At 59.8% G+C, this 56,342-nt stretch carries 53 protein-coding genes, 1 tRNA gene and 1 pseudogene (1 of these 55 running past the window's edge); 26 read left to right on the top strand and 29 right to left on the bottom strand.

Features of this window, described 5'->3' with window-relative positions; genetic code table 11:
- On the top strand, nt 1-483 hold the 3' portion of the coding sequence (locus EBS11_RS08130; protein ID WP_290601921.1) for a methyl-accepting chemotaxis protein. The gene continues 1,080 nt to the left of window position 1, outside the view; 483 of the gene's 1,563 nt are visible here — the last part of the coding sequence; its start codon lies beyond the left edge, outside the window; its stop codon occupies nt 481-483.
- A 53-nt stretch (nt 484-536) separates the two neighbouring features.
- Here EBS11_RS08130 and EBS11_RS08125 read toward each other — a convergent pair whose 3' ends face one another.
- The gene (locus tag EBS11_RS08125; RefSeq protein ID WP_071325928.1) at nt 537-1,517 is read right to left on the bottom strand and encodes a LysR family transcriptional regulator; all 981 of its coding nucleotides are present in this window, start codon (nt 1,515-1,517) and stop codon (nt 537-539) included.
- Nucleotides 1,518-1,713: 196 nt separating this feature from the next.
- On the opposite strand from EBS11_RS08125, the gene EBS11_RS08120 reads away from it, so the two are divergent.
- Nucleotides 1,714-2,019: a hypothetical protein gene (locus tag EBS11_RS08120; RefSeq protein ID WP_290601919.1), complete on the top strand. Its 306-nt coding sequence runs from the start codon at nt 1,714-1,716 to the stop codon at nt 2,017-2,019.
- A gap of 63 nt (nt 2,020-2,082) precedes the next feature.
- Here the strand turns inward: EBS11_RS08120 and EBS11_RS08115 are convergent, their stop codons facing one another.
- The 5 genes from EBS11_RS08115 to EBS11_RS08095 form a co-directional block, all read right to left on the bottom strand.
- Nucleotides 2,083-2,679 (bottom strand): chalcone isomerase family protein, encoded by a 597-nt coding sequence (locus EBS11_RS08115; RefSeq protein WP_290601917.1) that lies wholly within the window; start codon nt 2,677-2,679, stop codon nt 2,083-2,085.
- Between the two features lie 107 nt (nt 2,680-2,786).
- Nucleotides 2,787-3,053: a YfhL family 4Fe-4S dicluster ferredoxin gene (locus EBS11_RS08110; protein WP_131374858.1), complete on the bottom strand. Its 267-nt coding sequence runs from the start codon at nt 3,051-3,053 to the stop codon at nt 2,787-2,789.
- 14 nt (nt 3,054-3,067) lie between these two features.
- The gene (gene coaD, locus EBS11_RS08105; protein WP_034752633.1) at nt 3,068-3,565 is read right to left on the bottom strand and encodes a pantetheine-phosphate adenylyltransferase; all 498 of its coding nucleotides are present in this window, start codon (nt 3,563-3,565) and stop codon (nt 3,068-3,070) included.
- A 111-nt stretch (nt 3,566-3,676) separates the two neighbouring features.
- Nucleotides 3,677-4,336, bottom strand: a complete 660-nt coding sequence (rsmD, locus tag EBS11_RS08100) for a 16S rRNA (guanine(966)-N(2))-methyltransferase RsmD (protein ID WP_290601907.1) — start codon at nt 4,334-4,336, stop codon at nt 3,677-3,679.
- A 219-nt stretch (nt 4,337-4,555) separates the two neighbouring features.
- Nucleotides 4,556-5,461, bottom strand: a complete 906-nt coding sequence (locus EBS11_RS08095; RefSeq protein ID WP_290601905.1) for a DUF6279 family lipoprotein — start codon at nt 5,459-5,461, stop codon at nt 4,556-4,558.
- 28 nt (nt 5,462-5,489) lie between these two features.
- Here EBS11_RS08095 and glmU point away from each other — a divergent pair, with 28 nt between their 5' ends.
- Complete coding sequence (gene glmU, locus EBS11_RS08090; protein WP_290601904.1) at nt 5,490-6,866, top strand: bifunctional UDP-N-acetylglucosamine diphosphorylase/glucosamine-1-phosphate N-acetyltransferase GlmU; 1,377 nt, start codon at nt 5,490-5,492, stop codon at nt 6,864-6,866.
- A 663-nt stretch (nt 6,867-7,529) separates the two neighbouring features.
- Here the strand turns inward: glmU and EBS11_RS08085 are convergent.
- Nucleotides 7,530-8,003 carry an Lrp/AsnC family transcriptional regulator gene (locus tag EBS11_RS08085; protein WP_290601903.1) on the bottom strand — a complete coding sequence of 158 codons (474 nt, stop codon included), beginning with the start codon at nt 8,001-8,003 and terminating at the stop codon, nt 7,530-7,532.
- Between the two features lie 161 nt (nt 8,004-8,164).
- Between EBS11_RS08085 and glmS the strand changes: the two genes are divergently transcribed.
- Nucleotides 8,165-9,994, top strand: coding sequence for a glutamine--fructose-6-phosphate transaminase (isomerizing) (gene glmS / locus EBS11_RS08080; RefSeq protein ID WP_290601902.1), 1,830 nt, complete (start codon nt 8,165-8,167; stop codon nt 9,992-9,994).
- Between the two features lie 711 nt (nt 9,995-10,705).
- Here glmS and EBS11_RS08075 read toward each other — a convergent pair.
- Together EBS11_RS08075 and EBS11_RS08070 are read right to left on the bottom strand one after the other, a co-directional pair.
- Nucleotides 10,706-10,993, bottom strand: coding sequence for a hypothetical protein (locus EBS11_RS08075; protein ID WP_290601901.1), 288 nt, complete (start codon nt 10,991-10,993; stop codon nt 10,706-10,708).
- 79 nt (nt 10,994-11,072) lie between these two features.
- On the bottom strand, nt 11,073-12,122 hold the full coding sequence (locus EBS11_RS08070; RefSeq protein WP_290601899.1) for a DUF4113 domain-containing protein: 1,050 nt from the start codon (nt 12,120-12,122) through the stop codon (nt 11,073-11,075).
- A gap of 128 nt (nt 12,123-12,250) precedes the next feature.
- On the opposite strand from EBS11_RS08070, the gene EBS11_RS08065 reads away from it, so the two are divergent.
- Nucleotides 12,251-13,405, top strand: a complete 1,155-nt coding sequence (locus tag EBS11_RS08065; RefSeq protein ID WP_290601897.1) for an ATP-binding protein — start codon at nt 12,251-12,253, stop codon at nt 13,403-13,405.
- The gene (locus EBS11_RS08060; RefSeq protein WP_290601896.1) at nt 13,402-15,618 is read left to right on the top strand and encodes a S8 family peptidase; all 2,217 of its coding nucleotides are present in this window, start codon (nt 13,402-13,404) and stop codon (nt 15,616-15,618) included. The genes EBS11_RS08065 and EBS11_RS08060 overlap by 4 nt, the downstream gene beginning before the upstream one ends.
- Nucleotides 15,619-15,700: 82 nt before the next feature.
- Here the strand turns inward: EBS11_RS08060 and EBS11_RS08055 are convergent, their stop codons facing one another.
- The 4 genes from EBS11_RS08055 to EBS11_RS28365 all read right to left on the bottom strand — a co-directional run bounded on the left by EBS11_RS08055 (nt 15,701) and on the right by EBS11_RS28365 (nt 20,039).
- Nucleotides 15,701-17,101 carry a hypothetical protein gene (locus tag EBS11_RS08055; RefSeq protein WP_290601895.1) on the bottom strand — a complete coding sequence of 467 codons (1,401 nt, stop codon included), beginning with the start codon at nt 17,099-17,101 and terminating at the stop codon, nt 15,701-15,703.
- Nucleotides 17,098-18,279, bottom strand: a complete 1,182-nt coding sequence (locus tag EBS11_RS08050) for a caspase family protein (RefSeq protein ID WP_290601893.1) — start codon at nt 18,277-18,279, stop codon at nt 17,098-17,100. The genes EBS11_RS08055 and EBS11_RS08050 overlap by 4 nt, the downstream gene beginning before the upstream one ends.
- Nucleotides 18,280-18,283: 4 nt before the next feature.
- The gene (locus EBS11_RS08045; RefSeq protein ID WP_290601891.1) at nt 18,284-19,471 is read right to left on the bottom strand and encodes a hypothetical protein; all 1,188 of its coding nucleotides are present in this window, start codon (nt 19,469-19,471) and stop codon (nt 18,284-18,286) included.
- A gap of 292 nt (nt 19,472-19,763) precedes the next feature.
- The gene (locus EBS11_RS28365) at nt 19,764-20,039 is read right to left on the bottom strand and encodes a type VI secretion system baseplate subunit TssF (RefSeq protein WP_365955067.1); all 276 of its coding nucleotides are present in this window, start codon (nt 20,037-20,039) and stop codon (nt 19,764-19,766) included.
- Nucleotides 20,040-20,061: 22 nt separating this feature from the next.
- Here EBS11_RS28365 and EBS11_RS08040 point away from each other — a divergent pair, with 22 nt between their 5' ends.
- The 7 genes from EBS11_RS08040 to EBS11_RS08010 all read left to right on the top strand — a co-directional run bounded on the left by EBS11_RS08040 (nt 20,062) and on the right by EBS11_RS08010 (nt 26,328).
- Nucleotides 20,062-20,502 carry a TnsA endonuclease N-terminal domain-containing protein gene (locus EBS11_RS08040; RefSeq protein ID WP_290601889.1) on the top strand — a complete coding sequence of 147 codons (441 nt, stop codon included), beginning with the start codon at nt 20,062-20,064 and terminating at the stop codon, nt 20,500-20,502.
- Nucleotides 20,451-20,921, top strand: coding sequence for a TnsA endonuclease C-terminal domain-containing protein (locus EBS11_RS08035; protein ID WP_290601887.1), 471 nt, complete (start codon nt 20,451-20,453; stop codon nt 20,919-20,921). Before EBS11_RS08040 ends, EBS11_RS08035 begins: the two co-directional genes overlap by 52 nt.
- Before the next feature lies 1 nt (nt 20,922).
- On the top strand, nt 20,923-22,917 hold the full coding sequence (locus tag EBS11_RS08030; protein WP_290601885.1) for a transposase: 1,995 nt from the start codon (nt 20,923-20,925) through the stop codon (nt 22,915-22,917).
- 197 nt (nt 22,918-23,114) lie between these two features.
- Entirely contained in the window at nt 23,115-23,747 is a 633-nt protein-coding gene (locus EBS11_RS08025) for an ATP-binding protein (RefSeq protein ID WP_290601883.1), read from the top strand.
- Between the two features lie 8 nt (nt 23,748-23,755).
- On the top strand, nt 23,756-23,950 hold the full coding sequence (locus EBS11_RS08020) for a hypothetical protein (RefSeq protein ID WP_290601882.1): 195 nt from the start codon (nt 23,756-23,758) through the stop codon (nt 23,948-23,950).
- Nucleotides 23,937-24,575: a hypothetical protein gene (locus tag EBS11_RS08015; protein ID WP_290601881.1), complete on the top strand. Its 639-nt coding sequence runs from the start codon at nt 23,937-23,939 to the stop codon at nt 24,573-24,575. Before EBS11_RS08020 ends, EBS11_RS08015 begins: the two co-directional genes overlap by 14 nt.
- A gap of 22 nt (nt 24,576-24,597) precedes the next feature.
- Nucleotides 24,598-26,328, top strand: a complete 1,731-nt coding sequence (locus EBS11_RS08010; protein WP_290601880.1) for a TnsD family Tn7-like transposition protein — start codon at nt 24,598-24,600, stop codon at nt 26,326-26,328.
- A 182-nt stretch (nt 26,329-26,510) separates the two neighbouring features.
- On the opposite strand, the gene EBS11_RS08005 is transcribed toward EBS11_RS08010, so the two are convergent.
- Nucleotides 26,511-28,220 carry a TnsD family Tn7-like transposition protein gene (locus EBS11_RS08005; protein ID WP_290601878.1) on the bottom strand — a complete coding sequence of 570 codons (1,710 nt, stop codon included), beginning with the start codon at nt 28,218-28,220 and terminating at the stop codon, nt 26,511-26,513.
- Between the two features lie 263 nt (nt 28,221-28,483).
- Between EBS11_RS08005 and EBS11_RS08000 the strand changes: the two genes are divergently transcribed.
- Nucleotides 28,484-28,611 (top strand) — tRNA-Phe (locus tag EBS11_RS08000).
- A gap of 567 nt (nt 28,612-29,178) precedes the next feature.
- On the opposite strand, the gene EBS11_RS07995 is transcribed toward EBS11_RS08000, so the two are convergent.
- The 6 genes from EBS11_RS07995 to EBS11_RS07975 all read right to left on the bottom strand — a co-directional run bounded on the left by EBS11_RS07995 (nt 29,179) and on the right by EBS11_RS07975 (nt 33,981).
- A complete protein-coding gene (locus EBS11_RS07995; RefSeq protein WP_290601876.1) occupies nt 29,179-29,421 on the bottom strand; it encodes a hypothetical protein in 243 nt (80 codons plus the stop codon).
- Between the two features lie 90 nt (nt 29,422-29,511).
- Nucleotides 29,512-30,309, bottom strand: a complete 798-nt coding sequence (locus tag EBS11_RS07990) for a hypothetical protein (protein WP_290601874.1) — start codon at nt 30,307-30,309, stop codon at nt 29,512-29,514.
- Nucleotides 30,310-30,324: 15 nt separating this feature from the next.
- Nucleotides 30,325-30,735 carry a tyrosine-type recombinase/integrase gene (locus EBS11_RS28360; protein WP_365955032.1) on the bottom strand — a complete coding sequence of 137 codons (411 nt, stop codon included), beginning with the start codon at nt 30,733-30,735 and terminating at the stop codon, nt 30,325-30,327.
- Nucleotides 30,736-30,856: 121 nt separating this feature from the next.
- Entirely contained in the window at nt 30,857-31,699 is an 843-nt protein-coding gene (locus tag EBS11_RS07985; protein ID WP_290601873.1) for a hypothetical protein, read from the bottom strand.
- A gap of 499 nt (nt 31,700-32,198) precedes the next feature.
- Complete coding sequence (locus EBS11_RS07980) at nt 32,199-33,071, bottom strand: methylenetetrahydrofolate reductase (protein WP_290601872.1); 873 nt, start codon at nt 33,069-33,071, stop codon at nt 32,199-32,201.
- A 4-nt stretch (nt 33,072-33,075) separates the two neighbouring features.
- Nucleotides 33,076-33,981, bottom strand: coding sequence for a LysR family transcriptional regulator (locus EBS11_RS07975; RefSeq protein ID WP_290601870.1), 906 nt, complete (start codon nt 33,979-33,981; stop codon nt 33,076-33,078).
- 127 nt (nt 33,982-34,108) lie between these two features.
- Here EBS11_RS07975 and msuE point away from each other — a divergent pair, with 127 nt between their 5' ends.
- From msuE to EBS11_RS07955, 4 genes are all read left to right on the top strand, one after another.
- A complete protein-coding gene (gene msuE, locus EBS11_RS07970) occupies nt 34,109-34,690 on the top strand; it encodes an FMN reductase (protein WP_290601868.1) in 582 nt (193 codons plus the stop codon).
- Between the two features lie 70 nt (nt 34,691-34,760).
- Entirely contained in the window at nt 34,761-35,741 is a 981-nt protein-coding gene (locus EBS11_RS07965; RefSeq protein WP_290601866.1) for a DUF1852 domain-containing protein, read from the top strand.
- Between the two features lie 24 nt (nt 35,742-35,765).
- The gene (locus EBS11_RS07960) at nt 35,766-36,791 is read left to right on the top strand and encodes a methionine synthase (protein WP_290602013.1); all 1,026 of its coding nucleotides are present in this window, start codon (nt 35,766-35,768) and stop codon (nt 36,789-36,791) included.
- 363 nt (nt 36,792-37,154) lie between these two features.
- On the top strand, nt 37,155-39,626 hold the full coding sequence (locus tag EBS11_RS07955; RefSeq protein WP_290601865.1) for a DUF3772 domain-containing protein: 2,472 nt from the start codon (nt 37,155-37,157) through the stop codon (nt 39,624-39,626).
- Here the strand turns inward: EBS11_RS07955 and EBS11_RS07950 are convergent, their stop codons facing one another.
- The gene (locus tag EBS11_RS07950; RefSeq protein ID WP_290601864.1) at nt 39,627-40,115 is read right to left on the bottom strand and encodes a DUF2938 domain-containing protein; all 489 of its coding nucleotides are present in this window, start codon (nt 40,113-40,115) and stop codon (nt 39,627-39,629) included.
- A 59-nt stretch (nt 40,116-40,174) separates the two neighbouring features.
- On the opposite strand from EBS11_RS07950, the gene EBS11_RS07945 reads away from it, so the two are divergent.
- From EBS11_RS07945 to EBS11_RS07930, 4 genes are all read left to right on the top strand, one after another.
- Complete coding sequence (locus EBS11_RS07945) at nt 40,175-40,819, top strand: metalloregulator ArsR/SmtB family transcription factor (RefSeq protein WP_290601862.1); 645 nt, start codon at nt 40,175-40,177, stop codon at nt 40,817-40,819.
- On the top strand, nt 40,819-41,331 hold the full coding sequence (locus EBS11_RS07940) for a ClbS/DfsB family four-helix bundle protein (RefSeq protein WP_290601860.1): 513 nt from the start codon (nt 40,819-40,821) through the stop codon (nt 41,329-41,331). The genes EBS11_RS07945 and EBS11_RS07940 overlap by 1 nt, the downstream gene beginning before the upstream one ends.
- Before the next feature lie 93 nt (nt 41,332-41,424).
- Nucleotides 41,425-43,140, top strand: coding sequence for an NAD+ synthase (locus EBS11_RS07935; protein WP_290601859.1), 1,716 nt, complete (start codon nt 41,425-41,427; stop codon nt 43,138-43,140).
- Entirely contained in the window at nt 43,137-44,192 is a 1,056-nt protein-coding gene (locus EBS11_RS07930) for a bifunctional nicotinamide-nucleotide adenylyltransferase/Nudix hydroxylase (protein ID WP_290601858.1), read from the top strand. The genes EBS11_RS07935 and EBS11_RS07930 overlap by 4 nt, the downstream gene beginning before the upstream one ends.
- 31 nt (nt 44,193-44,223) lie before the next feature.
- On the opposite strand, the gene EBS11_RS07925 is transcribed toward EBS11_RS07930, so the two are convergent.
- Both EBS11_RS07925 and EBS11_RS07920 read right to left on the bottom strand, forming a co-directional pair.
- The gene (locus EBS11_RS07925; RefSeq protein ID WP_290601857.1) at nt 44,224-45,051 is read right to left on the bottom strand and encodes a hypothetical protein; all 828 of its coding nucleotides are present in this window, start codon (nt 45,049-45,051) and stop codon (nt 44,224-44,226) included.
- A gap of 138 nt (nt 45,052-45,189) precedes the next feature.
- Nucleotides 45,190-46,092: a LysR family transcriptional regulator gene (locus EBS11_RS07920; protein ID WP_290601856.1), complete on the bottom strand. Its 903-nt coding sequence runs from the start codon at nt 46,090-46,092 to the stop codon at nt 45,190-45,192.
- 127 nt (nt 46,093-46,219) lie between these two features.
- Between EBS11_RS07920 and EBS11_RS07915 the strand changes: the two genes are divergently transcribed.
- The 3 genes from EBS11_RS07915 (at nt 46,220) to EBS11_RS07905 (ending at nt 48,472) form a co-directional block, all read left to right on the top strand.
- Nucleotides 46,220-47,641, top strand: a complete 1,422-nt coding sequence (locus EBS11_RS07915; protein WP_290601855.1) for an MFS transporter — start codon at nt 46,220-46,222, stop codon at nt 47,639-47,641.
- Nucleotides 47,638-48,048 carry a DUF4440 domain-containing protein gene (locus EBS11_RS07910; protein ID WP_290601854.1) on the top strand — a complete coding sequence of 137 codons (411 nt, stop codon included), beginning with the start codon at nt 47,638-47,640 and terminating at the stop codon, nt 48,046-48,048. Before EBS11_RS07915 ends, EBS11_RS07910 begins: the two co-directional genes overlap by 4 nt.
- 112 nt (nt 48,049-48,160) lie before the next feature.
- The gene (locus EBS11_RS07905; RefSeq protein ID WP_290601853.1) at nt 48,161-48,472 is read left to right on the top strand and encodes a hypothetical protein; all 312 of its coding nucleotides are present in this window, start codon (nt 48,161-48,163) and stop codon (nt 48,470-48,472) included.
- A 25-nt stretch (nt 48,473-48,497) separates the two neighbouring features.
- Here EBS11_RS07905 and EBS11_RS07900 read toward each other — a convergent pair whose 3' ends face one another.
- From EBS11_RS07900 to EBS11_RS07880, 5 genes are read right to left on the bottom strand one after another with little or no spacing between them, the layout of a single operon-like run.
- Nucleotides 48,498-49,073, bottom strand: a complete 576-nt coding sequence (locus EBS11_RS07900; protein WP_290601852.1) for a DUF1349 domain-containing protein — start codon at nt 49,071-49,073, stop codon at nt 48,498-48,500.
- Between the two features lie 25 nt (nt 49,074-49,098).
- Nucleotides 49,099-50,502 carry a TolC family protein gene (locus EBS11_RS07895; protein ID WP_290601851.1) on the bottom strand — a complete coding sequence of 468 codons (1,404 nt, stop codon included), beginning with the start codon at nt 50,500-50,502 and terminating at the stop codon, nt 49,099-49,101.
- A 9-nt stretch (nt 50,503-50,511) separates the two neighbouring features.
- A complete protein-coding gene (locus tag EBS11_RS07890) occupies nt 50,512-53,619 on the bottom strand; it encodes a MexW/MexI family multidrug efflux RND transporter permease subunit (protein WP_290601850.1) in 3,108 nt (1,035 codons plus the stop codon).
- Nucleotides 53,616-54,734: an efflux RND transporter periplasmic adaptor subunit gene (locus EBS11_RS07885; protein ID WP_290601849.1), complete on the bottom strand. Its 1,119-nt coding sequence runs from the start codon at nt 54,732-54,734 to the stop codon at nt 53,616-53,618. The genes EBS11_RS07890 and EBS11_RS07885 overlap by 4 nt, the downstream gene beginning before the upstream one ends.
- A gap of 46 nt (nt 54,735-54,780) precedes the next feature.
- The gene (locus EBS11_RS07880) at nt 54,781-55,263 is read right to left on the bottom strand and encodes a DUF2165 family protein (protein WP_290601847.1); all 483 of its coding nucleotides are present in this window, start codon (nt 55,261-55,263) and stop codon (nt 54,781-54,783) included.
- 125 nt (nt 55,264-55,388) lie between these two features.
- On the opposite strand from EBS11_RS07880, the gene EBS11_RS07875 reads away from it, so the two are divergent.
- The gene (locus tag EBS11_RS07875; RefSeq protein ID WP_290601845.1) at nt 55,389-56,048 is read left to right on the top strand and encodes a MarR family transcriptional regulator; all 660 of its coding nucleotides are present in this window, start codon (nt 55,389-55,391) and stop codon (nt 56,046-56,048) included.
- A gap of 6 nt (nt 56,049-56,054) precedes the next feature.
- On the opposite strand, the pseudogene EBS11_RS07870 reads toward EBS11_RS07875, so the two are convergent.
- Nucleotides 56,055-56,342, bottom strand: a pseudogene (locus tag EBS11_RS07870) (MFS transporter); the annotation flags it as partial.

The raw sequence follows: 56,342 nt of genomic DNA, 5'->3' as shown, positions 1-56,342 counted from the left end.
GCCGCGCGCGAGGTGGGCAAATTGTTCGAGCATGCCATCGCCTCGGGCCGCATCACGCGCGAAGCCCTGTTCGACCGCCACTACCGGCCCATCCCGAACACCAATCCGCCCAAGCACAACACGCAGTTCGACGCATTCACGGACAAGGTTCTGCCGGACCTGCAGGAAGGCGTGCTGGCCGCCCTGCCCCATCTGGCGTACGCGGGCGCCGTCGACAACAATGGATACTTTCCAACGCACAACAAGAAGTTTTCCCAGCCGCTGACGGGCGATTACGCCACCGATATCATCAATAACCGCACCAAGCGCATCTTCAGCGACCGCACGGGCAAGCGCTGCGGCAGCAATACCAAGCCGTTCCTGTTGCAGACGTATAAACGCGACACGGGCGAGGTCATGCACGACTTGTCCGTGCCCATCCACGTCGAGGGCAAGCACTGGGGCGGGTTCCGGGTCGGCTACCGCTCCAGCAGCCACGCATAGCAAAACGCCTGATGATTACTCATCAGGCGTTTTTTCTGGTGCTGGCAGATCATTTACTCGATATGCGGTTTCGGCGCCACGCCGCCGCCGGCCGCCGTGGCCGAGCGCAGGGTGGGCGTATTCATTTCTTCCAGGTGGTTGCGCAGCCATTTGTGGGCGGGGCTGCGGGCGTCGCGCTCGTGCCACAGCATGTCCAGGTGGACGGCCGGCAAGGTGAACGGCAAATCCTTGTACAGCAGGGATTCCGTCATGCCCGTCGAGGCGATCAGGTGGCGCGGCAGGACGGTGATCAGGTCGGAATTGGCGACGACGCGCCCGGCCGTGAAGAACTGGTTCACCGTCAGTAAAATGCGGCGTTCGCGGTGGATCTGCGCCAGCGCTTCGTCGACGAGGCCGTGGGCGCGGCCGGAAAAGCTCACCAGCAGGTGATTCGCCGCGCAATAGTTATCCAGGTTGAGTTCCACCTTGGCCAGCGGATGGCCGCGCCGCATCACGCACACATACTTGCCCGAATACAGGCGCTCATGGCGGATGGGCGAGCTGGTATCGCTCGACAATTGCGCCGCCACGCCGGGAAAGAAGCCCACGGCCAGGTCGATGTCGCCGCGCAGCAGCATGGGGCGCGGTTCGCGCGTGGTCAGCGGCATCATGCGCACGTTCACGCCCGGCGCTTCCCGTTCGATCGAGCGCATCAGCGAGGGCAGCCAGAACGCGGCCGTGGCGTCGGCCATGGCCATGCGGAAGGTGGCGTGGGTTTTCGACACGTCGAAGGTTTCCGGCGTGACGGCCGCTTCCAGGCTGGCCAGGGCCGAGCGCACGGAAGGCCACAGGGCTTCGGCGCGCGGCGTGGGTTTCACGCCATAGGCCGTGCGGATCAGCAATTCGTCACCGAGGCTTTCGCGCAGGCGCTTGATGGCGTTCGATACCGCCGGCTGCGTCATCGCCAGGTGGCCGGCTGCGCGCGTCAGGTTTTGTTCCGTCATGACGGCGTCGAAAACACGCAGCAAGTTCAGATCCAGCGTCAGAAAACTCATGGAAAGCCCAGATAAAAGTTGAATTCGAAGAATTAGTCAGGAGTGTAAACCGCGCCGGGCACGAATATTTTCACTCGTAAAAAAATATTACAGTTTTCCATTCACGATTCATATAATTGGTATCAGGAAATGGAATTAGATTTATATGTTGCACTGCACTATAGTACTGGCAAATTCTATAATGCACTGGAACAGTATGTCTACCTTCGCCTCCGCCCTGTACGCAGTATCCGCACCCGTGCTGGAGATTTCCCTGCTCAACGCCCTGCAAATCGTGCTGGTGATCGTCGCCGCGGGCGCCTTCGCCCTGCTGTTCAAGCCCTTGCTGGTGGGCATCGCCCGCGCCATGGTGCTGGTGGTGCGTCCCAAACTGAGCCGCGAAGAGCGCCTGGCGCGCCAGCAGATGCGCGAAGCGCAGGCGCTCAAGCGCACCCTGGGCAAGATGGATGGCGTGTCGCCGAGCAATGCCGCCGAACTGCGCGCCCTGTCGACACGCGCATAAGCTCGCTGTGACGGAAAGACCAGCCGGTGTGCGCACCGGCTTTTTTTACGCCCGCGTTTTTGCCTACGCCACGTCGCCCAGCAAGTGGGCGCGCAGCTGGGTATCGGCGGGATGGGCGCCGATCCAGATTTTCAGCAGCGCATTGTAGAAAGCCAGCTCGGGCACCTTGTCGCCCACTTGCTTGCCGTTCAGCTTGCATAAAGTGCCTTCCTCCGGCAGCCAGTCGACGGTCAGGATGTCGCCCTTCTTCAGGCCCGGGACCATCTCGAACATGGCGCCGAACTGCATCGTCTGGCTCAGCAGGCGCGTGCGGTCGGCCTGGTCGGAACTGCGGTTCAAGCCCTGCATGAAGGCTTGCCCCAGTTCGTCGGAGGTGATGTCGCGCAGCATGACGATCTCGAGACGGCGCGGCCCGGGCAGCGCGAGGATGTCGGCCAGCTGGGTTTTCTTTTCCGGCAGGTACAGGGCGATCGTGTAGACCTTGAAGATGACTTTATAGCGCACGCCGGCGCCGTTGAGCTTGAGTTCGCGGTTGGCCAGCTGTACCGTCTCGTCCAGCCTGACGCCGCCCACGTCGACGGCCAGGGCCGGCTGCGCCAAGAGGCCGCACAGGCAGGCGGCGGCGAGGCAAGGGCGCAAACGGGATGTACTGATGTGCATCTTCTACCTCCGTGGAAACCATGTGCTGTGGATAAGTTTGCACAAGCACACAGTGTAGAACAGTTGGCAGAAGCTGGCGCCACGCAGGCGCGGTGGCGAGGAAACGCCTAGGCCTTGGCGGCAGGCAGCTCGGCCTGCAGGCGCTCGTACTTGGCCATCAGCTGTTCCGGCGTCTCGCGCCAGGCGGGATTGAAGGGGATGCAGCTGACGGGGCACACTTGCTGGCATTGCGGCTCGTCAAAGTGGCCCACGCACTCGGTACACTTGTTGGGATCGATTTCGTAGATTTCCGCGCCCATGTAGATCGCGTCATTCGGGCACTCGGGCTCGCAAATGTCGCAATTGATGCATTCGTCGGTGATCAGTAATGCCATGATTTCACTCTTACTTATTGCGATGAGGCAGCGTTGGCGGCAATCTTGTTTTGCAGCCAGCGGTTCACCGAGGGGAAGACAAACTTGGAGACGTCGCCGCCCAGCGCCGCGATTTCGCGCACGATGGTGCCCGAAATGAACTGGTACTGGTCGGACGGTGTCAGGAACATGGTTTCGACATCGGGCAGCAGGTAGCGGTTCATGCCCGCCATCTGGAATTCGTATTCGAAGTCGGAGACGGCGCGCAGGCCGCGCACGATGACGCGCGCTTCGTGCTTGCGCACGAAATCCTTGAGCAGGCCGGAAAAGCTTTCCACCTGCACGTTCGGATAGTGGCCCAGCACTTCGTTGGCAATTTCCAGGCGTTCGTCGAGCGAGAAGAACGGTTGCTTGTTCTTGCTGTCGGCCACACCGACGATCAGCTTGTCAAACAGACCCGATGCGCGGCGCACCAAATCTTCATGACCGCGCGTGAGCGGATCGAATGTTCCTGGATAAACGGCTACAACCATTGCGGCTCCCTAACGATGCACCAATATAGACGCGCATTATGCCTGAAAATGGTGCCTCGCCCTGGGCCGGGGCGCCGTTTTAGCCCTCTTTTGCCTGTTTTATAGGCAGATTCAGGCTGTTGCCGGCACTTTGTTGTAAGTTAGCAAATGATAGTAAACGGTGCCCGCCTTGTCGGCGCGGATGACTTCCCACGGCGCCATCCACTCGGGCTTTTCCAGTGCGCTGTGTTCGTCGAAGACCAGCGGCAAGCCCGATTCCGCGTACACCATGCCGCCTTCCTTGAGCAGGTTGGCGCACAGCGGCAGCACTTTGGCGAGGAAATCCTGCTGGTACGGCGGGTCGAGGAAGATCAGGTCGAAACGCTGGCCCCGTGCCGCCAGGCCTTGCGCCGTCAGCAGGGCGTCGCCGCGCAGCAGCTGGACATTGTCGGCGCGCAATTTGGCCTTGTTCTCTTCCAGCTGGCGGATCACGGGCGTGTGCGTGTCGACCATGGTGACGCAGGCCGCGCCGCGGCTGGCCGCCTCGAAGCCCAGGGCGCCGCTGCCGGCGAACAGGTCCAGCACCTGGGCGTTGGCCCAGTCGCCGTCGCGCAGGTGGTTGATCCAGTTGAACACGGTTTCGCGCACGCGGTCCGGCGTGGGGCGCAAGCCCAGTGCCTGCAAGACAGGCAGCACGGAGCGCTTCCACTGGCCGCCGATGATGCGCACCTGGTTCGGTGGCGGCGCGTGGTGGACGGGAACTTTGGCGGGTTTTTTAATTTTCTTTTGCATGGGCATTTAAAACGCCTGACAAAACCATAGCGAGCGGCAGTGCGTTGTGGCCAGGAAGCGCGGCTGTGCGCAGGCACAGTGAGCATCGCAGGCCGCAAATCGCGACGCGCAGCAGGTTTTGTCAGGCGTTCCATTTCTTCAATTCGATGGCGGCCACTATAGCATATGGCCCCCTCGCCCAGCGCCGGCCCCCCGGCTGGCGCTGCTCTCCGCCTGGCCTTATTTGGGCTGGCTGGCGAGGGAATTGAAGTCGTCGATCCAGCCCTGCATGCGCTTGACGGCATGGGCTTTCTGCGCCGGCGTGGCAATCTTGATCACCGTCAAGACCATCTGCGCCGTGCTGTCCTGGTAAGCGTCAAAGAAGGCCTTGCGCTCGGAGTGCTCCAGGCGCTCGAAACTGTCCTTGATCAGGGTATTGATTAAGGCCACGGTGGCGTCCTTGCCGAGCTTTTCCTGCTGCACTTTCTTGACCAGGTTCAACACATTCTGCTGGCGCCGCATGCGCTCGTCGAGCCAGATCTCGTTGTTCAGCGGGCGCGCGTCGGACGCCTTGCGGATGATGGCTTCCTGCTCGCTGCTGAAACCGCCGAACCACAGCTCGAACTGCTCCATGGCTTTCTTGTAGCGCAGCTTCTGGCGCTTGTCCTGGTCGCCGCTCAGGTATTTCTTGCGGTAGTCGTCATTGTTCGACTTGAACTTCTTTTCCATCTGCGCGATCTGCTCGGGCTTGAGCGAGCGCGCCAGGTCGGCCAGCTCCGGCGCCGCCCTCAGCAGCAGCGTCTGGGTGCGGTGCTTGATCTCGCTGTAATCGGCCAGCAAGTCCGCCTGCGTGATGTTGCCCTGCAACTGTTTCTGCCCCGTGCGCAGGATGTCCACGTAATCCTTCAGCTGCGTCTTGCGGTGCCAGTCGAACAGCTTGTCGATGTCTTCCCGCACCCAGCCCTTCTGGTCGCGGTCCAGGTCGACGTATGCATTGAGCCACCAGTACAGCACGGTGTCGCCGTTGTTGTAGGCCAGGCGCAAGCCGCTGCAGCCGGCCATGATGACGAGCAGGATGGCCAGCACGGCATAAGTAAAGCGCCGGAACGGCGTGGAATACGGGGCCTGCGTGTTAAACTTTTCCATATTCTTAACTTTTAAAAAATTACGGTCTATGAACGTTGTCATTCTCGCCGCCGGTATGGGGAAACGCATGCAGTCGGCCCTGCCCAAGGTACTGCACCCGCTGGCTGGCAAGCCGCTGCTGTCGCATGTGATCGATACGGCGCGCACGTTGGCGCCGTCCCGATTATGCGTGATTTACGGACATGGGGGCGCTGCGGTGCTGAAGTTGCTCGACGGCTACAAGACCAGCCATGGCCTGACCCTCGACGCTGCCGAGCAAACGCAGCAGCTGGGCACGGGCCATGCGGTGCAGCAAGCCGTGTCCCTGCTCGACGAGTCGGTACCGACCCTGATCCTGTACGGCGACGTGCCGCTGACGAGTGCCGTTTCCCTGCAGAAATTGGTGCAGGCGGCCGGCAGCGACAAGCTGGCCATCCTGACGGTGGAACAGGACGATCCCTTCGGCCTGGGCCGCATCGTGCGCGACAACGGCGCCATCGTGCGCATCGTCGAGGAAAAGGATGCCACGCCGGCAGAGCGCGCCATCCGCGAAATCAACAGCGGCATCATGGTCGCGCCCACCGTGCCGCTGAAGAAATGGCTGTCGGCTTTGTCGAATAACAATGCCCAAGGGGAATATTATCTGACCGATATCGTCGCCCAGGCCGTCGCCGATGGCGTGGCCGTCACTTCGGCCCACCCGGCCGCCGTGTGGGAAGTGGCTGGCGTCAACAGCAAGGTGCAGCTGGCCCAGCTCGAGCGCATCCACCAGAACAACATCGCCCAGGCCTTGCTGGAGCGGGGCGTGACCCTGCTCGACCCGGCCCGCATCGACGTGCGCGGCGAACTTGTTTGCGGCCGCGATGTCACCATCGATGTCGGCTGCGTGTTTGAAGGCAAGGTGGTGCTGGGTGACGGCGTGCGCGTGGGCGCCAACAACGTCATCATCAACGCCACGGTGGCCGATGGCGCGCACATCAAGCCGTTCTGCCACATCGAGGATGCCGTCGTCGGCGCCGCGTCCATCATCGGCCCCTACGCGCGCCTGCGCCCCGGCACCGTGCTGGCGGAAGACGTGCATATCGGTAACTTTGTCGAAGTGAAGAACAGCCAGGTCGCCGCGCACAGCAAGGCCAACCACCTGGCCTACATCGGCGACGCCACCATCGGTTCGCGCGTCAACGTGGGCGCCGGCACCATTACCTGCAACTACGATGGCGTCAACAAGTTCCGCACGGTCATCGAGGATGATGCCTTCATCGGCAGCGACAGCCAGCTGATCGCCCCCGTCACCGTGGGCAAGGGCGCCACCCTGGGCGCCGGCACGACCCTGTCGAAAGATGCGCCGGCTGGCAAGCTGACCATTTCACGCGCCAAGCAAGTGACCATCGACGGCTGGAGCCGCCCCGTGAAGATACCGAAGTAAGCGGGCGCACCGTCCGGCAAGCATGACGCCGCCAGCCTTTCCGGGCTGGCGGCTTTTTTTACGCCTGCCAGATCCCTCCCCCGTCTGTGGGTAAGCCTGTGGAAAGCTTGCGCATAAGAAGGGATAACTGGGACTCTTGGGTTGCTGCCCTTGCCACCGCGTTTTTTACAGTGTGGATAACCGTGTGCACAAGCCTGCGCACAAGTCATGGACAAGCCCGGTATAAGCCTTGTATAAGCGCTGGACAAGCCGTGGACAAGCCGGGATAAGTTTTTCCTCCCGTCAGCCTTATGCCCAGGAAAGAGCCGTCTCATGTCAATGGGAAATCACCGTGCTGTGTGAACGCCAGGGAATGTGGATAAACCTGTGCGCAAGGCGTGAATAAGCCGGGAATAACTTGCAAGCCATTGTATCGACAGCATATTTTTGCGAGATGCGCGTCACGCCCCTGTGGGTAAGACTGTGCATAAGCATGTTGCTAACGGGTGAGCAAGCTGAGGATAAGGCGGGATAAGTCTTCAGCACTGGCCAGCTTGCCAAATTCGGCGCCGGTCTTTTTCTGCCAGTCAATGTGCATGCCTGGCGGGAGGGAGAGAATGGCTTGTGGATAATATTGTGCATAAGTGCACTGATAGCGCGGGATAACTTCGCCGCCACGGGGATTCAGACGGCGATGCGCGTCTCGAACTTGCTGCGAAACGTGGAAAAATAGCTTTTCACGTTGCGCACATTGGCATGCGCGGCAAACAGGCGGTGCGCCAGCGCGTGATACGCGGGCATGTCGGCCACCTGCACCATCAGCACGAAGTCGGGGCCGGGTGAGACGCGGTAGCACTGCAGCACGGCGGACTCGTCCGCCACGAGCTGCTCGAATTCCGCCAAGCGTTCCGCCGCCTGCACGTCGAGCGTGATTTCCACGATGGCCGTCAGGCGCGCGCCCACCAGCTGCGGCGCGACGATGGCCACTTGCCGTTCGATCACGCCGCTTTCCCGTAAATGCTTGACGCGCCGCAAGCAAGTGGGCGCCGACACGTGCACGGCCTGGGCCAGCTCGCTGTTGGTTTGCGATGCATCAATTTGCAAGGCGTTCAGGATGCGACGATCGATCTCGTCGAGGATGAGGTGGTGTTCGCTCATGATTTTGATGAATTGGAAAATAAATCAAGTATAAATGAAAGAATATTTCATCGCAAAATAGGTGTGAAATATTCAGTCAAAAATACCATGATTTAGAAAGCATATTTCATACGCTCTGCTTTAGCATGCGTGCATTGATTAATTTTTAACCAGAGGTTTCCATGTGCGGCATCGTCGGCGCAGTTGCGCAACGTAATATCACTCCCATCCTGCTCGAAGGCTTGAAGCGCCTGGAATACCGCGGCTATGATTCCTGCGGCATCGCCCTGCACGCGGATGGCCGCCTGCAGCGTTCGCGCTCCACCTCGCGCGTGGCCGAGCTGGAAAAGCAGATCGCGGAAGAAGGCTTGAGCGGTTTCACGGGCATCGCCCACACGCGCTGGGCCACGCATGGCGCCCCTGTCTCGTTCAACGCGCATCCGCACTTTTCCCCGACGGAAGAGAACGCCCGCGTGGCACTGGTGCATAACGGCATCATCGAAAACCACGACGAACTGCGCGCCGAACTGACGGCCCTGGGTTACGTCTTCCAGAGCCAGACGGACACGGAAGTGATCGCCCACCTGGTCGAGCACATGTACAACGGCGACCTGTTCGAAACCGTGCAGCAAGCCGTCAAACGCCTGGACGGCGCGTATGCGATCGCCGTCTTCTGCCGCGACGAGCCGCACCGCGTCGTGGCCGCGCGCCAGGGTTCGCCGCTGATCGTCGGCCTGGGCAATGGTGAAAACTTTGTCGCCTCCGACGCCATGGCCCTGGCCGGCACGACGGACCAGATCATCTACCTGGAAGAAGGCGACGTGGTCGACCTGCAACTGTCGCGCTGCTGGATCGTCGACGTCGATGGCAAGCCCGTCGAGCGCGAAGTGAAGACCGTGCATGCGCACACGGGCGCGGCCGAGCTGGGCCCGTACCGCCACTACATGCAGAAGGAAATCTTCGAACAGCCGCGCGCCATCGGCGACACGCTCGAAGGCGTGACCGGCATCATGCCGGAACTGTTCGGCGACGACGCCTATAAAATCTTCAAGCAGATCGACCGCGTGCTGATCCTCGCCTGCGGCACCAGCTCGTATGCGGGCATGACGGCCAAATACTGGATCGAATCGATCGCGAAAGTGCCCGTCAGCGTGGAAGTGGCCAGCGAATACCGCTACCGCGACAGCGTGCCGCACCCGAACACGCTGGTGGTGACGATTTCGCAAAGCGGCGAGACGGCCGACACCCTGGCCGCCCTGAAACATGCGCGCAGCCTCGGCATGCACCACACCCTGACCATCTGCAACGTGGCCACCAGCGCCATGGTGCGCGAATGCGCCCTGGCCTACATCACGCGCGCCGGCGTGGAAGTGGGCGTGGCCTCGACCAAGGCGTTTACGACGCAGCTGGCCGGCCTGTTCCTGCTGACCCTGTGCCTGGCGCAAGTCAATGGCCACCTGTCCGAAGAGCAGGAAGCTGCGCACCTGAAAGCCATGCGCCACCTGCCCGTCGCCATCGCCTCCGTGCTGGCGCTGGAACCGCAGATCATCGCCTGGTCCGAGGAATTCGCGCGCAAGGAAAACGCCCTCTTCCTGGGCCGCGGCATGCACTACCCGATCGCCCTGGAAGGCGCCCTGAAGCTCAAAGAAATCTCCTACATCCACGCCGAAGCGTATCCGGCCGGTGAACTGAAACACGGCCCGCTGGCCCTGGTGACGAATGAAATGCCGGTCGTCACCATCGCGCCGAACGATGCCCTGATCGAGAAGCTGAAATCGAACATGCAGGAAGTGCGCGCCCGCGGCGGCCAGCTGTACGTCTTTGCCGACGTCGACTCGCACATCCACTCCGGCGAAGGCTTGCACGTCATCCGCCTGCCCGAGCACTACGGCGACCTGTCGCCCATCCTGCACGTCTGCGCCCTGCAGCTGCTGGCGTACCACACGGCCCTGGCACGCGGCACGGACGTCGACAAGCCACGCAATCTGGCCAAGTCGGTGACGGTGGAGTAAGCGGGCCGGATGCTGCCTGTCGCTATTGTTGATAAATAAAAATGTTTGACACAAACTAAAAATGTTTGACACTGTCTAAAAATGTTTGACACAAGAATATCGAGTGTGACGAGAGCCAAATAAAGTTGGTCGGACTCGAATAAAGTTGGTCGAGCCAAAGTGGTCGGAAAAAGGACTCGACCTACGCCCTTTCAATCATCATATCGTAGTGCGGCATGTGGTTGGTTCCCTCGAATATTCTCTTGAAGATGACAAGCTGCGCCGCAATGACGTCGTCGCCGAACGCGTAGTATGCGTCGTCGTGCGAATAGTGTGAGCCATCGGCGGTTACGCCTGCAGGGCGCGGCGCTGGCGCAGAACCGAGACGTGCTGGAGCTGCGCCGCATCGAGGTGGACATGGTGCGCGCCGGCAAAGGGGGGATGGCGTGTTGCCGGCCAACATGTATGCCGGCGCGCCGTTGCCGTTCATCAACGCAGCAAAGTAAAATGCAATCGACTCGCCGGGCGTAAGCGGCGGCCAAAACGAGAGGTAGCCGGCTGGGGGCTAGCGAACCTCTCTTGTTGGTGAATGCGCAGGCAGATGCGAGGCAGATGGACCGAACCGGCGCCGGCGAATGTACTAGGCTGTACCAAGAATGTGAGCAAAGCAGCTACGATAAAAAATCACCGCGGCCCCGAGCCAGAGTTCAGCACTGGCCACCAACAAGAATTCTATGCATCAGTTTTAAGTGTTGATGGTGGTTGTTGAGCTGCAGTTCCGACAACGTCTGGCCATATCAGTTCAGCAGCCTTAAAAACCACAGAGGGATGAACATCTATCCCCCCAGCAGAATTGATTGCCCAAATATAGCTGGCGTCAGGACTGCTACTTTTTGGAAAAGAGAATTCAAGCTTATAGTCAGGGAGTGCTGCACTCAAACGGTCTTGGTAGACTTTTATGTCTACTTTATTATCAGAAAGCGTTAGAAAATCAAGACCCACGTTTATGATATTGCTCATAAATTCTCCATATTTAGATTCGGTATTTTGATAATGCCTAAAACTACATCTTGGCAGTAATATATAGTATCAGAACATATCAAGAAGCGAATGTTTTTGGCAATTCATTCCGTCGAGTCGTGTATGCCGGCGTCTTATTTTCTGATCGCATGCACCAGCGCGGTGCCAGTCCGGACGATGCCAGCGTGACCGTATCGCGCCCGAAGCGGCTGTTCAACGCATCGAGCGTTGCCATCACCTTGACACCTGGCTCGCGCGGGCGTGCCTCATCAAACAGCACACCCTGCAGCATACTCTTCGGGGACAGGTCCATGAGCATCACCCTGGCCTTCTTGTAGCGGAACCCCTCGATGAAAATGCGATCCAGCCCATGCAAGGCAGCACCTGCAAGTACGCGGCTATCATCCGTCGGCACGATCAACGGGACGGTTAGTCCGTTGCTGTACTGGAGTTCATTGCGGCGGCAGCGATCCGTTTGCACGAAAACATGCACAGCGCCACACACCGACCCTTGTGCCCGCAGCTTCTCGCCCGCTCGGGTGACATAGGCGGTCATGGCCTGGGCCAGCTCGTCAACGCTGGCCACCATGGCGCCGAACGACCTTGAGCTGATGATTTCCTTACGTGGCGGGGCTACTTCATCCAATGCCAGGCACGATATTCCCTGTAGCTCGCGGCACGTTCTTTCCATGACCACGCCGAACCTGGCGCGCATGTCGCGCGGCGAGGCATTCTTGAGGTCTTGCACAGTGTTGATGTCCGGGGCGCGTAGCTTTTCGCCGATGCGCCGGCCAACGCCGCTTACTTCGCCTACGTCGATATGGGTGAATAGCCAGTGCATACGGGCAGCGGACATGGTGGAGAGGTCACACACGCTGTCGAAGAGCGGGAATTTCTTGGCAATATGGTTGGTCAGCTTCGCTTGCGTCTTCGAGGCGCCAATTCCAACACAAACCGGCAGACTGGTCCAGAGTAGTACCTTGGCGCGGATATCCTGGCCCATGGCCGTAGGCGAGGCCCACAGCTCGCCCAGGCCGTTCAAGTTCAGGAATGACTCATCGATACTGTAGACCTCGACGTGGGGGCTACCCCCACCAGTATGACGGACACTTCTGATAGGTATGATCACCCTACTTCGCGCTTCATCTGGCACAAATACTGTATATCTATACACATTGAGCGCAAAACAGTGTAAAATTTAATTAGTCCAGAAATCATCGTAACTTTTCACATTAAAATCAAAGACTTATATTTAAAATGGACGAACAAAATGCAGTTAAAAAAGATTTAGTCCAGCTCGTTAGGCTATCTCTTTTGGAGCAAGCGGATGATGTACGTCTGTACGTCGCCCGATTGGTTCGCAAATACCGAACTACTGAGCCTCAATTAGCAGAGCAGCTAGATCTGTTTCTTAAGAATCGTGCAACAAGGACGAACACTCCACTGCGACGAGCTGCAGTACCGCCGAGGAACGCAGAGCATGCAATGCCGGTCGATGATGAGTCACGATTAACTCTCCTTCGGACATTCAACGATCCACGGGATTTTCCCGAGCCATTGCTCTCTGAAGATTTGGGAGCCTCGTTGAGTCAACTGCTAGAGGAGCGCCGTCAAGCCGATAGGCTAAAGGCAGCCGGACTTGAGCCCTCAAGGTCAGCAATCTTTGTCGGTCCTCCTGGTGTTGGCAAATCGTTGACTGCCAGATGGATTGCTGCACAGTTAGGTGTACCACTTTATGTACTGGACCTAACTGCCGTAATGAGCAGTTTGTTGGGCAAGAGTGGGAGCAATCTACGTGCAGCGTTGGATTTTGCAAAGCGAGTTCCATGCGTTCTATTTCTTGATGAGATTGATGCGATTGCAAAACGCCGAAGCGATGAAGCCGATATCGGAGAACTTAAACGATTGGTAAACGTAATACTGCAAGAGGTCGATAACTGGCCTGTCACAAGCTTACTAATTGCAGCAACCAATCATCCGGAACTAATAGATCCAGCGCTCTGGCGTCGCTTCGATCTCGAAATTAAATTTGAAATGCCTGATGAGACCGCCATCAAAGATTCCGTGCGACGCTTCCTAGGCAATGATTACCCTCTTCTAGCTAAGTGGATAGATGTGCTTACTTATGCGTTTAAAGGCCTCTCGATAAGCGATATCGAACGCTCAATTCAGAAGTTTCGGCGCACCTTGGTGCTGGGAATTGCTTCAGACACTGATCTAATTGAAGAGTTTATTCGCGGGCGAGCCCAAATGCTTGAGCACACGGCACGGATAGAATTAGCTGTCACGTTGACAAATAGCAAAACATTGTCTCAGCATACAGCTTCGGATCTCACTGGGGTAAGCCGAGACACAATTCGTAAACATGGAAACAAAAGCAATCAAACTAAAGAGAGGTATAAAAAGGCATGAACAAACCGAACTTTCTGATTGGCCGCGGCGAGCTTCTGGTACGTGACATCAAAGGTCCGAAGCGTTTTGGTGATAAAGCTGAGGTTTATCCTTACTCCTATGCCATTCAACGTCTCCGACCAAAGTTGAAAGACGCCTCCCAAACGCTGGATAGTCTGCCCGATGATGCGTGCCCTCGTGACTTTGGGGTGGCCTTGCTAACTCTCAACCCAGGTTACATTGCACGATCGTATTTTCCCGTCGCATTATTACGAGCAGCAGGCCTAGAATCGGTAGGCAGTCGAACAGTGAAGGTAACGCCGGAGGCTTGGACAAAAAAGGGAGAACCTGCTGAGTCTAGTACTACTCAGTTATTTGTCGCTGGAAAGCGCAGCGTTTTTCGTAGCCTACCCGATTGGATACAACATGCGGAGCAAGGTTCAGATGAAGCACTAGATATCGCACACATTGAAGAATTTCAAGCATTTTCACCGGATGCAAGAGTGCGAGATTATGGCAGTCTAAAGGAACGATTTTTTGAGGTAGGCCTTCATCTTCTGCAAGAAGATAGCTCTGCGTTCATTCAACAAGGATTCGCGAAATTCGCAGCTAAACTCGACGTGAAGTTATACGGAGATTTGGCATTCCGAGCAGGAAATTTGTGGTTCATACCCGCAGAGGGTAGTAGGCAAAGCGTAGAGCGTCTGGCTCTATTTTCGTTCGTACGCGTAATCAGGCCGATGCCTAAACTTCGAGGAATGAGGCCGATCACGCGTACATCGAGTGTTTCCATTACATGCCAATTACCCACGACGCAGCCGTTATCTTCTGAGCCCCGGGTAGCAATCTTAGATGGAGGGCTCCCATCTCAACATCCGATTTCTCCTTGGGTGAAGGCGTATCACCGCTTGGATCCAAATGCAGCTGACGATCTTGAGGCAAACGAGCACGGCCTCGGCGTGACCTCTGCATTTTTGTTTGGCCCCTTACAGCCAAATGGTATGGCTGATCGACCTTACTCATACGTGGACAGCATTCGTGTCCTCGACGATGATTCACATACTGAAGATCGGCTAGAAATGTACCGCACACTCGGATTTGTCGAGCAGGTACTTCTATCTCGCCAATACGAATTTATTAATCTAAGCCTAGGCCCTGATTTACCAATCGAAGATTCAGATGTCCACGCTTGGACCGCTGTTATTGACGATCTTCTCGGAGATGGTGATACATTTATGACCATCTCAGTAGGAAATAATGGAGAGAACGATCGTGTTTCTGGTAATGCGCGGATACAAGTTCCAGCCGACTGTGTCAACGGCATTGCGGTTGGTGCTGCTGATAGCACAACTGCAAAATGGGCGCGAGCAGCATACAGTGCCGTCGGACCGGGACGCAGTCCAGGAGTAATGAAACCGGACCTTCTCGCATTTGGTGGCGATTCATCTCATTATTTTCATGTGTTGACGCCCTCTAATCGGGCACGCCTTGCTCCACAGATGGGAACAAGCCTAGCGGGACCGTATCTCCTGCGATCTGCAGTAGGCATGCGGGCGATTTTAGGTACGGAGTTGTCACCACTTACCCTCAAGGCGCTCATGATTCACGGCGCGGACGCTGGGGAACATGATAAGTGCGAAGTAGGCTGGGGAAAAATTCCTGAGGACCTTATGACGCTGATCACCTGTCCAGATGGCGTCGCACGAATTATCTACCAAGGCGAGCTTAAGCCTGGAAAGTACTTGCGCGCAGCATTACCGTTGCCGCAAGGTGGCCTCACGGGCAATATTGTCCTGGGCGCTACATTCTGCTATGCCTGTCCAACCGATCCGCAAGATGCTTCCGCGTATACTCGCGCCGGACTAGACGTGGTGTTTCGCCCCAACTCGGCGAAAGTAAAAGACGGTGCCTCAAATGCATCGTCTAAGGGGTTCTTCGATATGAAGCAATTTGCTACTGAAGAGGAGCGGCGTTCCGATTTGGGTAAATGGGAGACTGTCCTGCATGGAGAAAAGAGCATGCGTGGCTCGTCATTAAGTGATCCAGTATTCGACATCCACTACAACGCCCGTGAGGGTGGGGGCAAAGCAAGCAATGCCGAGAAAATCCGATACGCATTAGTGATAACCATTAAGGCCCCCAAACATGCGGATCTCTACAATGATATCCTTCGTACTTACGTGAGCATTCTGACGCCACTTCAGTCTCAGGTTTCTCTGCCAATTCGAGTGTAAACCACCTGCGCTGGCGGGCAGTACTAAACTGTCTACCAGTGCAGGAGTGGGGCGCCCGCACCCTACGGAAGTTCAATGTGCCTTACTCTAGGACGTCCTGCAGGAATAACGTCTTTGCAGCACTACCAGAAACTGCACGCTGCGGGGTAGACAATAATACATTCGCACTTAGCCGAATGGTTTCCGCCGCCATGCGAAGCTGTCGGCGCGAAGAATCATTGCGGAGGGCTGGGAAGGATCCGACCGTTTCAAAGTGGGTAAGGACGTTTACTTGCCTAGTTGCTTCAGCCAAAAGTTGTCGACTACGAACCTCTTGCCGCCGCTCGAACGCTTTGTGAGCGGTCATCGGCTTGTCGGGGGCCTTTCCCGCGAAGCCAAAGCTCAGTCCGGCAGGACGTGAGGATGCAAGCATCATGCGCAACATCTTCGCAGTCTGCGGGTCCAACGGCGACTCAGCTTTCTCCGCCAATGCTAGAAGGTCGCTAAGTAACGTGCTAGCCTCCGCAAACAACGGCATCCCGTTATCAAGAAAACGCGACAACGTTTCGACGGCAAGGCTAGCGGCGCGGTCCATTGACATACCACGTTCGATCTGGCTTGTAGCACGAATCAGCTGTGCATCGGGGATCCCCTCATTCCAGTTGACAAGGTTGTCCAGCCATGAGGACGGCAGGCGATCCCAATCACGCTTACGAAGCAGATAGTAAGCTGCAGCAGTTGCAGCGATAGGATCTTCGAGCTTATCGCGCAACAGCTGATGTGCTAGTTTACTACCTGGATCAAGCATCGATTCAACCGAGCTGAGCCTGCCAGCCAGTAAAAACTCCATAATAGCCTCGGCATTAGGGCTATACCCGCCTACCACTACTCGCGGCGTCACCACTCCCGACAGAGTGCGCAACGACGTAACCAACACTCTAGTTTCCAGTGTGGGTAAGGACACAATCTGTGGCGTATCACTGTCCAGGCGCACAACCAGTGCACGTGGGTTGTGCGAATCCCGAAGCTCCAATTGAATTGCGTCCTGTGAGCGAGGAAGATCAATCAATTGTGCGTCCATCGGAATCTGCCGCCAGGCCCGGGCATCCGGTGTTTTCTCCCACAGTTGAAACCAAGCGTCCTTCATACCAGGTTGATTCAGCAGGGCCCCACCATGTCGCTTCATGTTTACACGCATAGCCGACCATGCCATCCAGTGGGAGGTTGTGACATCATCTCCAAGACTAAATGTCACTTCGTCGCGCCACACACGATCACGTGTTTGCAGCGGCTGCATCTCGGCCGTTCCATTAGGCAGAGTCAAACGAACGAAAATCGGTGCGTCGGTCCGGTCGTAGTGAATTTCCGTGAAGCGACGGGTATTCACGGCGCCAGTGGTAAGCACTTGTCCGTGCGCGTCAACAATACTCACCGGAAGAAAGGCAGGGAGAAAACCAAGCTCCTCGCGCAAGCTCAGTCGGATACGTAAACGATGCTGACTCATGGCTGCACCTCCACAGGAAGATGGTAATGCGGCGGTTCTAAGTACTGTACACCACTCGCATAGGGTTGGTGGCTCGCGCAATCTATCCGTACTTCGTACATCCCTTTATTCGCTTCAGTACACCAGATACCATCCGCTTGCCCACCAGTGATCGGTGGCGCGCTGGTATCAGCCAAATTGTGAATCTCGTAACGGCTTTTCATTCGCAACGCCTCGGGCGAGAGTTCGATCTCTACCCTGACTTTAGGTACCATGGCCGTTATATGCAATGGAGCATCCACTGCACCAGAAGGATGTGGAGTGCAGGATTGGGGATCGCCGCCACGCTCCTTGTTCACCATGGCCAGCAGCTTTGGCATCGCCTGGGTAAGTGCACTGCCATTAACGTGCCAGTTTGCTGTTCCGGGCTGAGGAACGCCACAATAGCCATCCAGCGCCTGCAGCAATGCATCCGTAAAGCGTGAGATCCCTACGCTATCGCCGTAGGCCAACTCGCCTTCCGTGGTGGACTCGATCCAGGTGGTACCACGGTTGACGTTAGCTGAGGAGAGTCCATCGTCCAACAACGGAGCTGGCCGCGCGCCAAGCCGTTCGCCAATGCCCCGGCTATATGTTCGGCAGGCATCGACGAATACGTAGAGTTGAGCAGGCACCTGTCGCCAAAGCGCGCGAACGGTGTTGGACAGATCAAAGCTTCCGGTTTGAAATGGACGGTTGCCATTAGCACCGTGATCATCTAGAAGCAGGATATGCTCAGGGCCATTACCCATCACGCCGTGCCCGCAAAAGTAGATCATACCCACATTATTGGCATGGCGTTGAACCTCGTCGATCCAGCGGTCGAAGCCAGCTTGGACAAGAGGCAAAGAAGCTCGCTCAATGCTATATGCAACGCCTGCCGCGTTAAGCTGCTCACTCTGCTCCGACGATACTAGAACTTCAAGCGTCGTAAGTGGCGCGCGCGGGTTGTGTAAGCCGCTGCCAGCACCGTCACCATCAATCAGCCAGCGTGCCAAACGCATGGCGGATATCGGCGGTGAGCTTAATACGTTTAATCCTAAGTGCACTTTGTTTCGTTGCTCGGGCCCCCCTCGCAGGTGACGGTAGTAGCCGACACCGATGATCAATACATGAGTACCCGGCATATCGTCGGCACTGCGCAGTCGAATTTGAGTCATTTGCTCATTTCCCCTCGAGGATATGTTGCGCCAACCGTTGATAGAAACTCGGCCATTTAAAGTACCCGGAATGCGCGCCGGTGACAGGGTAACCAGTGTTGTACTTGAAGTCATGTACAGTGTCGGGTACCGCTGCAGTGAACGTCGGCAAAACAAGAAAGCCCAGCACATCATTGGTATCGATGATGTTCAGCCAGCGCTTTACCCGCTTAGGCGAGGTGATGGCCTCTTGCGGCACTGCCTTACGGTCCGTTCGCCCAGGACTGGCCCACAATAGCGACATCTCTTCAAATAATCCGACTTGTGACCCTACGGTAATCCAAGCATCGATCTCAAGGTTAGTGCCTTCAGCGTAGTGGGTAAGGATGTCGTAAACGATCTCACCGCCAAAACTATGGCTGATGATCACGAGAGGCTCGTTTTTTGCGCGAGCGAGTTCGGACGCCTCTAGCAGAGATTGGAGCACCGCGGAGGCAATAGGGCCAGGCGTGGTACCATCACCGCGCTCGCTCAAATACCGGAAAGCATCGCCGATAAAGGTCGCGATCTTGCGCGTCAAGGGACGGCGTGAAAGGCCGACGACGGCATGGGAGAGTTGATCGGGGCCGAATAGTTTGAGACGTTTAGCGCCCTCTTCGAGCATACTCCAAAAACCGACACCGCCAAACGATTCAGCACCTGTAGTCTTAGGTGGACTGACGACGTCGAATATCTGATCCAACAGGTCATCTTTGGTACTCTGTGCCAACCAAGGCGAGGCGGTATCGGCTAAGCGAGCCTGTACAAGTCGATATGCTTTTGCGACCGCATGTATATCGGCATCGGACTGTGCCTCCTGAATGATCGCATCGAATAATAAGTCAATCGCAACGTCAGGCCGACGGCGCGCCAAAGCATCTAAGCTATCTCCTGTCGTCAAGGCGCCCGTCGCGATAGCGATTCCCAGCGAGGGTGACAGTTCACTCTCAATGCTACCGAATGTCTCGACTTCGCTACCTTTAGGAATCACGGCCAGATCGCGCCAGAAGCTGACTCCATCTCCTCCCCAATAGGGAGCAAACACAGGATGCTGTGGATCGATTCCTACTACCGGGGCAACGATCTCGCGCAGGAACGCCTCTCGCAACTTTTCTTCCCGCGTATAGTCAACGTCCTTGCGATTGTTAACACCGTGAACAAACACAAATGGCATGACAATCCTTTCTTGTGGTCTTAGCCTGTCACCATAGCATGAAATCATGTGATATCGCGATGGTAATAGAGGGGCACGAAATCACAGCTATAGCCCCTAATTAGTTCCAGGCTACGCCCTCCACGAATTCCCCTTCTTTATTTGGTACATTTATCCACAGCTGCTACTCACAAACGCAGCGCCCCGCCCTGGGTCATTTTTCGATTGGCATGGTGGGGCAGTATTTGGTCGGCGCCAACAAGTGGGCGTCTCATGGAGTTGTGCCGCCCAATTGATTGTCATGAATGGCGTGTCAGGACTTCGTTAGCGACGCGTGTTGGCGGCAATGGGCGATTGGATTGAACTCAACCTTGGAAAGCGTGACCGGCGCGAGCTGGAGATCAAACGCCGTGCGAAATTCGCATACCGGTTCACTCGGCAGTTCGCAGCTCATTGTGCCGCGAGGGGGCGTCGTCACTGACAAGCGCGTGGCCGCAGCTCCGTCGGCATCGACTTCGAAGCACACGATGGCGGTCGCAGGAAAAAGCCGCGAATAAAGGGGATGCCTTTCGCTATAATTACGTGCAATTTCTTTTTGAAAGGCAGGAACAGTGCGGGGACGACGCTTTAAAACGCAAGCCGATATTGATCGTCATATTGCGCACGGATACGGGCAAGGGGATGGTGCAAGCTACAAGCCCTGGCTACGCGTACAGGATGTTCCATCACAAGGTCGTTCACGCAGGGTGCAAGGCGTCAAGACGGGCCGGCTGCACGAATTTCTGTCGGAGCTGGAATTTGGTTATTTTCTGGTTCTCGAATTTTCTGAACAGGTAGTCGATATCCGAGAGCAGTTTCCGATTTTCCCAACGGAACAGACCATCGATATCGCAGCGCAGCTTGGCATTCGCTATCCCCGCTTCCACGGTACCCAACTTCACTACGTGATGAGCACTGACTTTATGGTCACACTGCAGGCGCCCGATGGAGCACAAAACTGGTGGCCCGCACGATCAAATACGAAGAAGCCTTCCAACCATCCCCCGACCTGAAACACACTGTTGAGAAGCTGGAACTGGAAAAGGCCATCTGGCATGCTCAAGGCATTGACGACTGGAAGGTGGTCACGGAAAATACTTTAGGGCCGACATTAATCACAAATCTGATCTGGCTTAGAAAAGGTAAGTCGTTGGAGCGGCACCTGCAGAAGCTGGACGTTCAGCTTCAATTCCTGGATGCCTTGGAGCATTATGCCCGAGGAGAGCGAACATTGTCGTCCATGATCCGTGCTGCGGCGACCGCCACCCATGTCCCCTATCCGGATGGTGTTTTGCTGTTCAAATATTTGGTTCTTCAAAAGGCAATCCGGCTTGATATAGCATACCATGCTCTGACGCTTGGCGGGCTCTGTCCGGCGTTGACGATTCACCACGGCCCGATATCCGCTGTGAGCCAATTAAAGGCCCCTTGAGATGATGACTCCCACGATTACCACCCAGGAGGTGTTCGAATCCATCCATCAAGAAGAACCCTTTGCGCTGCCGGCCAGGGTACTGTGGTTGGATAAAGAGAACAATCTCGCCAGCCTAATCACTATGCAGGTTCCACCTCGGCAGCCGTGGACGATATCCCTTGATGAGCTGCATGGACTACTGCAAGAGCAGAAGATCCGTCGTGTTGACATCAAAGTGCCGGCCTTTATGTTGCTGCTGGAGGACGAGCTCACCACCAAAGCCAAACTTATCCGCCAAACCAGCTGGGAGCGTATCCGGCCTCTCGTGCAAACCAAATATCCCGGCGAGATATTCGTCCCTGACGCCATGGGACCTTTGTTGTCTGCGCATGCTGCCGCCATGGGTTTGCCACGCAAGACGTTATATCGATTGTTGTACCGTTATTGGCTATTTGGCTCCACCGAAAATACGCTGTTACCTGACTATGTACGTTCTGGTGGCCCTGGCAAGCCGAAGACCTTCGTCAACGGGAAGATTAACGGCCGCCCTCCGAAATTTCAAGGCGTCGTGATGGACTCCAAGGCCAAAATTCTGTCTGACCAGGACAAGGCCATGATCAAGATCGGCTACGCTCTTTATAAGAACAATGAGGTCCAATGTATCACCGACGCCTATACCAGGACACTGAACAAATTTTACCGGACGACACAACCGGTAGCAGGCTATTCGGACGATGAGGTAGAACTCAAGCCCGCGCACGAACTGCCCAAGTTCACGCAATTCGACTACTGGGGCAAGAAAGCATTCGACGAAATTACAGTGCTGCGTGGCCGTAAAGGTGAGCGCAAATGGGCAAAAGATCATCGTGCCCTGGCGGGCCGAGCCAATCAAGGTCTGTTTGGTCCTTGCCACCGCTTTGAAATTGACGCCACCATTGCCGATGTCTATTTGGTCAGCCGCTTTAACCGCAATTGGATCATCGGCCGGCCCGTGGTATATGTCGTGGTCGATGTGTTTTCCAGGATGATCGTCGGCTTGTATGTCGGGCTGGAGGGGCCGAGCTGGAGCGGCGCTCGGCAAGCCCTGTGGAATGCCTTTAGTGACAAGGTGGAATTTTGCCGGCAATTCGATATCCAGATCAGTGTAAACGATTGGCCATGCCATCATTTGCCGCAAGAAATATGCGGCGATCGCGGTGAGATGCTGGGGACCGGGGCCGCAAGCTTGGCAACGGGCTTGGGCATCGACCTGGTGTTTCCTCCGCCGTACCGCCCTGACTGGAAAGCGATTGTCGAGAGCCGTTTCCGGGTACTCAATCGCTTGACTCAAATACAGTGGGCGCCTGGTGGTGTTGCCGAACGAGTTAAGGAGCGTGGCGAACGGGACTATCGTCTGGATGCGACGCTGGACCTGCAGGAGTTCACCAAAATCATCGTAGCCAGTACTTTGCACTATAACCGCCATAGCCGGCAGCCCGATTGGCTCAACGCGGACATGATCGCTCAAGGGATTGATTCCACACCCTTGGGTATCTGGAACTGGGGTATCGAGCATGGCTTTGGCACGCCAAATATCCAGGCCTCCGAATTGATCTACCTGCATCTTTTGCCGAAGGCAAAGGCGAGTGTGCAGTCCGGCGGTATTTACTTCTCAGGCATGTATTACACCTCGGCCGGTGACCGCGAAGGCTTGAAATTCGCTCGTGCTCGCGCCAAGGGACGTGAGTCGATCGATGTGTGGCACGATCCGACCAAGCCCGAACACCTCTGGATACGCGGCGACGACCATTCATTTGTTCAATATAATCTGCGCGCATCCGAGGTTCGATATCAAGGGCATCGGCTGGAGGAAATCCAGGACATGCTAGCAGTGATCGAGCACGCATCGCCTGAAGAAAAGTACGTCGAGCTGACCAGTAAGGTCCAACTCGATGATCAGGTGCAAAGCATTATTGTGCAGGCTACCGCGGAAAAAAGCTGGCCCCGGATCATCTGTCGGCGGCGCAAAGCGTAGCGGACATCCGCGGCAATCGCGCAATCGAAAAGGCCGCCGAGCGGGCTGGCAGCGTGAATCCAGCGCTTGCCTCTCCAAGCGTTACTGCACGCCATGTTCCTCCACCAGTCCCCGCCGTTTCTGAAACCTATGGGCAGCGCAGTGGTGAGGTTATCGATCTACTGAGCCGTCTGCGTCGAAAACAATAAGCCGTCACCATGAGCAACCAAGCACCGGTATATGCCACCTACACCCCGTCTCCCGTTTCCGAATATGGCGGCAATCCTTTGATCGAAGCACTGCCGCCGATTCTATCGGAGCAGGATGCGGCGTGTTTGATTGGCCACTTTCCTGACGGGAGCGAACAAGAGCGCAGCTTGCCCAAGGAAGTCCGGCTCCATTGCATTGATCGGTTGAGAACCGTAGTGCAGCCGTTGGAGATTCACCTTGAACTGGAGAGCGCAGTCTCGTCGCTGATCCGCAGCGGCTATGTCAGCCGCAATCCCATGTCGGCGGCCACTTGGCGGCATTTGCATACCTTGTCGACCGATCGACGCGCCATGGCAAATTTCCAGTCCTCGGCCACAACCTTTAGCTTGGTCGGCTTAAGCGGTATTGGCAAGACCACTGCGCTCAATTCGATCTTGCGCTTGTATCCGCAAACGATACTCCATAAGCGCTACAAGGATCGCGAATTCATCCACACACAGATTGTCTGGCTGAAAATTGAATGCCCTTTCGATGGCTCTCTATCTGGCCTGTGTCACGCGTTTTTCCGGGCCGTGGATCAAGCCTTGGGACAGCAGAAGTACGCCAGCGATATAAATCTAAGGGCGGCATCCTTGAAATGATTCAAAGGATGGAACAAATCGCCAGCACCTATTTTATCGGTGCGATCTTTATTGACGAATTGCAGCATCTGAACGCGGCCAAGACCGGCGGCAAAGATAACATGCTTAATTTTTTCGTCAATCTGATCAATACCATCGGGATTCGAGTTGTTTGCGGACGTGCTTCGAAATGCCAGGCGCGCGTGTGGCTTGGGTACTTATGATTTCAAGCAACCCGAGGAAAGTGGTGATGCCTGGACATTGCTCGTCGAAACTATCTGGGAGTACCAATGGGTCAGCAATCCCGCAGTGCTGACCGACGGCATACGGGCCACTCTGTACGACCTCACGCAGGGCGTCACTGACTTCCTAGCCAAACTAATGATACTGGGACAGCGTTACGCCATCCAGTCCAATGAGGAGACGCTGACGGAGGCTGTCTTTAAGCATGTCGCCGACACCAAAATGAAACTCCTGAAGCCGGCGCTGGCGGTTCTGCGCAGCCGGGATCCCAAAAAAATGCGCAAATTTGAAGACCTGATGCCGACCGACGATCAGCTCGACGATATGATGATCGATGCTGGCGTGCTGTCCTCCGAGAGCCGCCTGTCGATACTGCGTCAGGCCAAGGCCGCCAGGGGCACACCGCCGTCAACCGTGCCAACTACGGAAGAATCGCCGTCTTCGGCGGCATCTCCGCAGCAAGTGGCCGCCAACGCCACCCCATCAACGCCGACGATTTCTGCCACCATCGCGGAACAGGCAAACCCACTGGAGATTCTTCGTCTGGAGAATTGGTTGCAAACCGATGCGCTGGAGTTTTCCGACAGCTATTGCAAGAGTGCATAGGACAATGAGTGGTTGCGGCCGCTTGCAATTTTTCCCTACCAGTTTCCCGGACGAGTCGCTGTTTAGTTTGATTGCGCGATACCATCGTCTTTCCGGCCATCATGACGATCGGGACACATTGCATGAACTATTCGGTAAGCACACACAGATCGTGTCGTCACACCTTCCGAGTTTGCTCGATACCCTCGCTTCCAGGCTTCCCCAAGCAGTGGCGCTTGATGCCCAAGACATTGTCGACCGACATACCTTGTTCCCGTATTACCGTCCATTCTTGACTGAGCGGCAGGTCGCACTTAGTCTCATTGCCATGAAAGGTCCATCGGCTTCAGGGCTCAAGACGTTGATGGGGCTGATCGCAAGCCAAGTGGGCGGGGGAAATTGCTATCGTTATTGCGAACAATGCAGCGAGCGGGATGTGGAACTTGTTGGACAACCGTATTGGCATCGAGCCCATCAGCTGCCGGCGGTTCATATCTGCGCGCAACATGGCGCACCGCTTGTCGAACTGGCGGCGAGCTGGGTGGCACAGCATCGCCACCAACTGTTTCTCCCAGCGGACAGGGAAGTCATCTTGCACGCAAAGCACGTCGTCGTTTCAGCACAGCATCGAGAAGGGATGCTAGCCCTCTCGATCCTGAGTCGGCAAGTTCTCAATTTGCATTTGGATATTATCCCTACAAGGCGACTTCAGGACTTTTATCGCAGTCTGGCATCGGACCTCGGATTCACTCATGCTGGCGGACGGGTGATGGTTGCCGAATTGTCCCAGCAAGTAAGACAGCAAGTGTCATCGCTGTCCGCAAATGGCGCAATGCAATGCCTCCAGCGACCGGCTTCCGGCCTCCAGGATTGGGCGATCAGTTTGCTGCGCAAGTCACGTAAGTCAACGCATCCGCTTAAGCATCTCGTTCTGCTGCAGTGTCTCAACGGCAAGATTGAGCACCTTTTGATGGCGGCGAATGAGACGGTCAAGATATCGCGCCCATCCAGTCGTTCGCTACCGCCGCCTGTGCCTGCACTTCCTGGAAATCAGTTACGCACGATGCTCGTGGATCTTCAGTACTCGTTGCGGCGCTGTGCCCAACTTCTCGGCAAGTCCGTGACTACTTTGCGTATCGAGGCTGCCCAAGGCGGCATCCCTGTTGCCAAGCGGCCCAAGAAACTCGATGGACCCACGATGGCAATACTGACGAGGGCGCTCCAGTCCAACACTGCGCTCGAGACACTGGCGCGACGCCATCAGACTTCGACCGTCAGCTTGTATCGTTTACTGCGCATGTTTCCTGATGTGGCAAAAGTCAGAAAGGAATTGATCTTTGTGAATCAACGAGATCGGCGACGGAAGCGATTTGTACGCGGACATCCAACCGCCTTACTGCGTGCGCGACCCGACTACGCTTGGTTGCACAGGAATGACCGGGAATGGTTGACCCATACTATTGAGACAACACCACGCCGGTTGATAGTGCACAATGCGCGGATAGATTGGGGCCGACGAGACCAAGAAATGGCCGACGCTGTACGGGAATGTAGCCAGGAGCTTTACGCAGTGGAAAAGCCTGTTCGAGTCAGTCAATCGGCAATAGGCCGGAAAATTGGCTGCCTCGCGGTGCTGGAAAAACATTTGATCAAGTTGCCTCTGACCGCTGTTGCGCTTGCCGCATGCGTGGAGACGACGGCGCAATTCCAGTGTCGCCGCCTGTCTTGGGCCGCTCGGCAAATGTATCATCAGGGCTTGCCGCCATCGTGGTAGTTGATGCATATGGCCAGACTGAGACCACCCCTGGCCAAGGAGGTAGAACTGTTATTGAATCGGCTTGTCAATCAATATTGATTTCCAGGCGCACGAGGCGCCAGTACGTCGAGAGCGCCTGAGGTCTTGTCGCTTTTCTCGATCAGTGCGGTGGCCTGCGTCTTGTTTTCGCTGGTGTTGGGTTAAATAGCCCATTTTTTTCGGCGCGTGCCTTTTGACACGTAGCCGCGGCCAGCAAATTCTCCTAACTTGTTTTCGGACGGGCCGCGCCATGTGCGCGTGATGCCTGCTTTCGCCAGCAAGAGTTTGGGGTTGATCGTGGTCTTGCTCAGCTTCTCTCCATCCCAGCCACAAAATTGCAATATTTCCTCCACGGCGCGAGTTCCGACAGCAGATCTCAATACGATGTTGCCTATCGTGATCGTTTCTTCGAAGCGATCCAGCTCTCCCAAGGCCCACAATATCCGGCGTGCACTAAAGCACCAAGCGGTTTCCTTGCACAGATCGAGGGCGGCGAACAACAGCGGATAGCGCTCCCGATTGCCTGCTGTGCTGGCTACTGGCTTGGACAGACCGGTGAGAATTTTGCTGATTGTCACACGCTGAGGTTTACCTGTCTGTTCAAACAGCTTGCGCGATACCTCTTCAATTTGACGGGCACCTTCACGATCGAGGGCATCAGCGGCTTGTATCTTGGACGCTAACGCATCGGTTTCTCTACTTACGCCCGCAGTCACTGTGTTGTTCAGCCAGGTCTTGTCGTGCTCGAATAACCATGCCATCGTACGCACTTGCTTCTTCCAAAGTTTTTCCATACTGAGCGTGGGATTTTTCTTCAATTCCTTTGTGATTTTTTGTCTGAATTCATCCCGCAGCATGTTTTGGCTGGCGTGGGACTGCGTGGCCTTCTTGCGGAGCGTAATATGCCCAGCGTTCTGCATCGCTTGCACTTCGATATGAAAATGAGAGGCCGTGCCAAACAGATGCATTCCCATCAGGAGATGACGCGTAATCGGCAGATCCAGTGCTGACTGAAGGTAGGATAAGCGCAGCCAAGTGCTGGTCCGGTTCAATGAAAAAGCGGGATCCACCTTGCGGATAAATGGCTCTCCCAGATATCGAATCATCGCCTCCTGAAAACTTTTGAGATCGATTTGGGACTTTCGGACATAGCCGCGTTGCCGGATCTTTTCCCGATACGTGTTCATGAGAATGTCAGGCGGCACCGACGCCATGTTTTCCTGGAGCAGATCGTGCGCGTATCTCGCAAACGCAACTTCCAACTCCGATACGGTCTGCCCTTGGCCGGCCTTGCTCAAACGCTGCTTACATTGGTAGCAAGACCCCCAAGGCACGGAGAGCAGTCGATTCGCGTGTTGAAACGGGTATCGGCAATTCGGACAGCTGCTGATCAGTGCCTCTTGGTGTTTATAGCATACGGTCACGCCAGGGATTTGATGGGATCGGTGCCAATACCCGGCGCCATGCAACTTTTCATCATCGTTGGCGCAGCTCAGGCAAAGTTTCGCCTCTCCGCTCATGCCGACCACGTGCCTGGGCAGGTGGCTGACTCCCGCGCCCTCGCCAGCCTCATCGCTGGGGGGCGAGGGAGATTTGCTTGATCTCCCTAAAAACGGGCGAAATGCCGGAAGCAAGGTGCTCTCCCAGTGAATGGCGACTACATTGGTGTCGAGGTCTCCTGGTAGGCGCAATGCCAGTTCCCCAATATGCGGCGGCACTACCGCCCCCAATCCAAAACCCGCTCTACCGAAAAGCTCGATAAATGTGGACTGGTCAGTTCTGTTGCCTGACATCAGATGATAGCGTGAGACCCTCGAAATGAGGGTTTCGTCAGGGAACGTAGGCGGAAAGAAAAGGAGTTTTGCAGGCATTGAAGGCGGCGTGGAACGGACGGAGGGTGAGTCCCCCCGATATTGTGTCAAACATTTTTATTGCAAGATTCCGATGTCGTTTAAAATCTGGTTTGTTTGTATCAAACTTTTCTCGAAAATCGTCTTTATGTATTTTTCGTAAATCATTGATTTGTATGGGCTACTTGTGTCAAACTTTTTTATGTGTCGACAGCTATTCCTGCTCATTAAAGTCGTAAATGGTTCATTAAAGTCGTAAATGAGTCATTAAAGTCGTAAATTGAGTAGGCGAGCGGGAGACTTGATCCAACATTGATGTTCTTAGCCTTGGAGCGAAGTTCTATTTTATTCATAGACAACACAAGGATTGAAAATCCTTGTGTCGGTGGTTCGATTCCGCCCCGGACCACCAAGGAACATCGTTCACGCAACGCCAACCCATCGAGATTGGCGTTGTCGTTTCCGGGGTTTGCAGTCCTCGTGCCCGGTCCATTTCTGGTTCCGCCGGGGGGACTGATAGCTAGCGATTAGGCAATATATTCATTCATAGGCGGAAGACTCTTCACGATGCGGACGCTTTCAAGACTTACGCGGACAATTCGTTTTAGCAAGTCCACAATGTAACGCGGATTCGAATTCTCAGCACACCAGCCGTTAGGATCTTCGATAGGTTACTGGTTAGGTGCGCAAAACCCGCATTTTTTCATGACTCGAGGGGGGCATCTTTGGTGAAGTTTCCCAATGTCATTATAAGTAATAGCTTTGGGTAAGGGGAAGCCTTGGTCATAACGAGCCGCCCCTCATTTTGTGAACACGTTAGAGGGCCTCGTTACTCTGTAGGGACGCAGTCCGCTGGTTGCCGACCTTTATACTGAGCGAACTAGTTGCCGCTTCGCAGTTGTAGCCGGCAGCATGAAGATGACACCGAACAGCGGGCCAGGGCTGAGTTTGCAAATGCAGTGACCTATCAGCATGTCGTTCATGGCCGGGCAATGCCTAGGAAATAAAGAACGTCAGCCTGATCGACAACCAGTGCCAAATGGCTGCCGAATTGAATCAACTTGGCATTCTCGCCGTCATGGGTATTGTGACTTCCAACCCAATGAGGTAATATCGGATCAGTGCGGTAGTTTATATTAGTTAAAACGCTTACTTCATAAGTAAGAGAAGAGGGAGCAAAGCCCTCCTGCAAATTTCCAAAACCTTGAGGAACCAACAACAAATTAGCTTTTTCCTTCCGAAATATGAATAAAGCTATTGGCCAAAGCCAACTTGAATTTTAATTCAAGAAAAAATTTGACCGACGCATTTCTCAAGCTTTCGGTTGTCTCTTGGCTCCAATCACTAGTTGGTTCTGTTTCGGGTCCCATCTTTCGAAATTTTCGTTCTTCCATTCATTTATTCCAGAAAACAAATCTGGAGCTTGAACTGGTAATCCAAGAACGCGATTATCTCCATTTTTGTTAATGCCGAGCAATAAGCAATGGCCATTTCGCCGGATCGTTACTACTTGTGGCACACCTCCGACACTCGGCAAATTAACATCATCTATGCATTCGCAAAATCTATGGAACGCTTGATAAGTTGTATCTGGGGGCACTTTTCCCCTAAATTTTGAAGCGCCACTGCCCCTTATAATTCTATCTGTTCGGTCTTTTTTTTTTGACGGTTTTACATTTCTAGTAAACTCGATTTTATTAATTGTTACAACCATTTCTTTGGAAATTATAATTTCAAAAACGTTGTAACTATTGATATGTCGCTGTATATAAATGATATTTGAGGACGAAACAATTTGTTCTTTAGGATAGCTGATCAAGGCATCTTTAATTAGATCTGCATACAATTCCACGCGATTCAGAGTGGTCGGAAGACTATTAAATCCTCCTAGGTTACCAAGTTGCACAATCTGACTGAGTGTTTGTGTCACGCACATGACGTCGCCGCAGTAACCAAATATTTCTTTGGTTATCGGAATGCAAAAAACTTTTTGCGCATAATCCCACGTAGAGTTGTTTCCCCACGAAATTCGGCTGTCTGTAGTAATATAGACCGCCGATGGATCAGTTTTTCCGTCATCAAAGGCCGCCCAGGCTAGCAGTAATGTCATAAGTTTACGCCCAAGTTAATTTATGCCCAAGTTAAAATTGGAGTTTTCGAATAAAACTGCCTCGAATCTCGGCAGAAGATTCCATACTTCCAGTGGTGGATGGTACTTATAAAATGTCGGCTTCCGTTTTGCAGTATCCCTTATGTTCCAGTAAACGCGCCCGGTGATCAATTGAGCTTCATGACCAACGATCTTAGCAACTGCATGTTCAGGAACGTCGTGATCAAACAGCGCCGATATGAAGGTGTGCCTGAAGCTATGAAATACCTTTGTGTGCTTGCCATCTATACCACAACGCTTTTTATAGCGCTGAAACCAATTTGATGCAGCGTGCGCGAATCCTTCTCTCCGCTGGCTAAGCTCAGGAAATAGACGCTCTTCGCCAGCTACGCGCAGCGTGTCTACCCAGAACGTAGCTGGGTTCACAAGTTGAAATAGGAAACAACCCTGCCTCCGGCTGCCCGGTGGTCCGGCTATCCCCCCGCCGTGCACAAACAGTCGTTTACGATGCTACTCGACCGAATCGACAATCGACCGAACCATAGCCTCAAGAGGTAACAGGTCCCAAACGCGAATGCTCATGTAGCAAAAATGAGATGTAGCTACGTGTGAGGTCGCAATACAACCTCGCTTCGCTTTCCGTGATTTCGATGTTTTCATTAAGCAAGGCCCCGTGACGGATGCCGCCGCCGCCGGGCGAAGACAAATATCCATGCAACTTCTCTATCCAGTCCACTACCGTGCTGAGAGTGCGAGCGCGATTAAAACGGCGGAGATCGCCGATGATCTTGTTAAAGTATTTCCCTGTGATATTCCCCTCGGGATACTCTGCTCCTTGAAACGCGGTTGAAATGGTCTCCAGTAACCACAAGATTTCCTGAACCCCAGCTCGATAGCTGCCCGTGTTTAAAAACGTCTCGGAGTCACTCAAAGAGCGCTGAATGCGCTCGTTCGCTTGAGTGTCAAGCGATGGCACATTCGCCGGCACGGAGATAGGCACCGGCACGCTGCTCATGATTAGATTCGGAGGATCGATCACATAGCCGCTCGATGCTAGCACTGTGTTCACATAGTTCCATGGAGGAATAACTGCACGCAAATGGCCCATGTCAATTAGGCCGTTGTGCAAAGCCTCGACAAACAGTGGGGCGTTTTCCGCTGCATCCTTCATGTATTGGCGAAGATCACTTTCCGCCCAACTCTCGTTCGAGCTGTTGCTTGACGTTTTCCCCGCAGCTTGCGCGAAACGACGCTTAAACGTTTCGAGTACGTCCTGCCGACGGGCACTTGTACCTATTCGACCGATAACCTTTATGAGGATATCCTCTTGCACGTCCGGCGCGATCGTTCCAGGCGATTGGAAGCGCCACTGGCCATCGAAGTTCAACATGAATCGCTTTCTAATTAAAAAGACATCGTGAGCATAGCATTGGCACTAGTGGTTTATCATAGTTCATAAGCAACGTTCAGTCTGCTGTTTCCCTACTTATGCTTCATTCGAGAAAAATTGCCTGAGCTAGGCAAAAAAATAGATATCGGCAAACCGAAATTCATGGGTTCCTTGATGTATCGTCGTAGGCGGGGCGCCAAATTACGGGGCGCTAATAGACGATTCTTGTTCAGCAAGATGTCGCAAGTTCAAAGCACGACTCAGGAATTTTGGCATAGTGAATCGCCATGAGTTTGCTAGATGCTTGACAGCCTCAGAAAGTATCACTTTACTACTTTATTTTGCAACCTCACTAAAGATTGGTGTATGGTGGGCTGCCAATTTACGACTTTATCAAGTTCCGCGCCGTGACAATTCTGGGTTTCGGCCCTTGATCAATTTACGACTATATTTGGCAAGAATAGTCGCTGGCGGCGCAATGCCGCCGGCGAGGCAGTCATCATCCAGCGGCCGGAACGGCGCGTGCCCGGTACTGCTCTATCCACTTCACGGACTGTGCGACGCCGCCGAAGGGGAAGAAATGCAGGCTGACCTTGCCATGGCCCGCCGTCAGGCCGCCGGCCAGGCGCTCGACAAACAGGTCCGGCCCCGCCGTGCCGAGCAGCTTGCCGATCGAGATGCCGTACTTGGACCACATCGATGCGCAGGCGCCCACGCCGCACAATGCCGCATAGCGCGCCAGTACGGCGATGCTCGCGGGACCCGGCACGCCCACGCACACGGGATGGTCCATGCCGCGTTCGCGCAGCGCTGTGAGCCACGTCAATACGATGTCGGCATCAAACGCAAACTGCGTGACGATCATGGGCGCCATGCCGCGCTCCTCGATGCTGCGGCACTTGCGTTCAAGCACCTCCCATTGCTCGGCCTTGCTCATGACCGGATGGCCTTCCGGATGCCCACCCACGCCGATCACCTGCATGCCTCGTCGCTCGAACACGCCGGTGGCGATCAGCGCGGCACTGTCGGCAAACGGCCCCGTCGGGGTGGACGGGTCGCCGGCGATGACGAAGCAGCGCTCGACGCCCGCTTCCGCCACCGCGCGCTGGACGAACGACTCAAACCCGGCGAGCGAGGCGATGCGGCGCGCAGACAAGTGCGGCATGGGCTCGAAGCCCAGCCCGCGCACGGTCCGCACGGCGGCCAGCCGCGCGTCGTCGTCCTCGCGCGGCAGGTAGGGAATGGCAATGGTCGACCCGGGCATTATCCGAGGCGCCGCTGCGCGCAAGGCAGCCATGTCCTTCGCGCCCACTTCCAGGGAATAGGCGTGCGTGAGGCCGCTGGCGGGCGTGGGCTGATCGGGATGCATCATGGGGCTAGCCCTGGTTTTCTGGCGCAATGGCCGGCTGGCGCGCCAGTGCGATGAAGGCGCGCACGTAGTCGATGGCCGTGTCCGTCTCGCGTGCGCCCAGGAAGATCTGCTTGGCGACGCCGCGCGCACCCAGGCGCACGGGCACCACGTCCATCTTGGCCGCGTATTCCTCCACCAGCCAGCGCGGCAGGGCGGCCACGCCGCGCCCGCTGGCCACCATCTGCAGCATGATGTCGGTCGTTTCGATGGCTTTGTGGCGCTTGGGCGTGACACCGGCCGGCAGCAGGAACTGGTTGTAGATGTCCAGGCGTTCGATGTCCACGGGGTAGCTGATGAGCACTTCCTGGCTCAGCTGCTGGGGCTGCACACAGGCCGCCCCAGCCAGGGCATGGCCCTTGGCCACGACGAGCACCTGCTCGTAGTCGAACACGGGTTCGAAGGTCAGCCCCGGCTTGTACAGCGGGTCGGGCGTGACCAGCAAGTCGATCTCGTAGCCGAACAGCGCGCCGATCCCGCCGAACTGGAACTTCTGCTTGACGTCCACATCCACGTCGGGCCATGCGGTCAGATAGGGCGACACCACCTTGAGCAGCCACTGGTAGCACGGGTGGCATTCCATGCCGATGCGCAGCGTGCCGCGCTCGCCCTGTGCGAACTGGCCCAGGCGCTCCTCCGCCAGGTCCAGCTGCGGCAGTACCCGGTTCGCCACCGCCAGCAAGTACTGGCCGGCCTGCGTCAGGCGCAAATTTCGCCCTTCGCGCAGCCAGACGTCGGTGCCCAGTTGCTGCTCCAGCTTCTTCATGCTGTGGCTCAGGGCCGACTGGGTCAGGTTCAGCACACCTGCGGCGGCCGTCAAGGACCCTTGTTTCTCGACTTGCTGGACGATGCTGAGGTGGATGCGTTCAAGCATTTGAATGAGCCATATTCATGGATTTATGAAATAAGACCATTATACTTCATCGATTCCCGCCGTTATCATCCATTCCCTTGCTGGCGGCATTTCTCGGCCCGCGCGCATCACCCCTATGAAAGCAAACATGACACGTCCACTGCGTTTAGTCGCCGTTTCCGGCGGGCTGCAACGCCCTTCCAAGGCCGCCGCCCTGGCAGAGCACTTGCTGGACCTGATCGCCGGCGTAGTCCCGTGCGAACAGCGCCTGGTCGAACTGGGCCAGCTCGCGCCCCAGCTGGCCGGCGCGGTTTGGCGCTCCCAGCTGCCCCATGCGGTGGAGCGGGAACTTGCGGCGGTCGAGCAGGCCGACATCCTGGTGGTGGCCACGCCCGTCTACCGCGGCTCCTACACGGGCCTGTTCAAGCACTTCTTCGATTTTATTGACCAGGACGCCCTGATCGACAAGCCCGTCCTGTTGGCGGCCACCGGCGGCAGCGAGCGGCATGCGCTGATGATCGACCACCAGTTGCGGCCCCTGTTCAGCTTTTTCCAGGCACGCACCTTGCCGCTGGGCGTGTACGCCACGGACAAGGATTTCGCCGACTACCGGGTGCAGGACGAGGCCTTGCTGCAGCGCGCCGCGCTGGCCGTCCAGCGGGCAGTGCCATTGCTCGCATTGACGCGCCATGCGAGACCTGCCGCCGCCAACGAAGCGGTCGCGGCTTGATACGCCTCACCACGGTCATTACGTCATACACACATTCCTTTATTCGCAGCAATCAGGACAGCCGATCACCATGAGCAAAGACTTTGTATTCAGCATCAAGAGCATCGCTTTCGATGAAAACTATCATCCTTCGGACAATACGCGCCTGACGACCAACTTTGCCAATCTGGCCAGAGGAGCGAGTCGCCGGGAGAATTTGCGCAATACCTTGCGGATGATCAGCAATCGCTTCAATAACCTGGCGCATTGGGACAACCCGAAGGGGGAGCGCTACTCGGTCGAGCTCGAAATCATTTCCGTCGAGCTCAATATTGACGTCCAGGGCGGCAATATCCCGCTGATCGAGATTTTGAAGCCGAATATCCTGGACCGGGAAACGGGAGTGCGCCTGGCCGGCATCGCGGGGAATAACTTCTCCTCGTACGTGCGCGATTACGACTTCAGCGTGCTGCTGCCGGAGTACAACAATAATAAGGCCACCTTTGGCACGCCGGAGAACTTCGGCGATTTTCATGGCAAGCTGTTCAAGCACTTTGTCAATTCCACGACTTACAAGGAGCATTTCAGCAAGCCGCCTGTCATCTGCATCAGCGCCTCGAGCAGCAAGACCTATCATCGGACCGAGAACCGGCATCCCATACTCGGCGTCGAATATCGGCAAAATGAATTTTCGCCGACGGATCAATATTTCGAAAAAATGGGGCTGCAGGTCCGCTATTTCATGCCGCCAGACAGTGCCGCGCCGCTGGCTTTTTATTTTGTCGGCGACCTGCTGGGCGACTACACGAACCTGGAGCTGATCGGCACCATCAGCACGATGGAGACATTCCAGAAGATTTACCGGCCCGAGATTTACAACGCCAATTCGGCGGCGGGAAAGTTTTACCAGCCCAGCTTGAAGAACCAGGATTACTCGCTGACGCAAATTGTCTATGACCGGGAAGAGCGCAGCCAACTGGCGGTCCAGCAGGGCAAATACACGGAAGAGCACTTCATCAAGCCCTACAAGCATGTGCTGGAACAATGGGCTGCGACCACGCTCTTTAATTAATCTCAATACACGACATCATTGATCATGAAAAAATTATTACCTACTTCGACTGCCGGCAGCCTGCCGAAACCTTCCTGGCTTGCCCAGCCTGAAAAGCTGTGGTCGCCCTGGAAATTGCAGGGCGAGGAATTAGTCGAGGGAAAACAGGATGCCTTGCTGCTGTCGCTGCAGGAACAGCAGCAGGCAGGCATCGATATCGTCAGTGATGGCGAGCAAACCCGCCAGCATTTTGTCACGACGTTTATCGAGCATTTGAGCGGCGTCGATTTTGACAAGCGTGAAACCGTCAGAATCCGTGACCGCTACGATGCGAGCGTGCCGACCGTCGTCGGCGCGGTGAGCCGCCCGAAGTCCGTGTTTGTCGACGACGCCAGGTTCCTGCGCCAGCAAACCACGCAGCCCATCAAATGGGCCCTGCCCGGTCCGATGACGATGATCGACACGCTGTACGACAGCCACTATAAAAGCCGCGAAAAACTGGCCTGGGAATTCGCCAAGATCCTCAATCAGGAAGCGCGGGAACTGGAGGCGGCCGGCGTCGACATCATCCAGTTCGACGAACCCGCCTTCAATGTCTTCTTTGACGAGGTCAATGACTGGGGCATTGCCACGCTGGAGCGGGCGATCGAAGGCCTCAAATGCGAAACGGCCGTGCATATTTGCTATGGTTACGGCATCAAGGCCAATACGGACTGGAAAAACACGCTGGGGTCCGAGTGGCGTCAATATGAAGAGTCGTTCCCCAAGCTGCAGCAATCGAATATCGACATCATCTCGCTGGAATGCCACAACTCGCGTGTGCCCATCGACCTGATTGAACTCATTCGTGGCAAAAAAGTGATGGTCGGGGCCATCGACGTGGCATCCAACACCATTGAAACGCCGGAGGAAGTGGCCAACACCCTGCGCAAGGCGCTGCAGTTTGTCGATGCCGACAAGCTCTACCCGAGCACCAACTGCGGCATGGCGCCCCTGGCGCGCCGGGTCGCACGGGGCAAACTCCATGCGCTCAGTGCCGGCGCAGCAATCATCCGCAGAGAAATCGCCTAGGCGGCCGGTGACAGAGCGTACAGCGGCGTTTTGCCCGCTACCTGACGGTGTAGTGTCAGCCGTGATTGTTTATTGACAGCAAGCCAAGACGCAAGCGATGGCGACATGTAACGCCGGCCCCGAGGCCGGCGTTGCCGTTTCTGAGCGCGGGGCAGCGTCGATGCCGTGTGCGCCTGGCCAGGACTCTTGCCGCACGAAAATATCCGCCATCCGCCGCAGGAGTGCGCTAGGCTGTCGCTGTTTGCCGTACAGTTCAGCAAACCCCGTACCACCCATCGCCCACACGCTGGCCGCCGCCGCGGCAGCGCCAGCCGGCGCGATGCCGTCTCGCTTCCACCGTATTGACCTGGCCGATAGGACCGCATGATTTCTTTCCGTATCCCCCATTCCGTTTCCACGCGCCGGCCCTGGCGCGGCTGGCTGCTGCCGCTGCTGTTGAGCCTGCTGCTGGCGTGTTCCCTGTCCACGCCTGCCGCCCGGGCGCAGCCCGTCGATGATGCGGCCACGGCCGACCAGCGCCTCGATGGCTTGCGCAAGCAGATCACCACCATCCAGAAGGCGCTCGATGGCGATGCCGACCTCGATGACGCGACCCTGTCGCAGATGAAGGCCGATGCGCTGGCCGCCAGCGCCGAGGCGGACAAGGTGGCCGAGTCGCTCGTGCCGACCCTGTCGAGCGTGCAGGCGCGGCTGGCCGAGCTGGGCAAGCCGGCGGCGGGGGCCAAGGAAGCGCCCGATGTGGCGGCGCAGCGCAGCCAGCTGGACCGCACCAGCAGCGCCCTCGATGCGCAGGTGAAACTGGCGCGCCTGCTGGCCGTGGAAGCGACGCAGGCCTCGGAACAGGTGTCGACGGCGCGCCGCGCACAGCTGCAGGCGCGCCTGGGCGAGCGCACGGCCTCCATCCTCGCCGGTTCCTTCTGGAAACAGCTGCATGGCGAACTGCCGCAGAATCTGCAGCGCCTGCGGGCGCTGGAGCTGGAGTTGGCGAACGCGGCGCGCGCCACGCCGTGGTCGGCCTGGGGCGGCTTGCTGGCCGCCGTCGTGGCCGTGATCGGCGCCAGCATCTGGGCCTCGCGCTACCTGCTGGTGGTGACGGCCACGCGCGTGCCGCATGGCCGTTTGCGCCGTTCGCTGCATGCGCTGGCCGTCATCGTGCTGGCGCTGGCCACGCCGGGGCTGGTGGCGGAATTGCTGGCCATGGGCTTGCGCTGGGATGGCAGCCTGTCCGAAAAAAGCTCGACTTTCCTCAGCAGCTTGATCGGCATCATCTGTTTTGCCGGTTTTACGGCAGGTCTCGGTCACGCGCTGCTGTCGCCGCGCCGCGTCTCGTGGCGTTTGCTGCCCCTGCCCGACGCGCTGGCGCACCGCATGCGCAACTTCCCGTCCATGTTTTCCTTCATCGTCGTGCTCGTGTGGGCGACGGAACGGGTCACCATCGTCATCAATGCGGGCCTGTCCACGGCCGTGGCCGTCAACTGCATCGTGGCCCTCGTGATGAGCACCACCATCGCCTATGGCCTGATGCGCGCCGAGCGCTGCTGGCGCCAGCTGCGCGAGGCCGATCCCGCCTCCCCCGTCACGCCGTTGTGGCTGCGCTGCGTCACGGTCGTGCTGTGGCTGGCGCTGGCGTCCAGCGTCATCAGCCTGCTGATCGGCTATGTGGCCTTCGGCAGCTTTGTCGCCAAGCAAATCGCCTGGGTCATCGTGGTGCTGTGCAGCACCTACCTGCTGACGGTGCTGGTCGACGACATCTGCATGCTGCTGGCATCCACGCCGCCGCCGCCGGACGCGGCCAACCCCGTGCTGGCCACGCCCAAGGCGCGCGACCAGGCGGCCGTGCTGCTGTCGGGCATCGGCCGCGCCATCGTCGTGCTGCTGGCCCTGATGCTGCTGCTGGCGCCGTTCGGCGAAGGGCCGGGCGAGCTGTTCCAGCGCGTCGGCAAGCTGCAGGATGGGCTGGCCATCGGCGAAGTGGCCATCCGCCCGGCCGCCGTGATCCAGGCCCTGCTGGTGCTGGTGGTGGGCTTCATCGCGCTGGGCCTGTTCAAGCGCTGGCTGCAGAACAGCTATCTGCCGACGACGAATCTCGATTCCGGCATGCAAGTGTCGTTCATCACCCTGTTCGGCTACATCGGCGGCGTGCTGGCCGTGGCGCTGGCCCTGTCGGCGGCCGGCATCGGCCTGGAACGCATCGCGTGGGTGGCGTCGGCCTTGTCGGTGGGTATCGGCTTCGGCCTGCAGGCGGTGGTGCAGAACTTCGTCTCCGGCCTGATTTTGCTGGCCGAGCGCCCCGTGAAGGTGGGCGACTGGGTGTCGCTGGGCGGCGTGGAGGGCGATATCCGCCGCATCAATGTGCGCGCCACGGAAATCCAGCTGGGCGACCGTTCCACGGTGATTGTGCCGAACTCGGAATTCATCACCAAGACGGTGCGCAACGTCACCCTGGCCAACCCGCTGGGCCTGGTGCAGCTGAAGCTGCCGCTGCCCCTGTCCACGGATGCGGACGAAGCGCGCGCGCTGATCCTGGCCGCCTTTGTCGAGAACCGCGACGTGCTCGACGCGCCGGCGCCCAGCGTGCAGCTCGACGGCATCGACAATGGCTACCTGATGTTCAACGCCACCGGCTACGTGGGGTCGCCGCGCCTCGCGTATGGCGTGCGCAGCAACCTGCTGTTCGACCTGCTCAAGCGCTTACACGCGGCGAACATGCCGATTTCCAAGCCCAGCACCATGGTGCTGAGCACGGTACCTGCCCAGCCCGAGGCGCCGCCCATCTCGGCGGTGGCAGCCGCGCCGACGGCCGCGCCCGCCCCCGTGCCACCGCTGACGAGCTAATTAACGCACCGTCGACCACAGCAGGGCCGCCAGGTACAGGCCGATGCCGAACGCCGCATGGGCCATCAGGCTGCGCAGGCGGGCGGCGTTTGGATGGGGCGTCCTGCTGGCGGCCAGGCCGGCACCCATGCCCGGCTGCAAGATGCAAAACGGCGCGGCCACGCTGACCAGGCCCGCCAGCAGGGCCGGCGCGAACGTCGGCCCTTGCACCCACTCCCGTCCCACCAGCGCCAGCAGCACGCCCGCAAACAGCACGCCGATGAGGTAGTGCGCCGTCCAGCCCAGCACCGCCTCATGGCGCACGGGCGCCGCCTGGGCGATGTTGACGTGGCTCAAGGTGCCGCGTGCTAAGTGACCGAGCCAGCGTCCCACCATGGCGAAGTTCAGCGAGGGGATGCACCAGTAGCGCTTCAAGGCCACGGCCCATACATCCATCACCGCCGTCGCGCCCACGCCGATCGCCAGCGCATCGAGCCAGAGTATTTGCATTGCCGCTCCCATCATTCAATGAATTGCTTGAATGTTATAAGGGTGCTAGCATCCTGTCAATGAACCATGCAGAAATCGAATCCCTGGCCAGTCCGGCCGAGTTTGCCCATATTTTAGGCAGTGCACCCCGTTTGCGCCTGCTCGAGCAGATCGCGCGCGGCGAACATGCGGTGGAGCAGCTGGTGGAGTTGACGGGCCTGTCCGTGGCGAATACTTCCCAGCACCTGCAGCAGCTGCGGCGCGCCGGTTTCGTGCAGGCCCGGCGCGACGGCAAGCGCGTGTTGTACCGGCTCGGCAACGGCCCCATCGTGCAATTGCTGGCCGCGCTGGACGTGTATGCCCAGCACCAGCGCAGCGAGTTGCAGGCGCTGGGCCGGGGCGACCACGTGGAAGCCATCACGGGCGATGAACTGCTGGCGCGCATGGACGAAGCCAGCATCACCGTGCTTGACGTGCGCCCCGCCCGCGAATTTGCCGCCGGCCACCTGCCCGGTGCGCTGAATATTCCCCTGGACGACTTGCAGCGCCGCCTGGCGGAATTGCCCGCGCACCAGGATATCGCCGCCTACTGCCGGGGGCCATATTGCGTGCTGTCCGTGCAGGCCGTGGCGGCCCTGCGCCAGCACGGCTTGCAGGCGCGCCGCCTCGGCAGCGGCTACGATGACTGGCAGGCGGCCGGCTTGCCGGTGAGCCGGGCGGGCTGATGGCCATCCCCCACAGCAAGCAGGAACTCATCACCGCCATCGACGGCACGTATGCCAGGCTGATGCAGGAAGTGGCGCGCGTGCCGCCGGCGCTGGCGCGCGATCCCGTGCTGGTCGGACACGTCAAGGGCACGCGCATGAGCGTGTGCGACCTGCTCGCGTATCTGCTGGGCTGGAATACGCTGGTCCTGCACTGGCACGCGCAGCTGCGCGAAGGCAAACGAATGGACGAGATTACCTTTCCCGCCGAAGGTTTCACGTGGAACGCTCTGGGGGCACTGGCGCAGCGCTTCTATGCCGACTATGCTGAACTGAGCATGCCGGAGTTGCAGCAGCGCCTGGAGCAGGCGAAAGACCGGTTGCTGGCGCTGGTCGATGCGCACGACGACGCGCAGCTGTATGGCCAGCCCTGGTACACGCATTACACGATGGGACGCATGATCCAGTTCAACACGGCGTCGCCGTATGCGAATGCGCGCACGCGCTTGCGGTCCTGGCTCAAGACCTTGTAGCCCGCCGCTGCGGGCGTGCACGATTGCATCAGTACGACAAGCAACATTTCAGGCAGGATAGTGGTTTCAAGCGCAACCGACTGAAGGATCACCATGCTGACCATCGCCCTCGCCCAGCTCAACCCCACCGTGGGCGATTTCGACGGCAATGTCGCCGCTATCACCGCCCGTATGGCCCGCGCTAGCGGCGAGGGCGCCGACCTGCTGGTGTGTCCGGAACTGTCGCTGTGCGCGTACTACCCGGGCGACCTGTTTGAGGATGCGGCATTCCTGCACGGCTTGCAGCAGGCGCTGGACACCTTGCTGCAGGCTTCCACGCGCTGGCCGGAACTCGTCACCGTCATCGGCACGGCGCGGCCCAATCCCGGCGTCGGCAAGCCTCTGTACAACGCCCTGCTGGCGCTGCGCGACGGGCGCATCGTGGCCGAATACTACAAACAGCTGCTGCCCACCTACGGCATCTTCGACGAGGGCCGCCATTTCGAGCCGGGCCCGCCCGGCGCCTGCACCCTGGAGATCGCCGGCTGCAAGGTGGGTTTCATGATCTGCGAGGATGGCTGGAACGACGATGGCCGCGCCTACGCCGTCAACCCCTTCGACGCCCTGCACGCGGCGCGCCCCGACCTCGTCGTCAGCATCAACGCCAGCCCGTCCGACATCGGCAAGCGCGCGCAGCGCCACGCCGTGTTCGGCGCCGCCTGCGCGCGCGTCAACTTGCCTTTGCTCTTCGTCAACCAGGTGGGCGGCCAGGACCAGCTCGTGTTCGACGGCGCCTCGTTCGCCATGTCGCCGCGCCACGGCCTGCAGTTCGAGGCGGCCCGCTTCGTCGAGGATTTTCCGCTGCTGCGCTTTGGCGATGGCGGTTTTACGCGCCCGGACGGCGCGGCGTTTGCCGTGCCGGACCCGGACGGCATCCCCGCCGTGGAGTTTGCGCGGCGCCAGATCGTGCTGGGCTTGCGCGACTATGCGCGCCGCTGCGGTTTTACACAGGTCGTCGTCGGCTGCTCGGGCGGCATCGATTCCGCGCTGACCCTGGCCCTGGCCGTCGAGGCGCTGGGCGCGGATAACGTCGTCGCCATCACCATGCCGTCCGTGTTTTCCAGCGCCGGCTCCGTCACCGATTCCATCACCCTGTGCGCCAACCTGGGCATCGCCCTGCACACGCATCCCATCCGCGACATCGTGGCGCAATACGAAGCCGGTTATGCCCAAGCCTTCGACGGCAAGCTGCAAGGCCTGCCGCTGGAAAACCTGCAGGCGCGCGTGCGCGGCACGATCCTGATGGAATACTCGAACGCCTTCGGCGCCCTGCTGCTCACCACCGGCAACAAGAGCGAAATCTCGGTGGGTTACTGCACCCTGTATGGCGACACGAACGGGGGGCTGGGGCTGATCGGCGACCTGTATAAAACGGAGGTGTTCGCCCTGGCGCGCCACGTGAACGCCAGCGCGGGGCGGGCGCTGATTCCCGCCGCCATCCTCGACAAGCCGCCGTCGGCAGAACTGGCGCCGGGCCAGCGCGACACGGACAGCTTGCCGCCGTATCCCGTGCTCGATGAAATCCTCAAGTGGCATATCGAAGGGCGGCGCCTGCCGGCGGCCGAAAGTGCGCAGGCGCTGACCTTTGTCGACCAGCTGCGCGAGACGGATGCCGGACGCGCGCTCGTGACGCGCATCCTCGGCCTGGTCGCCCGCAACGAATACAAGCGGCGCCAGGCGGCGCCCATCATCCGCGTGCGTTCGCGCGCCTTTGGCAGCGGCCGGCAATTGCCGATCGCCGCCCACTATCCCACCGGAGACGACGCATGACACTCGCCTGCCCAGCCGACGCGGCCATCCTGATCGGCCGTTTCCAGCCCTTTCACAATGGCCACGCGGGCTTGCTGCAGACGGCGCTGGCCACGGCCGCCCAGGTGGTGGTGGTGCTCGGCTCCGCCTTTCATGCGCGCAGCCCGAAAAACCCGTTTACGTGGCAGGAACGGGCCGCCATGATCGCCGCGACGTTACCCGAGGCGCAGCGCGCGCGCGTGCACTACGTGGCCGTGCGCGACTACTACGATGACGGCCTGTGGGCCGATGCCGTGCGGCGCGCCGTGGCCGCTGCCCTGCCCCGCGCGCAGCGCGTCACCCTGGTGGCCTGCTTCAAGGATGCCACCAGCTACTATCTGCACCACTTCCCCCACTGGCAGCTGCTGAACCTGGAGATCGATGCGGGCGCCCCCATCGGAGCCACCGCCATCCGCAACGTGCTGTTCGAGGCGGAAGACGTGGACGTGTCGCTGAGCGCCGTGGCGCAGCTGCTGCCCGCCGCCATCGGCCAGTATCTGAAGGCGTGGACCCTGCTGCCGTGGTACGCGCCGCTGGTGCAGGAATACCGCGCCATCGAGGCCTACAAGGCGCGCTGGCGCGTGGCGCCGTATCCGCCCATCTTTACCACCGTGGACGCGCTGGTGCAGACGGGCGGCCACGTGCTGCTCGTGCGCCGCGGCGGCTATCCGGGCAAGGGCCTGTGGGCGCTGCCGGGCGGCTTCCTGGAGCCGCGCGAACGCCTGCTGCAGGGCGCCCTGCGCGAGCTGGCGGAAGAAACCCAGCTGGGCGTGCTGGCGCCCACCCTCGTCGAGGCGCTGGTCGGCGTGGCCGTGTTCGACCACCCGGACCGCAGCCAGCGCGGGCGCACCATCACCCATGCGCATTATTTCGACCTCAAGACGCGCCAGCTGCCCGCCGTGACGGCCGCCGACGATGCGGCGCTGGCGCAGTGGGTGCCGGTGAGCGTCCTGCCGGCCATGGAAGAGGAATTCTTCGAAGACCACTTCCACATCCTGAACCACTTCCTGCAGCTCACGCACGAAGGGCGCTAGAGGGACAGCAGGCCCGGCCCGCCCCGGCGCGTCAGGATGTCACGCGCTCCCAGCCATGTCTGACGGCCGCCTTGAAGTCTTCCCACGCCGATTGGGGATAGGTGTGTTCCCAGTTGCTGCGCAATTCGGCTTCCACCTGCTCCCAGCTTTGCCCCCGGTAGCTGTCGCTGCCCGCCATCGAGTGGCCATAGCGGTAGGCGGGGTCGTAATCCTCGAAGCGCGCGCCGCTGGCCGCGTACTGGCTGCGCCAGTGCACCTGGTAATCCTGCTCGTCGTCGTCGCTGGTGCGCGGCAGGTTGTCGGCGCCGGGATAGTGGCGCACGGTGGCGCTGCCGCGCCCCCCTTCCTGCGGCATGCTGCCGGCAAACTGCTGCGACGACGCGCCCGGCGGGTTCATATTGCCGGCCGACGTACCCTGCTGCGACTGCATGCTGGCGCCCTGGCGCTGGCCGCTGTCGCCCGGGGCGGATGCCGCGGCGCCGGGCCAGCCGCTGGAACGCCAGTGTTCCGCGTGCGCGTCGATATCGATGGGGGCGTAGCGCTCGACGAGGTCGGTGGCGCGCTGGATATCGGCATCGCTGGCCTCTTCCAGGGTCAGCACGATGTGGCCGCGGCGCACGGCTTCCGCGTAGATGTGGCGGTCGGCGTGGCTGCCGAACAGGTCCGTAAAGAAGTGCTTGACGCTGTCGAGCAGGCTGTCGCCCTCGTCACGGCGGGCATCGTCCGTGTCGGCGGCACCGTCGCGGCCTGCATCGTGCAGGCGGATGTTGGCGCTGGGAAATCCTGCCGTGATCAGGTCTTGCCGCGCATGCTCGGCCATGTCGCGCTGCGCGAAAACTGCTGCCAAAGTGTGTGCCATGATGATCTCCAATCGGTGAACAACGTCCTTTCAGTGTAGGCCGTGAAAAACGAAAGGGGCGCCCGTTTGCCCCTTGGAAATCGTTGTGTTCAACAACTGTTTACCGTCTGAATCGGCATCCTGGCGCCACGTGAAACCTCAGTCTGTCGTGCCGACAAAGGCGCGCAGGAAATCGATGAAGGCGCGTACTTTTTCCGGGATATGCTGGGTATGCGCATACACGGCATACACGCCCTGCCCGGGGAAGACCACGTCCGGCAGCAGGTGGCGCAGGCGCCCCGCGCGCACCTCCGCTTCCACCTGCCACTGCGGCAGCAGGGCCACGCCGCAGCCGCCCAGGGCAAAGCCCAGCAGGGCCGAGGCGGAGTCGGAATGGATGACGGCATCGTCCTGTGCGGAGAAGGCGGCGGGGCCGTCCGGCGTCTGCACGTCCCAGCGCAGGGGCGAAGCGAGGCGGCTGTGCGCCAGCCAGCGCGCGCGCTGCAGCGCGTCCAGGGTGGCGATGCCCGCGCCGGGCAGGCTGGCCAGGTAGGCGGGCGAGGCCACGGGCCAGATGGCGTAGGGCTCGATCAGCGCGGCGCGGTAGCTCGAATCGTTGAGCGAGCCCATGCGGATGGCCAGGTCGTAGCGCCCGGCGATCAGGTCTTCGTGCGAGGACGACGAGGAATGCTGGATCTGCAGCTGCGGGTGGGCGGCGGCAAAGGCGATCAGCGCGGGAATCACCGTGCGGTTGCCGTATTCGACGGTGGTGGTCAGGCGCAGCGTGCCGCGCAAGCCCTGGTGGCCCTGGCGCGCCGTTTCGATGGCGCCATGCGCTTCGCTGAGCACGCGCTGGCAATCCTCATAAAAACGCCGCCCCACGTCCGTCAGGGCCAGGCTGCGCGTGCTGCGCGTGAGCAGCGACACGCCCAGCTCCGCTTCCAGCTGTTTCAGGTTAAAGCTGACGACGGCCTTGCTCTGGCCCAGCACGGCGGCGGCGGCCGTCAGCGAGCCGGCGTCGACGATGGCGATGAAAATACCCAAACGGTCAAGACTGATCATAAATAAATATGAGGATACATGCGGGTTACGGGAGTTTGTCAAAATTTATTTGACAGTGTAATCGGGGCTGGCCCGTTACGCAAATGGCGTGTGGCGCTTAAGCTGGCCGTTTGCCATTCGGAGCACCATGGACTACCGCAAAAAGGTCGCCGCCATCTATCTGCTGGGGTTTTTCGTTGACCTGATCAACATGTTCATCACCAGCGTGGCCTACCCCGACATCGGCCGTGCCCTGCACGCGTCGGTGGCGCAGCTGGCCTGGATCAGTACCGGCTACATCCTCGGCCTGACCATCGTCATTCCCGCCAGCGCGTGGCTTGCTGCCTATTATGGCAGCAAAACCGTGTTTATGGCCTCGTTGCTAACTTTTTTATTCGCCAGCGTGGGCGCCGGCCTGGCGCCGTCGATCGAGGCGCTGATCGCCTGGCGCTGCGTGCAGGGCCTGGGCGGCGGCCTGCTCATCCCGCTGGGACAAAGCATGACCTACCAGCTGTACCCGCCCGCGGAGCGGCCCGGCCTGTCGTCCGTCATCATGCTGGTGGGCTTGCTGGCGCCGGCCCTGTCGCCGGCCCTGGGCGGCGTGATCGTCGACAGCCTGTCGTGGCGGGCGATTTTTTATCTGAACGTGCCCTTTGCCGCCCTGGCGCTGCTGCTGGCCGCCTGCTGGCTGCGTCCGGACCCGCCCCGCGCAGCCGTGCCCCGGCTCGACGCGGGCGGCCTGCTGGCGGGCTGCGTGGCCATCCTGCTGCTGTTGCTGGGCCTGACCATGCTGGGCACGCCGGGCGATGCCTGGGCCGGCGCCGGCGTGCTGGCGCTGGGCGCCGTGTGCGCCCGGGTCTACGTGCGCGGCGCCTTGCGCAAGTCTGCGCCCCTGCTCAACCTGCGCCTGGCTGCCGAACCCCTGCTGCGCGTCTCCATGCTGATGTACCTGCTGGTGCCCGGCGTCTTCATGGGCGTAAGCCTGCTGGCCGTGCTCTACCTGCAGGGCGTGCTGGGCATGTCCGCTTCGACAGCGGGCGCCCTGATGCTGCCGTGGGCCCTGGCCTCGTTTGGCGCCATTGCGCTGACGGGAAAAAGCTATCGCCGCGTGGGGCCGCAGCCCCTGTTCATCGCTGGCGCGCTGCTGCAGGCGGCGGGCATGCTGATGCTGCTGCGGGTGAACTCCGCAGGCCAGTTATTCTGGCTGGCCGGCGCGTACGCCGTGATGGGGTTTGGCGGCGGCTTGTGCAGCAGCACGGCGCAAAGCACGGCCTTTTTGCGCACGCCCGATACGCAGCTGAGCCAGGCCAGCGCCGTGTGGAATATCAACCGCCAGCTGGGCTTTTGCCTGGGCGTCGCCCTGCTCGGCGTGCTGCTCAACAGCCTGCTGGCGGCACGCGGCATTGCGTCGCTGGACGACCCCGCGCGGCAGGCCAGCGCGGCGCAGGTGTTTCACTGGTGTTTTGCCCTCGCCGCGTGCTCGTGCGTGCTGCCGTTGATGCTGTGCGCGCGCATCGACAACCGCGCCGTGCTGGCCCTTTTTTCTCCCCCCCAGGAAGCTAAAAAATGAATGAAACGAACCGCTATTTTGACGACGTGCTGGCCACCCATGTGATGATCCGGGAATGGCTCGGCGGCGAAGCGACGGCGCCCGGATATTGCGCCGCATTGCTGGCCCGTTTTTCCCCTGATTTCACGATGATTTCACCTGGCGGCAAGCTGCTCGATGCGGCCGGATTGGCGGCATTTTTCCGGGCCGCCGGCGGCAGCCGCGCGGGCTTGCAGATGCGTATTGCCGACCTCGTGCTGATCCAGGAAAGCGCCGCCGGCGCCACCGTCTCCTACCGCGAATTCCAGTGCCTGCCCGGCGGCGACAGCACGGAGCGATTGTCCACCGTCGTGTATGACACCTCGCCCGCCGGCACCTTGCTGTGGCGCCATCTGCACGAGACGTGGACGGCCCCGGCGGGCGAATAAAACGGCAAGCTGCGCGGCATTTTCCTACAGACAGGCAAGCCGCGCGCCGGCTGTGCAGGCGGTATTTTCCGACGAAGATGGGGTTTTAGCGACCATACACAGGAGAAGCGCGATGAACGAGAACCCCGCCAAGCCGGCCGACCCGGGCCGCAGCGACGGCAGCGATGCCGCCAAGGACGATGGCGGCAAGCCTGCCAGCGGCAACGTCGCCAGCGGCCACTGGGCCAATAACGTGATCACGCCGCAGGGCGGACCCGACGCCGTGGAGCAGGAAAACATGCCCACGCTGGGCCAGCCGGAGCACCGCGAGCACGTCAAGGGAGTTGCCCAGCAGCCGCACAGCGAAGCGGGCAAACTGGCCGATGACAGGCCGGGCCGCAACGAGTCGAAGGACGTGCACCGGTCGCTCAATCAGCACGAATGAACCGCGGTGATTCTATGCCGGAAAATCAGCTTAAATCATGCAACGCTTTTCGTAGCGCGGGACCGGTGGAAAACTGCGAAAAGACTACCTCCAGGCCCCCGCGTTCCGGCGTGCAGCACATGGGGCCCACCAGGTAGCGGGGGGCCTCGGGAAACGGCGCCAGGCGCAGCAGCGGCCAGTGCCGTCCATCGGTGGAATACTGTACCCGGATCACGCCTTGCGCCACCGTCACGCGCAGCCAGACGCCGTCCGGCATGGCGGGTGCCAGGCTGACGGCCCAATCCGATTTGTCCTGCGTCAATACCGTGCTCAACAAGAGCTGGCCATCGGCAAATTCGACGCCGCACTTGATCCAGTTCTGTTCGTCGATGCGCACCATCATGCCGGCCTGGTCGTACAGCGCCGCGTACGGTGCCGCCACGTGCAGCTGCGCCGTAAAATCGCCGGCGATGTCCGTGCCAAAAAAGTGGCCGCTGTCGCGGATAAAACCATACGCAGTCTTGCGCCAGAAATCCGTGCTGGCATCCGTCGTCACGCGCAATTGCGCGCCGACGGCGGACCAGGTTTCCGGTGCATTCAGCCAGCTGCCTTGCGTGAACATCGCTTCTCCTTGTGATCGAAAAATGCTACATAGTGTGCCCCCATCCCAGCGCCTTGTACAGGGCGATCGCGTCGATGTAGGACGCCGTTTCCGCCTGCAGCGCCTCGCGCCGGATAGCGAACAAGGCGCGCTGGTTTTCCAGCACGGCCTGGTAGCTGCCCGAGCCGCCCGCATAGCGCGTGCTGGCGATGTCGAGCGCCGCGTTGCCGTGGCGCGCCGACTGCAGCAGCGACGCCAATCGAGCCTGGTTTTCCGCCAGCTGCGTGACGGCGTTTTCCACCTCTTCCTGCGCGACCAACAGCGTCTGTGCATAGCGTGCCTGCGCGCCTTGCGCCCCGGCCTGCGTGCCGCGCAGGCGTGCCTTCACGCTGCCCAGGCGGAAGGCTGGATACGTGGCGGTGGGCGCCACCTCGAACGCGCGCGCGCCGCCATCGAACACGCCGCTGCCGCGCAGGGCAAAGAAGCCCAGAAAACCGCCGAGACTGAGGCGCGGATACAGCTCCGCCGTGGCGGCGCCCACGTCTTCGCTGGAGGCGGCCAGCAGGCGCTCGGCGCGCACCACATCGGGGCGCTGCCTGATCAGGCGGTTGACGTCGCCCAGCGGCAGCTGGCCCGCCAGCGGCGCCTGCTGCTGCGGCGTGGTGGCCAGCGCGATGGCGTCCGCAGTGTCTGTGCCAGGTCGCTGGCCGCTCAGCACGTCGAGCCGGTACTGCGCCTGGCGCAAGCCCGCCTGCAAGGGCGGGATGGCTGCCTCGCTGCGCGCCAGGTTGGCCAGCGCGTTGTGGCGCTCTTCCGGCAGGCCGCTGCCGGCGCGGATGCGCGCGTCGATCAATGTCACCGTATCGCGCCAGCTTTGCACCTGCGCCTGCGTCAGCGCCAGGTCTTGCTGGTAGCCCAGCGCCTCGTAGTAATTGCGCGCCACGTCGGCGGCGATCGTCAGCTGCGCCTGGCGCAAGTCCGCCTGCGCGGCACCGGCGCGCGCCTGCGCCGAGCGGCTCATGTGCGCCAGGCGGCCGAACAGGTCGATCTCCCATTGCGCGTCGAATCCCACCCGCGTCTGCGCGCTGGCGGCGCGGCTCGCCGGCGTGTCCTGTTCGACGGTGCGCTGCCAGCCCGCCTGGCCCGTGACGGCCGGCAGTTCATCGAGGCGGCGCTCGTCGAAGATGGCGCGCGCGGCCAGCAAATTGGCCTGCGCCTGAGCGATATCGAGATTGTGTTCGAGCGCGCCGGCGATCAGCTGCGACAGGCGCGCATCGTCGAAAAACGTCCACCAGGCGCTATCGCTGGCTGCCGTTTGAGCTGGCGCAAACTGCGCCTGCTGCGGGCTGGCCAAGGCGATGTCGAGCGTGGCCGGCGTGACGTAGGCCGGACTGACGGCGCAGCCGGCCAGCACGGGGAAAAGGGAGACAAACAAGCGGTAATTTTTCATGGGGATTCCTCAGTGCGGCGCGGCATCGTGCGCCAGCGCCTGCGACAAATCGCGGGCACGCGGCGTGGCATGATCGGCCGCGTGGCGGCGGGCCAGGAAGGTGTACACGGTGGGCAGCACGAACAGCGTAAACACGGTGCCGATCACCATGCCCGAGACGATCACCACGCCCAGGCCGAAGCGGCTGTTGGCGCCTGCGCCGGAAGCGAACAGCAGCGGCACCAGGCCCACCACCATGGCCGCCGTCGTCATCAGGATCGGGCGCAAACGGATCTGCGCCGCCTTGCGGATGGCGCTGACGCGGTCGAGCTGTTCATGCAGCTGCAATTCGTTGGCAAATTCCACCATCAGGATGCCGTGCTTGCTGATCAAGCCGATCAGGGTCACGAGGCCGATCTGCGTGTAGATGTTGACGGAGGCGTAGCCCAGGGCCAGGGGAATCAGGGCGCCGCAGATCGACAGGGGCACCGTGATCAGGATGATCAGCGGGTCCGTCAAACTTTCATACTGGGCGGCGAGCACCAGGTAGATCACGATGACGGCCGCGAGGAAGGCCAGCAGCAGGGCATTGCCTTCCGTGGCGAACTGGCGCGCGTCGGACTGCCAGTCGTAGCTGAAGCCGGGCGGCAGGGTTTTCGCCACGCCATCGAGGAAGGCGACGGCGTCGCCCAGGGTCACGCCGGGCGCGGGCACGCCCTGGAAGGTGGCCGCATTTTGCTGGTTGAACTGCGTCAGCATGTTCGGCTCGACCGCTTCGCTCACGGAGACGACGGCCGACAGGGGCAGCAGGCTGCCATCGTCGGCGCGCACGTACTGCTGCGTCAGGGCGTGCGCCGTCAAGCGCTGTTCGCGCGGGCTTTGCGCGATGACGTCGTAGGCGCGGCCATCCATGCCGAAGCGGTTCAGGTAATTTTCGCCCACCAGCACGGCCAGCGACTCGCCGATGTCCTGCATCTGGATACCCAGGCTGTTTGCCTTGGACCGGTCCACGCGCACCTTGACGACGGGGTTGTTGTAATCGAGGTCGCTGTCGACGACGGCGAACAGGCCGCTGGCGCGGGCGCGCTGCTTGACGTCTTCCATGGTGCGGAACAGGGTGGCGTAATCCTGCGCGCTGCGCAGCACCATCTGCACGGGCAAGCCGCCGCTCGACCCCGGCAGGGGCGCCAGCTGGAAGGCGAAGATGCTGGTGCCTTCCACGTCGCCCGCGGCGTGCTGCAATTCGGCCTGGATGACGGCCGCGTTGCGCGCGCGTTCGGCCCATGGCGTGAGGTTGATGCCGCCGATGCTCGATGCCGGGCCTTCGCCGCCGTTGATGATCCAGCGCGAGGCCGTTTCGGGCACGTTTTTATAAATCTCATCGAGCTTGTACGAGAAGCGCTCCACGTAATCGAGGTTGGCATGCTGCGGCGCCTTGATCGCCGTCAAGACGCTGGCCTGGTCTTCCGACGGCGCCAGTTCGCGCTGCGGCAGCAGGTACAGGAACGGCAGGCTGACCATCACCAGCGCGGCGAAACTGGCGCTCCACCAGCGGTGGTGCAGCGAGCGGTCCAGCAGGCGCGCATAGCGGCTGGTGAGGCCGGCAAAGAAATGCTCGGCGGCGCGCGCCATGCGCCCTTCCGATTGTTTCGGCTGCAGCAGCAAGGAGCTCATCACGGGCGACAGGGTCAAGGCCACCACGCCCGACACCACCACGGCGCCGGCCAGGGTCAGTGCGAATTCCTTGAACAGCGCGCCCGTCAGCCCGCCCATCATGCCGATGGGCGCATACACGGCCGCCAGCGTGATCGTCATGGCGATCACGGGGCCGGCCACTTCGCGCGCGCCGACGAGGGCGGCCGCCACGGGCGTCTTGCCTTCCTCGATATGCCGGTGCACGTTTTCCACCACGACGATGGCGTCGTCGACCACCAGGCCCACGGCCAGCACCATCGCCAGCAGGGTAAGCAGATTGATGCTGAAGCCGAAGGCCAGCATCAGCGCCGCCGCACCCAGCATCGACAGGGGGATCGTCACGACGGGAATGAGCACGGAGCGCAGGGAACCCATGCACAGGTAGATGACGATGACGACGATGAGCAGCGCTTCGAGCAGGGTATGCGCCACCTCGTCGATGGAGGACTGGATGAAGCGCGCCGTCTCGAATGCCAGCTCGACCTTCACGCCGGGCGGCAGGGTTTTCTGGATCTCGGGCAGCAGTTTCTTGATGCCGTCGACGATCACCAGCGGATTGCCGCCGGGCGTGGGCGACAGGCCCAGGTACACGGCCGGCACGCCGTCCATGATGCCGCTCGTCTCCGTCGCGGCAGCGCCCAGTTCCACCGTGCCCACGTCCTTCAGGCGCACGAGGGCGGCGCTGTCCTTTTCGTCGCCGCCCTTGCGAATGACCATGTCGCGGAACTGCGCCACGCTGGTGAGGTCCGTGTTGACGCTGATGTTGGCGACGACGAACTGCCCCTTCACCTTGCCCGGTGCCGCTTGGTAGTTATTGCGCCGCACGGCAGCGGCCACGTCGGCCGCCGTCAAGCCCCGCGCGGCCAGTTTCGCCGGGTCTATCCACAAGCGCATGGCCAGCTGCTGGCCGCCATACACATCGACTTTCGCCACGCCGTCGATGGTGGCGAACATGGGCTGCACCACGCGCGCCAGGTAGTCCGTCAGCGCGGGCGCGGACACGCTTTCGCTGGCAAAGCCCACATACGCGACGGCCGAGGAATCGCCGGCCGCGCGCTCGATGACGGGATCGAAAGCGCCCTCCGGCAATTTATAGCGCACCTGGTTGACCTTGGCCATGACTTCCGTCAAGGCCTGCGTGGAATCGCGGTTCAGTTCCATGCGCACTGTGACGGTGCTGCTGCCCTGCACGGACGACGACGTCAGGTAGTCGATGCCTTCCACCGACGATACGGCTTGCGCAATCGGCTGCGTGACAAAACCCTGCATCAGCTCCGCCGAGGCGCCCGGATACGTGGTTTTCACGGTGATGGTGGACGATTCGAGCATGGGATACTGGCGGATCGGCAGCTGCTTGATGGCGATCACGCCCAGCATCAGGATCAAGGTGCTGATCACCAGCGCCAGCACGGGGCGGCGCACGAATAAATCGGTCAATTTCATGGTGTGGCCTTCCCTTGAGAGCCGGCTTTGGGCGCGGCGCGTTTGACTTCATCGAGGGTGTTGGCCACGGCCTGCACGGCCATGCCGTCGGCCAGTTTCAGCTGGCCCGAAGCGACCACGCGCTGGCCCTCGCGCAAGCCGTCCACAATGGCCACGCGGCCCCCTGCCCGCTCGCCCAGCTTCACGCCCACGCGCTTGACGGTGAGCGGCTGTTTTCTCTCCTGCTGCGCGACGAAGACCGTGTCGCCATACGCGCTGTAGGTCACCGCCGTTTCCGGCACCGTCAGCTGCTGTCCGGCCTCGCGGGCCACGCGCACGTTCGCATACATGCCCGGCCTCAGGGCGTTGCGGGGATGGGTCAGCGCCGCCTGCACCTGCACCATGCGCGAGCGGGCGACGAGCGGGTCGATGGCGTTGATCTTCGCCGTGAAGATTTCATGCGGATAGGCGTCCACCAGCACTTGCACGGCCTGCCCCGGCGCCAGCTTCGCGCTGCTCTGTTCATCGAGGGCGAAGTTCACCAGCAGGGACTTCGTGTCGATCAGGCTGGCCAGCGTGTCGCCTGCGCTCAGGTACTGGCCAGGGTGCACCTTGCGGATGCCCAGCTGCCCGGCGAACGGGGCGCGGATGGTCTTTTGCGCGATCAGGGCCTGCGTCTGGCGCACGTCGCCCAGGGCCGCGTCGCGCGCGGCCAGGGCGCTGTCGAGCTGCTCCTGCGTGGCCGCCTTTTCCTTGACCATCTGCGCCGTGCGGGCATGGCTGCTTTCCGCGTTTTTCAGCTGCGCGCGCTGGCGCAGCAGCACCGCCTGTTCCTGGGCGTCATTCAGCTGTACCAGTACGGCGCCGGCCGCCACGTGCTGGCCCGATTCAAACGCGATGTGCGTGATGCGCCCGCCCGTTTCGGCCGCCACCTGTACCTGGCGCGCCGCTTCCAGCTCGCCCACGCCAGCGAAGTAGCGTTCCTGTGTGCCCAGCACGACGGGCACCAGTGCCACCTTGGTGGCGGGCGTGGCGGCGGCATCGGCCGCATGGGAGTCCGCCCGCGGGTAGAGCGCGGCACCGGCGACGGCCAGGGTGAGGGCCAGCGCGGAGGCGCCGACGAGTTTCGTATGCATGATGAAGTCCTTTACAGCGGGGAAGAAGGGGCGCAGCGGAGGCTGATCAGGTCCGCTGCGCGTTGAAAAGAAGGAACAGGCCGATGCTCCACAGCAGCAGCACCAGGTGCGTCGTCTGCAAGCCTTCCTGCGCGATCCAGTAACCGAACCACAGGCCGCCCAGGTGCATCAGCAGCAAAAACGCGGCCATGGCGCACAGGGCCAGGTTCAGCCAGGGCAGCGCATCCATCAGGGACGCGCCAAGGAACAGGGCCACGCCTGTCCAGGCGGCGATGGCGGCCAGCAGTTGCAGCGCCAGCACCACGCCCAGCGCCAGCCGGTGCAGGGTCAATGAGGTGCGCGCGCGGCGCAGCAGCGGCGTCTCGATGGTCGGGTCCTGGCGCAGCGGGTCCATGCGCATGGTGTTGCCGATGGCCCAGACGGCGCCGTGGAAGGCGTGCAGGTTGTTGAGGGTGGCCAGGGTCAGCCAGGTGGCCAGGCCGATGGCGAGGATGGCGTGAAACAGCCAGATGGAGTGTTGCAGCTGCATGGGGAAATCCAGTCCAAAAAGTGTCTTGCCGGCATGCGGACGTGGAAACTCCTCGACAGCGGGGAGCTACCGGCCTATTATGCAAGCAATTAGTTGGTTAACTGGCCCCATGATAGTTGAGTGAAATGAATTACACAAGTAAACGTTTGGATAATAGCGAAGCGCCGCAAACGACGGAGCGCATCCTGTATTTCATCAAGACCAAGGGACCCGTCTCCACGGCGACCCTGGCCAAGACCCTGGACATGACGGGCGAGGCGGCGCGCCAGCAGGTGCAAAAGCTGGTGGCGGCGGGCCTCATCGAGGGGCGCCAGGAAGCACAGGCGGGCGCCGGGCGGCCGCGCCAGAACTGGGTCTTGACGGAAGCGGGCAATGCGCGCTTTCCCGACACGCATGCGCAGCTGACGATCAAGCTGATCGGTTCCGTGCGCCAGCTGTTCGGCGAGGCGGGGCTGGATAAGCTCATTTCGCAGCGTGAAGAGGAAAGCCGCAGCGCGTACGCGCTGGCGTGCTCGGCGCCGGACTTGCCCACGCGGCTGCGGCAGCTGGCGGCCGTGCGCGATGAAGAGGGTTATATGGCCCGCGTGGAAGCGGATGGCAAGGACTGGCTGCTGATCGAGGACCACTGCCCCATCTGCGCCGCCGCGCGCACCTGCCAGGGCTTTTGCCGGTCCGAACTGCAGCTGTTCCAGGAAGTGGTGGGACCGGGCGCGAGCATCGTGCGCGAGCAGCATTTGCTGGCCAACGCCATGCGCTGCATCTACCGCATTTCGCCGCTGCCCTGAGTTAATTTAATCCTTGGGAAACAAAGGCCAGGTGCACAGCGCCACCAGCCCCGCCAGCCACCACACGACGGGCCAGCTGCTGGCGGCCAGCACGTGCGGGATGGCGATGGGCGTGAGGAACAGGCCCACGTAGACGGCCGTGTTCGCCATGCCCAGGGCTGTGCCCGCATTGGCGCCGCCCGCTTCCGTCGCCAGCTCCGTGTAGGCCACGCCATGCCAGGCGGACACGGCGATGCCGGCGATGATGACGGCGGCCATCAGGACCCAGCCCGGCGCATGGCCGCCGGCGGCCAT

Source organism: Janthinobacterium sp. (genome assembly GCF_009923995.1).
In the GTDB taxonomy this organism is placed as follows: Bacteria; Pseudomonadota; Gammaproteobacteria; order Burkholderiales; family Burkholderiaceae_D; genus Janthinobacterium.
This window is presented reverse-complemented; position numbering and strand designations above follow the sequence as displayed.

What these genes read in the sequence shown, in the direction of transcription:
- EBS11_RS07920 (WP_290601856.1), bottom strand. Translation starts at nt 46,092, where the DNA reads ATGATCAGTCTTGACCGTTTGGGTATTTTCATCGCCATCGTCGACGCC.
- EBS11_RS07950 (WP_290601864.1), bottom strand. Translation starts at nt 40,115, where the DNA reads ATGCAAATACTCTGGCTCGATGCGCTGGCGATCGGCGTGGGCGCGACG.
- EBS11_RS07890 (WP_290601850.1), bottom strand. Translation starts at nt 53,619, where the DNA reads ATGAAATTGACCGATTTATTCGTGCGCCGCCCCGTGCTGGCGCTGGTG.
- EBS11_RS07935 (WP_290601859.1), top strand. Translation starts at nt 41,425, where the DNA reads ATGCTGACCATCGCCCTCGCCCAGCTCAACCCCACCGTGGGCGATTTC.
- coaD (WP_034752633.1), bottom strand. Translation starts at nt 3,565, where the DNA reads ATGGTTGTAGCCGTTTATCCAGGAACATTCGATCCGCTCACGCGCGGT.
- glmS (WP_290601902.1), top strand. Translation starts at nt 8,165, where the DNA reads ATGTGCGGCATCGTCGGCGCAGTTGCGCAACGTAATATCACTCCCATC.
- rsmD (WP_290601907.1), bottom strand. Translation starts at nt 4,336, where the DNA reads ATGCAAAAGAAAATTAAAAAACCCGCCAAAGTTCCCGTCCACCACGCG.
- EBS11_RS08075 (WP_290601901.1), bottom strand. Translation starts at nt 10,993, where the DNA reads ATGAGCAATATCATAAACGTGGGTCTTGATTTTCTAACGCTTTCTGAT.
- EBS11_RS07990 (WP_290601874.1), bottom strand. Translation starts at nt 30,309, where the DNA reads ATGACATTACTGCTAGCCTGGGCGGCCTTTGATGACGGAAAAACTGAT.
- EBS11_RS07940 (WP_290601860.1), top strand. Translation starts at nt 40,819, where the DNA reads ATGGCCATCCCCCACAGCAAGCAGGAACTCATCACCGCCATCGACGGC.
- EBS11_RS08065 (WP_290601897.1), top strand. Translation starts at nt 12,251, where the DNA reads ATGGACGAACAAAATGCAGTTAAAAAAGATTTAGTCCAGCTCGTTAGG.
- EBS11_RS07880 (WP_290601847.1), bottom strand. Translation starts at nt 55,263, where the DNA reads ATGCAGCTGCAACACTCCATCTGGCTGTTTCACGCCATCCTCGCCATC.
- EBS11_RS07985 (WP_290601873.1), bottom strand. Translation starts at nt 31,699, where the DNA reads ATGTTGAACTTCGATGGCCAGTGGCGCTTCCAATCGCCTGGAACGATC.
- EBS11_RS07930 (WP_290601858.1), top strand. Translation starts at nt 43,137, where the DNA reads ATGACACTCGCCTGCCCAGCCGACGCGGCCATCCTGATCGGCCGTTTC.
- glmU (WP_290601904.1), top strand. Translation starts at nt 5,490, where the DNA reads ATGAACGTTGTCATTCTCGCCGCCGGTATGGGGAAACGCATGCAGTCG.
- EBS11_RS07975 (WP_290601870.1), bottom strand. Translation starts at nt 33,981, where the DNA reads ATGCTTGAACGCATCCACCTCAGCATCGTCCAGCAAGTCGAGAAACAA.
- EBS11_RS07915 (WP_290601855.1), top strand. Translation starts at nt 46,220, where the DNA reads ATGGACTACCGCAAAAAGGTCGCCGCCATCTATCTGCTGGGGTTTTTC.
- EBS11_RS08025 (WP_290601883.1), top strand. Translation starts at nt 23,115, where the DNA reads ATGAGCAACCAAGCACCGGTATATGCCACCTACACCCCGTCTCCCGTT.
- EBS11_RS08115 (WP_290601917.1), bottom strand. Translation starts at nt 2,679, where the DNA reads ATGCACATCAGTACATCCCGTTTGCGCCCTTGCCTCGCCGCCGCCTGC.
- msuE (WP_290601868.1), top strand. Translation starts at nt 34,109, where the DNA reads ATGACACGTCCACTGCGTTTAGTCGCCGTTTCCGGCGGGCTGCAACGC.
- EBS11_RS07945 (WP_290601862.1), top strand. Translation starts at nt 40,175, where the DNA reads ATGAACCATGCAGAAATCGAATCCCTGGCCAGTCCGGCCGAGTTTGCC.
- EBS11_RS08050 (WP_290601893.1), bottom strand. Translation starts at nt 18,279, where the DNA reads ATGACTCAAATTCGACTGCGCAGTGCCGACGATATGCCGGGTACTCAT.
- EBS11_RS07955 (WP_290601865.1), top strand. Translation starts at nt 37,155, where the DNA reads ATGATTTCTTTCCGTATCCCCCATTCCGTTTCCACGCGCCGGCCCTGG.
- EBS11_RS07925 (WP_290601857.1), bottom strand. Translation starts at nt 45,051, where the DNA reads ATGGCACACACTTTGGCAGCAGTTTTCGCGCAGCGCGACATGGCCGAG.
- EBS11_RS07910 (WP_290601854.1), top strand. Translation starts at nt 47,638, where the DNA reads ATGAATGAAACGAACCGCTATTTTGACGACGTGCTGGCCACCCATGTG.
- EBS11_RS08085 (WP_290601903.1), bottom strand. Translation starts at nt 8,003, where the DNA reads ATGAGCGAACACCACCTCATCCTCGACGAGATCGATCGTCGCATCCTG.
- EBS11_RS08060 (WP_290601896.1), top strand. Translation starts at nt 13,402, where the DNA reads ATGAACAAACCGAACTTTCTGATTGGCCGCGGCGAGCTTCTGGTACGT.
- EBS11_RS07980 (WP_290601872.1), bottom strand. Translation starts at nt 33,071, where the DNA reads ATGATGCATCCCGATCAGCCCACGCCCGCCAGCGGCCTCACGCACGCC.
- EBS11_RS08045 (WP_290601891.1), bottom strand. Translation starts at nt 19,471, where the DNA reads ATGCCATTTGTGTTTGTTCACGGTGTTAACAATCGCAAGGACGTTGAC.
- EBS11_RS08095 (WP_290601905.1), bottom strand. Translation starts at nt 5,461, where the DNA reads ATGGAAAAGTTTAACACGCAGGCCCCGTATTCCACGCCGTTCCGGCGC.
- EBS11_RS08055 (WP_290601895.1), bottom strand. Translation starts at nt 17,101, where the DNA reads ATGAGTCAGCATCGTTTACGTATCCGACTGAGCTTGCGCGAGGAGCTT.
- EBS11_RS07900 (WP_290601852.1), bottom strand. Translation starts at nt 49,073, where the DNA reads ATGTTCACGCAAGGCAGCTGGCTGAATGCACCGGAAACCTGGTCCGCC.
- EBS11_RS08005 (WP_290601878.1), bottom strand. Translation starts at nt 28,220, where the DNA reads ATGCCTGCAAAACTCCTTTTCTTTCCGCCTACGTTCCCTGACGAAACC.
- EBS11_RS08020 (WP_290601882.1), top strand. Translation starts at nt 23,756, where the DNA reads ATGGAACAAATCGCCAGCACCTATTTTATCGGTGCGATCTTTATTGAC.
- EBS11_RS08125 (WP_071325928.1), bottom strand. Translation starts at nt 1,517, where the DNA reads ATGAGTTTTCTGACGCTGGATCTGAACTTGCTGCGTGTTTTCGACGCC.
- EBS11_RS07895 (WP_290601851.1), bottom strand. Translation starts at nt 50,502, where the DNA reads ATGAAAAATTACCGCTTGTTTGTCTCCCTTTTCCCCGTGCTGGCCGGC.
- EBS11_RS07965 (WP_290601866.1), top strand. Translation starts at nt 34,761, where the DNA reads ATGAGCAAAGACTTTGTATTCAGCATCAAGAGCATCGCTTTCGATGAA.
- EBS11_RS08110 (WP_131374858.1), bottom strand. Translation starts at nt 3,053, where the DNA reads ATGGCATTACTGATCACCGACGAATGCATCAATTGCGACATTTGCGAG.
- EBS11_RS07960 (WP_290602013.1), top strand. Translation starts at nt 35,766, where the DNA reads ATGAAAAAATTATTACCTACTTCGACTGCCGGCAGCCTGCCGAAACCT.
- EBS11_RS07885 (WP_290601849.1), bottom strand. Translation starts at nt 54,734, where the DNA reads ATGCATACGAAACTCGTCGGCGCCTCCGCGCTGGCCCTCACCCTGGCC.
- EBS11_RS07905 (WP_290601853.1), top strand. Translation starts at nt 48,161, where the DNA reads ATGAACGAGAACCCCGCCAAGCCGGCCGACCCGGGCCGCAGCGACGGC.
- EBS11_RS07875 (WP_290601845.1), top strand. Translation starts at nt 55,389, where the DNA reads ATGAATTACACAAGTAAACGTTTGGATAATAGCGAAGCGCCGCAAACG.
- EBS11_RS08030 (WP_290601885.1), top strand. Translation starts at nt 20,923, where the DNA reads ATGATGACTCCCACGATTACCACCCAGGAGGTGTTCGAATCCATCCAT.
- EBS11_RS08120 (WP_290601919.1), top strand. Translation starts at nt 1,714, where the DNA reads ATGTCTACCTTCGCCTCCGCCCTGTACGCAGTATCCGCACCCGTGCTG.